Origin of the sequence: Sphingomonas kyeonggiensis (assembly GCF_014196745.1) — a bacterium.
Classification (GTDB): domain Bacteria; phylum Pseudomonadota; class Alphaproteobacteria; order Sphingomonadales; family Sphingomonadaceae; genus Sphingomonas; species Sphingomonas kyeonggiensis.
The window spans coordinates 391851-446262 of the sequence record NZ_JACIEH010000003.1 but is presented as its reverse complement, the minus strand read 5'-3'; the positions used below and the strand labels follow the sequence as shown (position 1 = coordinate 446262).

58 protein-coding genes (2 of these 58 only partly in view) are annotated in these 54412 nt (G+C 67.9%); 30 read left to right on the top strand and 28 right to left on the bottom strand.

The features are described from left to right. A protein-coding gene (locus GGR46_RS17280; RefSeq protein ID WP_183999265.1) for a hypothetical protein crosses the window boundary here: on the bottom strand, positions 1–217 show its beginning. The gene continues 251 nt to the left of window position 1, outside the view; the window shows 217 of its 468 coding nt (coding positions 1–217); it begins with the start codon at positions 215–217; its stop codon lies off the left edge, out of view. A gap of 44 nt (positions 218–261) precedes the next feature. Continuing rightward, on the bottom strand, positions 262–918 hold the full coding sequence (locus tag GGR46_RS17275) for a TetR/AcrR family transcriptional regulator (RefSeq protein WP_183999264.1): 657 nt from the start codon (positions 916–918) through the stop codon (positions 262–264). A gap of 112 nt (positions 919–1030) precedes the next feature. Between GGR46_RS17275 and GGR46_RS17270 the strand changes: the two genes are divergently transcribed. Together GGR46_RS17270 and GGR46_RS17265 are read left to right on the top strand one after the other, a co-directional pair. Beyond that, positions 1031–3379: a TonB-dependent receptor gene (locus GGR46_RS17270; protein WP_183999263.1), complete on the top strand. Its 2349-nt coding sequence runs from the start codon at positions 1031–1033 to the stop codon at positions 3377–3379. Positions 3380–3454: 75 nt separating this feature from the next. Then, positions 3455–4717 carry a spinster family MFS transporter gene (locus GGR46_RS17265; RefSeq protein ID WP_183999262.1) on the top strand — a complete coding sequence of 421 codons (1263 nt, stop codon included), beginning with the start codon at positions 3455–3457 and terminating at the stop codon, positions 4715–4717. Positions 4718–4865: 148 nt separating this feature from the next. On the opposite strand, the gene GGR46_RS17260 is transcribed toward GGR46_RS17265, so the two are convergent. Next, positions 4866–6434, bottom strand: a complete 1569-nt coding sequence (locus GGR46_RS17260; RefSeq protein ID WP_183999261.1) for a peptide chain release factor 3 — start codon at positions 6432–6434, stop codon at positions 4866–4868. A 79-nt stretch (positions 6435–6513) separates the two neighbouring features. Then, on the bottom strand, positions 6514–7392 hold the full coding sequence (locus GGR46_RS17255) for an aldose epimerase family protein (RefSeq protein ID WP_183999260.1): 879 nt from the start codon (positions 7390–7392) through the stop codon (positions 6514–6516). Between the two features lie 105 nt (positions 7393–7497). Here GGR46_RS17255 and GGR46_RS17250 point away from each other — a divergent pair, with 105 nt between their 5' ends. Beyond that, positions 7498–8370: an NAD(P)-dependent oxidoreductase gene (locus GGR46_RS17250; RefSeq protein ID WP_183999259.1), complete on the top strand. Its 873-nt coding sequence runs from the start codon at positions 7498–7500 to the stop codon at positions 8368–8370. A gap of 50 nt (positions 8371–8420) precedes the next feature. On the opposite strand, the gene GGR46_RS17245 is transcribed toward GGR46_RS17250, so the two are convergent. Together GGR46_RS17245 and GGR46_RS17240 are read right to left on the bottom strand one after the other, a co-directional pair. Next, positions 8421–9860, bottom strand: coding sequence for a pyridoxal phosphate-dependent decarboxylase family protein (locus GGR46_RS17245; RefSeq protein ID WP_221262835.1), 1440 nt, complete (start codon positions 9858–9860; stop codon positions 8421–8423). Positions 9861–9874: 14 nt separating this feature from the next. Further along, complete coding sequence (locus GGR46_RS17240) at positions 9875–10609, bottom strand: SDR family NAD(P)-dependent oxidoreductase (RefSeq protein ID WP_183999258.1); 735 nt, start codon at positions 10607–10609, stop codon at positions 9875–9877. A 162-nt stretch (positions 10610–10771) separates the two neighbouring features. Between GGR46_RS17240 and GGR46_RS17235 the strand changes: the two genes are divergently transcribed. Next, complete coding sequence (locus GGR46_RS17235) at positions 10772–11953, top strand: MFS transporter (protein WP_246426201.1); 1182 nt, start codon at positions 10772–10774, stop codon at positions 11951–11953. On the opposite strand, the gene nhaA is transcribed toward GGR46_RS17235, so the two are convergent. Together nhaA and GGR46_RS17225 are read right to left on the bottom strand one after the other, a co-directional pair. After that, positions 11854–13026: a Na+/H+ antiporter NhaA gene (gene nhaA / locus GGR46_RS17230; RefSeq protein ID WP_183999257.1), complete on the bottom strand. Its 1173-nt coding sequence runs from the start codon at positions 13024–13026 to the stop codon at positions 11854–11856. The genes GGR46_RS17235 and nhaA overlap by 100 nt on opposite strands. After that, complete coding sequence (locus GGR46_RS17225; RefSeq protein WP_183999256.1) at positions 13023–14600, bottom strand: lysine--tRNA ligase; 1578 nt, start codon at positions 14598–14600, stop codon at positions 13023–13025. Before GGR46_RS17225 ends, nhaA begins: the two co-directional genes overlap by 4 nt. A 148-nt stretch (positions 14601–14748) precedes the next feature. On the opposite strand from GGR46_RS17225, the gene GGR46_RS17220 reads away from it, so the two are divergent. The 5 genes from GGR46_RS17220 to GGR46_RS17200 all read left to right on the top strand — a co-directional run bounded on the left by GGR46_RS17220 (position 14749) and on the right by GGR46_RS17200 (position 20212). Next, positions 14749–15354: a hypothetical protein gene (locus GGR46_RS17220; protein ID WP_183999255.1), complete on the top strand. Its 606-nt coding sequence runs from the start codon at positions 14749–14751 to the stop codon at positions 15352–15354. 62 nt (positions 15355–15416) lie between these two features. Continuing rightward, positions 15417–15839 carry a hypothetical protein gene (locus tag GGR46_RS17215; protein ID WP_183999254.1) on the top strand — a complete coding sequence of 141 codons (423 nt, stop codon included), beginning with the start codon at positions 15417–15419 and terminating at the stop codon, positions 15837–15839. A gap of 61 nt (positions 15840–15900) precedes the next feature. Continuing rightward, complete coding sequence (locus tag GGR46_RS17210) at positions 15901–16968, top strand: hypothetical protein (protein WP_183999253.1); 1068 nt, start codon at positions 15901–15903, stop codon at positions 16966–16968. Beyond that, positions 16965–19667: an ATP-dependent DNA helicase gene (locus GGR46_RS17205; RefSeq protein ID WP_183999252.1), complete on the top strand. Its 2703-nt coding sequence runs from the start codon at positions 16965–16967 to the stop codon at positions 19665–19667. The genes GGR46_RS17210 and GGR46_RS17205 overlap by 4 nt, the downstream gene beginning before the upstream one ends. 11 nt (positions 19668–19678) lie before the next feature. Further along, entirely contained in the window at positions 19679–20212 is a 534-nt protein-coding gene (locus tag GGR46_RS17200) for a SixA phosphatase family protein (RefSeq protein WP_183999251.1), read from the top strand. 148 nt (positions 20213–20360) lie between these two features. Here GGR46_RS17200 and GGR46_RS17195 read toward each other — a convergent pair whose 3' ends face one another. The 5 genes from GGR46_RS17195 to rpmF form a co-directional block, all read right to left on the bottom strand. After that, the gene (locus GGR46_RS17195) at positions 20361–20735 is read right to left on the bottom strand and encodes a MerR family transcriptional regulator (RefSeq protein ID WP_183999250.1); all 375 of its coding nucleotides are present in this window, start codon (positions 20733–20735) and stop codon (positions 20361–20363) included. Positions 20736–20749: 14 nt separating this feature from the next. Continuing rightward, a complete protein-coding gene (locus GGR46_RS17190; protein ID WP_183999249.1) occupies positions 20750–21049 on the bottom strand; it encodes an integration host factor subunit alpha in 300 nt (99 codons plus the stop codon). A gap of 114 nt (positions 21050–21163) precedes the next feature. Further along, positions 21164–22135, bottom strand: a complete 972-nt coding sequence (locus tag GGR46_RS17185) for a beta-ketoacyl-ACP synthase III (RefSeq protein WP_281396614.1) — start codon at positions 22133–22135, stop codon at positions 21164–21166. A gap of 10 nt (positions 22136–22145) precedes the next feature. Next, positions 22146–23177 (bottom strand): phosphate acyltransferase PlsX, encoded by a 1032-nt coding sequence (plsX, locus tag GGR46_RS17180; RefSeq protein WP_183999248.1) that lies wholly within the window; start codon positions 23175–23177, stop codon positions 22146–22148. 41 nt (positions 23178–23218) lie between these two features. Continuing rightward, the gene (rpmF, locus tag GGR46_RS17175; protein ID WP_137862863.1) at positions 23219–23398 is read right to left on the bottom strand and encodes a 50S ribosomal protein L32; all 180 of its coding nucleotides are present in this window, start codon (positions 23396–23398) and stop codon (positions 23219–23221) included. Between the two features lie 187 nt (positions 23399–23585). Between rpmF and GGR46_RS17170 the strand changes: the two genes are divergently transcribed. Beyond that, the gene (locus GGR46_RS17170; RefSeq protein ID WP_183999247.1) at positions 23586–24017 is read left to right on the top strand and encodes an MAPEG family protein; all 432 of its coding nucleotides are present in this window, start codon (positions 23586–23588) and stop codon (positions 24015–24017) included. On the opposite strand, the gene GGR46_RS17165 is transcribed toward GGR46_RS17170, so the two are convergent. After that, positions 24014–24676 carry an MBL fold metallo-hydrolase gene (locus tag GGR46_RS17165; protein WP_183999246.1) on the bottom strand — a complete coding sequence of 221 codons (663 nt, stop codon included), beginning with the start codon at positions 24674–24676 and terminating at the stop codon, positions 24014–24016. The two genes, GGR46_RS17170 and GGR46_RS17165, sit on opposite strands and share 4 nt — an antisense overlap. A gap of 80 nt (positions 24677–24756) precedes the next feature. Between GGR46_RS17165 and pabB the strand changes: the two genes are divergently transcribed. The 3 genes from pabB to msrA are packed head-to-tail and all read left to right on the top strand — an operon-like array spanning position 24757 to position 28446. Further along, on the top strand, positions 24757–26505 hold the full coding sequence (gene pabB, locus GGR46_RS17160) for an aminodeoxychorismate synthase component I (RefSeq protein WP_183999245.1): 1749 nt from the start codon (positions 24757–24759) through the stop codon (positions 26503–26505). A 49-nt stretch (positions 26506–26554) separates the two neighbouring features. Further along, on the top strand, positions 26555–27754 hold the full coding sequence (locus GGR46_RS17155; RefSeq protein ID WP_183999244.1) for a pyridoxal phosphate-dependent aminotransferase: 1200 nt from the start codon (positions 26555–26557) through the stop codon (positions 27752–27754). Positions 27755–27780: 26 nt separating this feature from the next. Next, positions 27781–28446, top strand: coding sequence for a peptide-methionine (S)-S-oxide reductase MsrA (gene msrA / locus GGR46_RS17150; protein ID WP_183999243.1), 666 nt, complete (start codon positions 27781–27783; stop codon positions 28444–28446). A 39-nt stretch (positions 28447–28485) separates the two neighbouring features. Here the strand turns inward: msrA and GGR46_RS17145 are convergent, their stop codons facing one another. Both GGR46_RS17145 and mgtE read right to left on the bottom strand, forming a co-directional pair. After that, positions 28486–28884 (bottom strand): DUF1489 family protein, encoded by a 399-nt coding sequence (locus GGR46_RS17145; protein ID WP_183999242.1) that lies wholly within the window; start codon positions 28882–28884, stop codon positions 28486–28488. 134 nt (positions 28885–29018) lie between these two features. After that, positions 29019–30422 (bottom strand): magnesium transporter, encoded by a 1404-nt coding sequence (gene mgtE / locus GGR46_RS17140; protein ID WP_246426200.1) that lies wholly within the window; start codon positions 30420–30422, stop codon positions 29019–29021. Between the two features lie 137 nt (positions 30423–30559). On the opposite strand from mgtE, the gene GGR46_RS17135 reads away from it, so the two are divergent. Beyond that, positions 30560–30991, top strand: coding sequence for a peptidylprolyl isomerase (locus GGR46_RS17135; RefSeq protein WP_221262900.1), 432 nt, complete (start codon positions 30560–30562; stop codon positions 30989–30991). Positions 30992–31032: 41 nt separating this feature from the next. On the opposite strand, the gene GGR46_RS17130 is transcribed toward GGR46_RS17135, so the two are convergent. Both GGR46_RS17130 and GGR46_RS17125 read right to left on the bottom strand, forming a co-directional pair. Continuing rightward, positions 31033–31932, bottom strand: a complete 900-nt coding sequence (locus GGR46_RS17130; protein ID WP_183999240.1) for a LysR substrate-binding domain-containing protein — start codon at positions 31930–31932, stop codon at positions 31033–31035. 195 nt (positions 31933–32127) lie between these two features. Beyond that, the gene (locus GGR46_RS17125) at positions 32128–32286 is read right to left on the bottom strand and encodes a hypothetical protein (protein WP_183999239.1); all 159 of its coding nucleotides are present in this window, start codon (positions 32284–32286) and stop codon (positions 32128–32130) included. On the opposite strand from GGR46_RS17125, the gene GGR46_RS17120 reads away from it, so the two are divergent. Further along, positions 32285–34579: a CDC48 family AAA ATPase gene (locus GGR46_RS17120; protein WP_183999238.1), complete on the top strand. Its 2295-nt coding sequence runs from the start codon at positions 32285–32287 to the stop codon at positions 34577–34579. The two genes, GGR46_RS17125 and GGR46_RS17120, sit on opposite strands and share 2 nt — an antisense overlap. Before the next feature lie 117 nt (positions 34580–34696). Here the strand turns inward: GGR46_RS17120 and GGR46_RS17115 are convergent, their stop codons facing one another. Beyond that, a complete protein-coding gene (locus tag GGR46_RS17115; RefSeq protein ID WP_246426256.1) occupies positions 34697–35944 on the bottom strand; it encodes an MFS transporter in 1248 nt (415 codons plus the stop codon). Positions 35945–35988: 44 nt separating this feature from the next. Continuing rightward, positions 35989–36312: an antibiotic biosynthesis monooxygenase family protein gene (locus GGR46_RS17110; RefSeq protein WP_183999236.1), complete on the bottom strand. Its 324-nt coding sequence runs from the start codon at positions 36310–36312 to the stop codon at positions 35989–35991. Positions 36313–36462: 150 nt separating this feature from the next. Between GGR46_RS17110 and GGR46_RS17105 the strand changes: the two genes are divergently transcribed. After that, positions 36463–37212, top strand: coding sequence for a sulfite exporter TauE/SafE family protein (locus GGR46_RS17105; protein WP_183999235.1), 750 nt, complete (start codon positions 36463–36465; stop codon positions 37210–37212). Positions 37213–37353: 141 nt separating this feature from the next. Here GGR46_RS17105 and GGR46_RS17100 read toward each other — a convergent pair whose 3' ends face one another. After that, positions 37354–38289, bottom strand: a complete 936-nt coding sequence (locus tag GGR46_RS17100) for a ribose-phosphate pyrophosphokinase (protein ID WP_183999234.1) — start codon at positions 38287–38289, stop codon at positions 37354–37356. A 128-nt stretch (positions 38290–38417) separates the two neighbouring features. Here GGR46_RS17100 and gltX point away from each other — a divergent pair, with 128 nt between their 5' ends. From gltX to GGR46_RS17060, 8 genes are all read left to right on the top strand, one after another. Further along, positions 38418–39743: a glutamate--tRNA ligase gene (gltX, locus tag GGR46_RS17095; protein ID WP_183999233.1), complete on the top strand. Its 1326-nt coding sequence runs from the start codon at positions 38418–38420 to the stop codon at positions 39741–39743. An 87-nt stretch (positions 39744–39830) separates the two neighbouring features. Beyond that, positions 39831–40502 carry an energy transducer TonB gene (locus tag GGR46_RS17090; protein WP_183999232.1) on the top strand — a complete coding sequence of 224 codons (672 nt, stop codon included), beginning with the start codon at positions 39831–39833 and terminating at the stop codon, positions 40500–40502. 63 nt (positions 40503–40565) lie between these two features. Then, positions 40566–40913: a hypothetical protein gene (locus tag GGR46_RS17085; protein WP_183999231.1), complete on the top strand. Its 348-nt coding sequence runs from the start codon at positions 40566–40568 to the stop codon at positions 40911–40913. Between the two features lie 14 nt (positions 40914–40927). Further along, on the top strand, positions 40928–41854 hold the full coding sequence (ribD, locus tag GGR46_RS17080) for a bifunctional diaminohydroxyphosphoribosylaminopyrimidine deaminase/5-amino-6-(5-phosphoribosylamino)uracil reductase RibD (protein ID WP_184000071.1): 927 nt from the start codon (positions 40928–40930) through the stop codon (positions 41852–41854). Continuing rightward, positions 41854–42462: a riboflavin synthase gene (locus tag GGR46_RS17075; RefSeq protein WP_183999230.1), complete on the top strand. Its 609-nt coding sequence runs from the start codon at positions 41854–41856 to the stop codon at positions 42460–42462. The genes ribD and GGR46_RS17075 overlap by 1 nt, the downstream gene beginning before the upstream one ends. Next, the gene (gene ribB, locus GGR46_RS17070; RefSeq protein WP_183999229.1) at positions 42449–43585 is read left to right on the top strand and encodes a 3,4-dihydroxy-2-butanone-4-phosphate synthase; all 1137 of its coding nucleotides are present in this window, start codon (positions 42449–42451) and stop codon (positions 43583–43585) included. Before GGR46_RS17075 ends, ribB begins: the two co-directional genes overlap by 14 nt. A gap of 1 nt (position 43586) precedes the next feature. Further along, positions 43587–44006: a 6,7-dimethyl-8-ribityllumazine synthase gene (ribH, locus tag GGR46_RS17065; RefSeq protein WP_221262833.1), complete on the top strand. Its 420-nt coding sequence runs from the start codon at positions 43587–43589 to the stop codon at positions 44004–44006. A gap of 4 nt (positions 44007–44010) precedes the next feature. Next, a complete protein-coding gene (locus GGR46_RS17060; RefSeq protein ID WP_183999227.1) occupies positions 44011–44481 on the top strand; it encodes a hypothetical protein in 471 nt (156 codons plus the stop codon). Here GGR46_RS17060 and GGR46_RS17055 read toward each other — a convergent pair. Then, positions 44478–45572: an alkene reductase gene (locus GGR46_RS17055; RefSeq protein ID WP_183999226.1), complete on the bottom strand. Its 1095-nt coding sequence runs from the start codon at positions 45570–45572 to the stop codon at positions 44478–44480. The genes GGR46_RS17060 and GGR46_RS17055 overlap by 4 nt on opposite strands. A 55-nt stretch (positions 45573–45627) precedes the next feature. Between GGR46_RS17055 and GGR46_RS17050 the strand changes: the two genes are divergently transcribed. The 4 genes from GGR46_RS17050 (at position 45628) to feoB (ending at position 49522) form a co-directional block, all read left to right on the top strand. Then, entirely contained in the window at positions 45628–46563 is a 936-nt protein-coding gene (locus tag GGR46_RS17050; RefSeq protein WP_183999225.1) for a DMT family transporter, read from the top strand. After that, complete coding sequence (locus tag GGR46_RS17045) at positions 46560–47219, top strand: COQ9 family protein (RefSeq protein WP_425506580.1); 660 nt, start codon at positions 46560–46562, stop codon at positions 47217–47219. The genes GGR46_RS17050 and GGR46_RS17045 overlap by 4 nt, the downstream gene beginning before the upstream one ends. 183 nt (positions 47220–47402) lie before the next feature. Beyond that, positions 47403–47675: a FeoA family protein gene (locus GGR46_RS17040; RefSeq protein WP_183999224.1), complete on the top strand. Its 273-nt coding sequence runs from the start codon at positions 47403–47405 to the stop codon at positions 47673–47675. Continuing rightward, on the top strand, positions 47672–49522 hold the full coding sequence (gene feoB / locus GGR46_RS17035; protein ID WP_183999223.1) for a ferrous iron transporter B: 1851 nt from the start codon (positions 47672–47674) through the stop codon (positions 49520–49522). Before GGR46_RS17040 ends, feoB begins: the two co-directional genes overlap by 4 nt. 207 nt (positions 49523–49729) lie before the next feature. Here the strand turns inward: feoB and GGR46_RS17030 are convergent, their stop codons facing one another. Then, on the bottom strand, positions 49730–49903 hold the full coding sequence (locus GGR46_RS17030; protein ID WP_183999222.1) for a DUF4169 family protein: 174 nt from the start codon (positions 49901–49903) through the stop codon (positions 49730–49732). Between the two features lie 74 nt (positions 49904–49977). Here GGR46_RS17030 and ssb point away from each other — a divergent pair, with 74 nt between their 5' ends. Then, positions 49978–50562, top strand: a complete 585-nt coding sequence (gene ssb, locus GGR46_RS17025) for a single-stranded DNA-binding protein (protein ID WP_183999221.1) — start codon at positions 49978–49980, stop codon at positions 50560–50562. A 17-nt stretch (positions 50563–50579) separates the two neighbouring features. Then, positions 50580–51014: a hypothetical protein gene (locus GGR46_RS17020; RefSeq protein ID WP_183999220.1), complete on the top strand. Its 435-nt coding sequence runs from the start codon at positions 50580–50582 to the stop codon at positions 51012–51014. Positions 51015–51017: 3 nt separating this feature from the next. On the opposite strand, the gene GGR46_RS17015 is transcribed toward GGR46_RS17020, so the two are convergent. The 5 genes in view from GGR46_RS17015 to GGR46_RS16995 are tightly spaced (at most 32 nt apart) and all read right to left on the bottom strand, a layout consistent with a single transcriptional unit that may run on beyond the window. Continuing rightward, entirely contained in the window at positions 51018–51872 is an 855-nt protein-coding gene (locus tag GGR46_RS17015; protein WP_183999219.1) for a pirin family protein, read from the bottom strand. A 4-nt stretch (positions 51873–51876) separates the two neighbouring features. Further along, on the bottom strand, positions 51877–52464 hold the full coding sequence (gene metW, locus GGR46_RS17010) for a methionine biosynthesis protein MetW (RefSeq protein ID WP_183999218.1): 588 nt from the start codon (positions 52462–52464) through the stop codon (positions 51877–51879). Further along, positions 52461–52898 carry a GNAT family N-acetyltransferase gene (locus tag GGR46_RS17005; protein ID WP_183999217.1) on the bottom strand — a complete coding sequence of 146 codons (438 nt, stop codon included), beginning with the start codon at positions 52896–52898 and terminating at the stop codon, positions 52461–52463. The genes metW and GGR46_RS17005 overlap by 4 nt, the downstream gene beginning before the upstream one ends. Further along, complete coding sequence (metX, locus tag GGR46_RS17000) at positions 52895–54031, bottom strand: homoserine O-acetyltransferase MetX (RefSeq protein WP_183999216.1); 1137 nt, start codon at positions 54029–54031, stop codon at positions 52895–52897. The genes GGR46_RS17005 and metX overlap by 4 nt, the downstream gene beginning before the upstream one ends. 32 nt (positions 54032–54063) lie before the next feature. Next, positions 54064–54412: the final stretch of a flavin monoamine oxidase family protein gene (locus tag GGR46_RS16995; protein WP_183999215.1), read on the bottom strand. It continues 1199 nt past the right edge of the window; only the last 349 of its 1548 coding nucleotides appear in the window; its start codon lies beyond the right edge, outside the window; the stop codon is at positions 54064–54066.

Below are 54412 nucleotides of genomic sequence, written 5' to 3'. Positions count from 1 at the left end.
CGAGATGGAATTCGGCGGTGAACAGGTCGCTGCGGATCATCAGCAGATCGCGCGACCAGACCAGCTTGAGCGGGATGCGCAGCCCATATTGGACGGGCAATTCCAGCGCGAGATAGTCCGGCCCGGCATCGGCACCACGCATGCGCAGGCCGTGGCGCTCGGCCAGCACCGTGAACAGCGCCCTTGCCCGCGCCACATGCCAGTCGCTGAAATCCATGCCCCCAAGATGCGGTACCGCGCCCCGCACCGCAATGGCGGGACTTACCTATCCGTCCCGATTCCGCGCGCGAGCATCGATGCGACGGTGTCGGCGATCGCCTCGGGGTCCACATCCTCCTGCCACACGCTGTAGCGCAGCCCCAGGAACACGTTCATCCCCATGATCGCCCAGGCGTGAATCTCGTTCACGTCGTCGCGCACCTCGCCGCGCTCCGCCGCGGCCTGCAGGCGCTTGGCGATACGCTCGGCAGTGGTCGCATAGTGCATGCGGAAGCTCTCGGGATCGACGAACTCGGCTTCGTCGATGATCCGGTAGATCTCCTTGTGCGTCCGCGCGAAGCGGATGAAGGCGAGCAGCGCCGCCTGCTCCGCCGCGATCTGGCCGCCGGTCGCGCCCTTGATCGCCGGGGCGACATGCTCGCGCACCTGCTCGCTCATGTCGCGCACCAGCGCGCGGAACACGTCGTCCTTCGAATCGAAATAGGTGTAGAAGCTGCCCAGCGCGACGCCGGCCCGGCGCGTGATCCCGCTGATCGACCCGTCATGGAACCCCTTGGCGCCGAATTCCTCGGCCGCCGCGTCGAGTATCAGGCGCAGCGTGCGCCGGCCGCGCTCGGTGCGCGGCTCCTTGCCCGCGCTGGCGGCCTCGCCGCCCTGCAGGTCCGGTGCTGTGGCGTTCATGCCACGGACCCTAGCCATTGCATCTTCCCCTGTCGATCCAAGTTGAAACCCGGTTCAGGTTTCAGTATAGCGTCGGCAAACAAGGTGCAACCCGCAACGAATGACGGGTTCGAGGAGAGGGGATAACTGCATGTCACGCCTGAATTGCGCTCGTTCGATTCTGTTCGCGGGCGCTGCCCTCGCGGCGCTCACCGCCGCGCCTGCCTTTGCGCAGGATGCCGCTTCCGCCGCCCCCGAGGCACAGGACAGCGCGCTTGCCGACAGTGGTGAGATCGTCGTCACCGCCCGCCGCCGTGAGGAAAAGCTGCTCGACGTGCCGACCGCGGTGACCGCGCTCACCTCGGCCCAGCTCAACCAGGCCGGCGCGGTCGACCTGACCGACCTGCAGATCGCCTCGCCCAACACCACGCTCAAGGACGCGCGCGGCACCAACTCGACGCTCGCCGCCTTCATCCGCGGCGTCGGCCAGCAGGATCCGGTCCCGGGCTTCGAGGCCGGCATCGGCATCTATCTCGACGACATCTATCTCAACCGTCCCCAGGCCTCGGTGCTCGACATCTACGACGTCGAGCGGATCGAAGTGCTGCGCGGGCCGCAGGGCACGCTCTATGGCCGCAACACCATCGGCGGCGCGGTGAAGTACGTTACCAAGAAGCTCGAGGATCGCCCGACCCTGGCGGTCCGCGGCAATTACGGCTCGTACAACCAGGCCGACGTGATCGTCAGCGCCTCCACCCCGATCGGCTCGATGCTCAAGTTCGGCGTCTCGGGCGCCCGGCTGACCCGCGACGGGTTCGGCGAGAACAAGAAGCTCGGCATCGACAACTACAACAAGAATGTCTGGGCCGGCCGCGCCACGCTCGAGTTCGAGACGCCCGACGAGAAGATGTCGGTGCGGATCACCGGCGACTACACCCATGACAAGTCGAACGCCCGCAACGGCCACCGCCTGTTCCCGGGCCTGCTGAGCGGCTCGCCGGTGCTGTCCAACGTCTTCGACACCAATGCCGGGCTCAACAGCCCGAAGAACAATGTCGAGGCGGGCGGCATCTCGATGACGATCAACGCCGATGTGAGCGAGCACATCACGCTGCGCAGCATCAGCGCCTATCGCGAGGATACGTCCTACACGCCGATCGACTTCGATTCGACGCCCTCGGTCGACGTCGACGTGCCGGCCTATTACAAGAACAACCAGACCAGCCAGGAATTCCAGGCGCTGGTCCATGGCAGCAAGCTCAACGGCATCCTCGGCTATTATTACCTGGGCGCCAAGGCGACGACCGGCTTCGGCGTGCTGCTGTCAACCACCCTTGCCGGGTTCAACGCCTATACCGCGGGCGACGTGCGCACCGAGACGCACTCGATCTATGGCGACTTCACCTATGACATCACGCCGGCGCTGAGCCTGACGCTCGGCGGCCGCTACACCTGGGACCAGCGCAAGAGCTACGTCTTCAAGGCGAGCTATCTCGGCCTGACCCCGGATTTCGGCGGCACCCCGATCCCCGTCGGCGCGCCGTCCACCGATTTCCGCGGCACCGCCAATTTCAAGCGCTTCACCCCGCGCGCGACGCTCAGCTTCAAGCCGAGCGAGAGCCACATGGTCTATGCGTCCTATTCGGAAGGCTTCAAGGGCGGCGGCTTCGATCCGCGCGGCTCGGGCACTTCGGCACCGATCAGCAACCCGGCGGCCGGCCGCACCTATCAGGACATCTACAACTACCTCTCCTTCGATCCGGAGACGGTGAAGAGCTATGAGATCGGCTGGAAGGGCGCGGCGTTCGACCGCCGCCTGAACTGGTCGCTGGCCGGCTTCTATTCGGACTATTCGAACGTCCAGATCCCCGGCTCGGTCGGCTGCCTGATCAACAACGTCCAGAGCTTCTGCGGCATCACCACCAATGCGGCGAAGGCCGACATCAAGGGCATCGAGCTCGAGACCAACGCGGTGCTGGCACGCGGCTTTGCCGGCCCGGGGTCGAGCTTCTTCTTCAACGGCGCGCTGGGTTACATCGACGCCAAGTACAAGCGCTTCATCGGCCCGACCGGCGTGGACGTCTCGGCGGTCCGCGTGTTCCAGAACACGCCGGACTGGACGCTGGCCGGCACGCTCGGCGCGGCGCTGCCGGTGGCCGGCGGCGATCTCAACGCCACCACCACCGTGTCCTATCGCGGCCTGACCCACCAGTTCGAGACGGCTAGCCCGTTCCTCGACCAGCCGGGCTACACGCTGCTCGACGCGCACCTGGTCTACACCTTCGGCGACGGGCGCTATTCGATCGGCATCCACGGCAAGAACCTGACCGATGTGCGCTACAAGACCGCCGGATATCAGTATATCAGCAGCCGGATCGACGGCACGCCGATCCTGACCCCGACCGGCGGCTATACGCCGACGCTGGGCAAGGAGGGCGTCGCCACTGCCTTCTACGGCAACCCGCGCCAGATCTTCGGGTCGTTCAGCCTCAAATTCTGAGTATGGTGCACTGCACCTAATTCCTTGAGCCGGACGTCCCTTGACGTCCGGCTCTTTTGATGTCGAGGTATGGCGATGAACGCTCCCGTTTCAAATCCCGCGGACCGCTCCGGCTATCGCGGCGTGGTGCTGGCGATGCTGCTGCTCGTCTACACCTTCAACTTCCTCGACCGGCAGATCCTCGGCATCCTCGCCAAGCCGATCATGGAGGACCTGCACCTCACCAAGACCGAGTTCGGCGCGATCGGCGGGCTGGCCTTCGCGGTGCTCTATTCGGTGCTGGGCGTGCCGCTGGCCTATCTCGCCGACCGGACCAGCCGCTCGGGCGTGATCGCCGGCGCGCTGGCGGTGTGGAGCCTGTTCACCGGGCTGTGCGGCCTCGCCACCGGCTATTGGCAGCTCTTCCTGTTCCGCCTCGGCGTGGGCGTCGGCGAGGCGGGCGGCGTCGCGCCGTCCTATGCCGTCATCAGCGACTATTTCCCGCCCGAGCGGCGCGCCCGCGCGCTCGCCATCTATTCGCTCGGCATCCCGATCGGCCTGGCGCTCGGCACGCTGCTCGGCGCCTATATCGCCGCCCTGGTCGACTGGCGCGCGGCGTTCATCACCATGGGCGTGATCGGCATCCTGATCGCCCCGGTGTTCCGCTGGGTGGTGCGTGACGTGCCGCGCCCGGCCGCCGCCAAGGGGGATGCGGCGCCGGTGAGCGCGGTGTTCGGCATCCTCGCCGGCAAGCCCGGTTTCTGGCTGCTCGCCTTCGGCGCCTCGTGCAGCTCGCTGTGCGGCTATGGCCTGGCGCTGTGGACGCCGCTGGTGCTGATGGGCAATTTCGGCTTCGACCTGGTCACCACCGGCCAGTTCATGGCGTCGCTGCTGCTGATCGGCGGCACGGCGGGCGTGTTCGCCGGCGGCTGGTTCGCCGACCGGCTCGGCAAGGGCGACCGCGCCTGGTACGCTTGGCTGCCCGCCATCGCCTGGCTGATCACCGCGCCGCTGTTCGCGATCGGCTTCCTGACCTCGAACCCGTGGATCGCCTGGCCGCTGCTGCTGATCCCCAACGGGCTCAACATCCTGTGGCTCGGCCCGGTGACCACCGCGGTGCAGCACATGGTGCCGCAGCACATGCGCGCCACCGCTTCGGGCAGCTTCCTGCTGATCAACAACCTGATCGGCATGGGCCTGGGCCCGCTGCTGATGGGCTTCCTGTCCGAGGAGCTGAAGACCAGCTACGGCGCCGACGCGCTGCGCTATGGCGCGGTGTTCTGCCTCGGCTTCTATGTAATTGCCGGGATTCTCGCGCTTCTCGCCGCACGGCACGTGCGCAAGGGCTGGGTCGACTGAGGCTACCTAGGTAGTTTTCCGACTCGGCGCTTTCCTGAATCGCGCAGATTCCGAATTTGCACGATCATGCAAATGCGTTCCGAGGGGATGCCTTTACGGGACGGCCGGGCGGGGATGGGACCGCCCGGCCACCCGCAGACACCCCGGATCAGCGCTCGCGCGTCGCCGCGAACTTCACCTTCGAATAGCGATCGGCGACATAGCCGACTTCCCAGTTCGACTTGGCCATGAACACCGGATTGCCGTCCCGGTCCTTGGCCATCGCGCCGCGGTTGAGCGACATGAACTCGGCCAGGTCCTTGGGATCCTCGGCCGTGATCCAGCGCGCGGTCTCGAACGGCGCCACTTCCAGCCCCGCCGCCACCTTGTATTCGGCATCGAGCCGGCTGAGCAGCACGTCGAGCTGCAGCTGGCCGACCACGCCGATGATCCAGTTCGATCCGATCTCCGGATAGAAGACCTGGGTCACGCCTTCCTCGGCCATGTCGTCCAGCGCCTTGCGCAGCTGCTTGGTCTTGGTCGGATCCTTGAGCGCCACGCGGCGCAGGATTTCCGGCGCGAAGTTCGGCAGGCCGGTGAAGCGCACGTCCGCCTTCTCGCTCAGCGTATCGCCGACGCGCAGCACGCCGTGGTTCGGAATGCCGATGATGTCGCCCGGAAACGCCTCGTCCGCCAGCTCGCGCTCGCGCGCGAAGAACAGGATCGGCGAGTGGATCGCGATCGGCTTGCCATGCCCGGTCGGCGTCAGCTTCATGCCGCGCTTGAAGGTGCCCGAGACCAGCCGCATGAACGCGATGCGGTCGCGGTGGTTGGGGTCCATGTTCGCCTGGACCTTGAACACGAAGCCGCTGACCTGCCCGGCGTCGGGCGCAACCGGCGCCGGCTCGGCCGGCAGTGCGTGCGGCGGCGGCGCGTGCGTCGCGATCGCCTCGATCAGCGAATCGACGCCGAATTCCTTCAACGCCGAGCCGAAATAGACCGGAGTCAGGTCGCCGTGGCGATAGGCCTCGCCGTCGAACGCCGGATAGCCGGCCTGGGCCAGCTCGACATCCTCGCGCAGCTTGGCGAGGTTCTCGGCCGAGATGATTTCATCCAGCTGCGGATCGTCGATGCCCGAGGTCTGCACCACCTTGCCATGGAATTCGCGGCTGTCGCCCTCGGGCAGCAGGAGCCGATTGGTGGCCAGGTCGAAGATCCCCTCGAAGGTGCCGCCCATGCCCACCGGCCAGGTCATCGGGCACACGTCGAGCGCGAGAAGGTCGGCGATCTCGTCGAGCGTCTCGAACACGTGGCGGCCTTCGCGGTCGACCTTGTTGACGAAGGTGATGATCGGCACGTTGCGCAGCCGGCAGACCTCGAACAGCTTGCGCGTCTGGCTCTCGATGCCCTTGGCGACGTCGATCACCATCACCGCGGAGTCCACGGCCGTAAGCGTGCGATAGGTGTCTTCCGAGAAGTCCTCGTGGCCCGGCGTGTCGAGCAGGTTGAAGGTCACCCCGTTCCGCTCGAAGGTCATCACCGACGACGTCACCGAGATGCCGCGCTGCTGCTCGATCTTCATCCAGTCCGAGCGCGCGCGCCGCGCCTGGCCGCGCGCCTTGACCTCACCGGCAAGATGGATCGCGCCACCGAACAGCAGCAGCTTTTCGGTGAGCGTGGTCTTGCCCGCGTCGGGGTGCGAGATGATGGCGAAGGTACGGCGGTCTGAAACTGGCATGATCGCGCGCCTTTAGAGCATCGCAGCGAAAAGTGGGAACCGGTTTTCGCGACCGCGATGCGTCAACCAAAGACTCGCCTCAGTCCCCCAGCGTTACGCGCATCGTGAAGGTCCGCGACTGGCCCGGCGCATAGCGCTGCATCAGCGGCTTGTCCCAGATCTCGCCGGTGAAGCCATAGGGGTCGGCGATGCCGTGCCAGGGCTCGATGCACAGATAGTTCGCGCCCGGCTTCATCCACAGGCCCAGCGCCGGCGTATCGGGAAAGTCGCAGACCAGCTTCGGCCCGCCCAGCGCGCCATAGGCCAGCGACTGGCTGCGCACCGGATTCCAAACCAGCGCATCGCGCTCGAACAGCTCGTCATACAGCTCGAGCACCCGGCCATCGACCGGGCTCTCCCAGCCCTCCGCGTCCATCCAGCCTCCTTTGACGATCGCCGCGAGCTGGCCCGGCTCGTCATCGGCGAAGGTGATCTGATGCTCTTCCTTCGCCGCGCCGTACGGCAGCGGCCAGGCCAGGGCCGGGTGGAAGCCGAAGCTCGCCGGCATGTCGACATCGCCGCTATTGGTGACGGTGATGTCCATCGAGAGCGTCGCCCCGCGCAGCGAGAACGCCGCATCGAGCACGAAGGCGAAGGGATAGACCGCGCGCGTCGCTTCATTGTCGACCAGCCGCAGCACCGCCCGGTCCGGCGCCTGCTCGACCAGCACGAAATCCTGCTTCCGCGCGAAGCCATGCTGGGGCAGCGCATAGGTGTTGCCGTCCAGCCGATACGCATCGCCCATCAGCCGCCCGACGATCGGAAAGAGCAAGGGCGCCCGTCCCGACCAGAAAGCCGGATCGGCATCGGTCATCAGCTCGCGCCCTTCGGCATCGGTGAGGGACGACAGCTCGGCGCCAAAGGGATTGATCGCGGCGCCCAGCTCGTCCGATGCGATGCGAATCCAATTGTCAGCCACGCTTGCCCTCCGATCCTGTCACCCTATCTGCCGCTAGCACGGCGCCTGCGCCGGCAACAATCTGCGGCGCGGCATCCGGTCGCGCGGGTCCAACGGAGCAGCTTCATGGAAATCGGCGTCATCGGCCTCGGCCATATGGGCATCGGCATTGCCCGCAACATCGCCAAGGCGGGCCACCGCCTCACCGTATGGAATCGCGATCCCGCCAAGACCGACGCGCTGGTCGCCGAGGGCGCCGTCCGCGCCGCCAGCCCCGCCGAAGCGGCGCAAGGCGAGCTGGTCGTGACGATGCTCGCCAACGACGCGGCGGTGGAAGCGGTGACCTTCGGCGAGAAGGGTATCCTGCAGGCCAACTCCCGGGCGATCCACGTATCGATGAGCACGATCGCCCCGACGCTGGTCACCCGGCTCGACACGGCCCACCGCGAGGCCGGCATGCGCTTCCTCTCGGCGCCGGTATTCGGCCGCCCCGATGTCGCTGCCGCCGGCGCGCTCAACATCGTGGCGGCCGGCGACGCAGACCTGATCGCCGCCTGCCAGCCGCTGTTCGAGGCGATCGGCCAACGCGTCTTCCCGGTCGGCGACCGACCGGAGCAGGCGAACATCGTCAAGCTCTCGGGCAATTTCATGATCCTCGCCGCGGTCGAGAGCTTTGCCGAGGCGATGGCGCTGGGCGAGAAGAACGGCGTGGCCCCGGCGACCTTCGTGGAGGTGATGACCGAGACCCTGTTCGGCGGCCGCAGCCACCGCGTCTATGGCGAGATCCTCGCCGAGCAGCGCTTCCGCCCGGCGGGCTTCACCGCCCCGCTCGGCCTCAAGGACATGAACCTGGTGGCGTCGCTGGCCAATGACAGCCGCGTCCCGATGCCGGTGCTCGGGGTGATCCGCGACCATCTGCTCAGCGCGATGGCGCGTGAAGGCGAGGATCTCGACTGGTCGGGCCTCGCGCTGGCGGTGCGGGCCGACGCGGGGCTGTAGGTCGCCCACAATCCTCCCCCGCCAGGGGGAGGATTATATTGGGTCAAGCCTTACCCCCGCACCTTCGCCCAGGCGCTGCGCACGGCGGCGATCGTCACTTCCGCATCGGCGAGATGGGTCGCCGCCGAGCTCACCGAAACGCGCATCACCCATTGCCCGCGCCACAACGCCGCGCCGATGAACGCCACCGCGTCCTCCTGCACCTGGCGCACCACCGCGAGCGTCGCCTCGTCGCTGTCGCCGAAGCGCAGCATGAACTGGTTGAGCGCGACCGGGCAGACCAGGGCGACGCCGTCATCGCCGCCCAGCGTCTCGCCCATGTGCGTCGCCAGAGCGCAATTGCGCTCGACCAGCTCGGCGATCCCTTCGCGACCCAGCCGCCGGATCATCGCCCAGGTGGCGAAGCCGCGCGCCCGGCGCGACAGCTCGGGCACATAGGCGGAGGGATCGCGCTCCGCATCCTGGGCGGGCGGCAGGTAGCTCGCCGAGATCGCCATCGCGCGGCGGTGCGCCTCGGCATCACGCACGATCGCGAAGCCGCAATCATAGGGCGTCTGCAGCCATTTGTGCCCGTCGGTCGCCCAGCTGTCGGCCAGTTCGACACCAGCAGTAAGGTGCTTCCGCCCCGGCGCAGCCTGTGCCCAGAGCCCGAACGCGCCATCGACGTGCAGCCAGGCCCCGGCCGCCCGGGCCAGGGGCGCGATCTCGGCAAAGGGATCGCAGGCGCCGGTGTTTATCTGCCCGGCCTGGGCGATCGCGATCACCGGCCCCGCGCACCCGCGCAGCACCCGCTCGAAATCGCCCGCCAGCATCCGCCCCGCAGCATCGGTCTCGACCGTCCTAACCCGCTTCGCACCAAGCCCGAGATATTTCAGCCCCGAGAATACCGTCGCATGCGCATCCGCACCGATCAGCACGTCGATCGGCGGCGCACCGAACATGCCGTCCGCCTCGACGTCCCATCCCGCCCGGCGCAGCACTTCGCTCCGCGCCGCCGCGAGGCAGACGAAATTGGCCACCGTCGCCCCGGTGACGAAGCCCATCGAGGAGTCGCGCGGCAGGTCGAGCAACTCGAGCAGCCAGTCGGCCGCGACCTTCTCCACCGCCGATGCCGCCGGCGCCGCGACGACATTGCCGACATTCTGCCCCCAGGCCGAGGCGAGCCAGTCGGCCGCGACGCCCGTCGGGTGCGAATTGCCGATCACCCAGCCGAAGAAACGCGGGCCGGTCATCGCGCGGATGCCCGGCGTCGCCGCCTCGACCAGATGCTCGATCACCGAGACGGGATCGTCGCCCTCCTCGGGCAGGGGTGCGGCGAACGCCTCGAGCATCGCCGCATAGTCGGCGACCGGCGTGGTCTCCGCCGACCCGGTTTCCTGTCGATAGGCAATCGCGTGCGCCGCCGCATGCTCCAGCGCCGTCCATTCGTCCTGCATCACCGCTTCCTCTCCCAAGGTCGTGACGATGCCCCGTCCGGTGGCGGGGCGCATTCCGGAACTTGCGCTCAGCCTTCGCGGTGGACCGCGAAGCCCTGCCAGCTCTGGTTGACCGGCATCAGCTCGAGCGTGTTGATGTTGAGGTGCGGCGGCAGCGTCGCCACCCACAGGATCGTCTCGGCGATGTCCTCGGCGGTCATCGGGTTCACGCCGCCATAGAGCTTGTCCGAGGTTTCCTGGCTGCCGGTGCGCACCAGGGTGAACTCGGTCTCGACCATGCCCGGTTCGATCGAAGTGACCCGCACCCCGGTACCGTGCAGGTCGGCGCGCAGGTCCAGGCTCAGCTGGCGGACAAAGGCCTTGGTCGCCGCGTACACATTGCCGCCCGGATAGGGATAGTTCGCCGCCACCGAGGACAGGTTGATGATCGCACCTTTCCGCTCGACCAGCATCGGCAGCAGCTTGTGGGTGATCGAGGCGAGCGCGACGACATTGGTGTCGATCATCGTCTTCCAGTTGGCGAGCGACGCCTGCTGCGCCGGCTCCAGGCCGAGCGCCAGGCCGGCATTGTTCACCAGCAGGTCGATCCCGCGGAAATCCTCGGGCAGCGAATCGAGCGCCGCATCGCGCGCCGCTTCGTCGCGGATGTCGAAGGCGAGGGTACGGACATTGTCGCGCTGGAGCTTGGCCAGCCGGTCCTCGCGTCGCCCGGTGGCGACGACGTTCCACCCGGCATCGGCAAAGGCATGGACACAGGCCTCGCCAATCCCTGCGGTCGCGCCGGTGATGAGTGCGGTGGGCATGCGGCTGCTCCTTCTATTGCGGTGCGGCGGCTATGCGGATTTGGCCGCGCCAAGGCAACGGGTCGCAGCCGCGAAGCGTGAAGCCGGCAAATGCGGCGATTGCATTCGTATGTGTTGAAACGACCATTGACGCTGCAGTGCAGCATAGCCACTTGCCCGGTGATGCACGCCCCGCTCTCCACCCCCCGCACCCATAATGTCGGCCTCGTCCATTTCGCGCTGGCGATGGGCGGCTTCGCGATCGGCACCACCGAATTCGCGACGATGAGCCTGGTGCCGTACATGGCCGAGGGTCTGGGGATCGACGTACCGAGCGCCGGCCATGTCATCAGCGCCTATGCGCTCGGCGTGGTCGTCGGCGCGCCGCTGATCGCGGTCGGCGCGGCGAAGCTGTCGCGGCGGCTCACCCTGCTCCTGCTGATGGGCGCCTTCGCGCTGTTCAACACGCTGAGCGCATTGGCTCCCAATTATCATTGGCTGCTGCTGTTCCGCTTCCTCTCCGGCCTGCCGCACGGCGCCTATTTCGGCATCGCCGCTTTGGTCGCCGCCTCGCTGGTGCCGTTCAACAAGCGATCCCAGGCGGTCGGGCGGATGATGCTCGGCCTCACCGTGGCGACGATCCTGGGCGTACCGCTCGCCAACTGGCTGGGCCAGGCGGTCGGCTGGCGCTGGGGCTTCGTGGTGGTCGGCGTACTCGCCCTGACGACGGTGGCGCTGGTCGCCGCGCTCGCCCCGCGCGACCCGCCCCAGCACGGCGCCAGCCCGCTCAAGGAGCTGGGCGCGCTCGCCAATGGCCAGGTCTGGCTGACGCTCGGCATCAGCGCGATCGGCTTTGGCGGCATGTTCTGCGTCTACACCTATGTCGCCTCGACCATGCTGGAGGTCACCCGCACCTCGCCGGCGATGATCCCGCTGGTCCTCGCGGTGTTCGGCGTCGGCGCGACGCTCGGCAGCATCATCGTGCCCAGATTCGCCGATCGCGCGCTGATGCCCACCGCCGCGGTGCTGCTGCTCGGCAGCGCCGTCGCGCTCGCGCTCTATCCGCTGGCCGCCCATCAATTGTGGAGCATCGCGCTCGACATCTTCGCGATCGGCTTCCTCGGCGCACTTGGCGCGGTGCTGCAGACCCGGCTGATGGACGTCGCCGGCGAAGCGCAGGGGCTGGCCGCCTCGCTCAACCACTCCGCCTTCAACTTCGCCAACGCACTCGGCCCCTGGCTGGGCGGCCTCGCGATTGCGGCGGGCTATGGCTGGACGTCGACCGGCTGGGTCGGCGCGCTGCTCTCGCTCGGCGGGTTCGCGGTGCTGGTGGTCGCGGTGCTGGTCGAGCGCAGGACGAAGTAACCCAGCAGCGCCGACAGGACCGATCCGGCGAGCACGCCGATCTTCACCTGGTCGGTCAGCGGCCCCGGCGGAAAGGCCAGCCCGCCGATGAACAGGCTCATCGTGAAGCCGATCCCGGCGAGCAGCGCCATGCCGTAGATCTGCCCCCAGCGGGCATGCGGGCGCGGTGCGATGCCCGCCTTCACCGCCAGCCAAATGCTGCCGAACACGCCGACCTGCTTGCCGAGGAACAGCCCCAGCGCGACGGCGAGCGGCAGCGGCGCGAGCAGCGCCTGCCAGCCGGGCAGCGCGACCCCGGCATTGGCCAGGCCGAACAGCGGGACGATGGCGAAGGCGACCCAGGGGTTGAGCGCATGCTCGAGCTTCAGCCCCGCGGCGCGCGGGATGGCCAGCGCCGCCGCCACGCCCGCGATCGTCGCATGCACGCCCGAGGCGAAGACGCAGAGCCACAGCAGAACCGCCAGCGCCAGATAGGGCCAGAGCCACGTCACCCGCATGCGGTTGCACGCCAGCATCGCCGCCAGCACCACGCCCGCGCCGGCCAGCGCGAGCAGGTCGAGCTTGGCGGTATAGGCCAGCGCGATGATCGCCACCGCGCCCATGTCGTCGACCACCGCGATCGTGGTGAGCAGCAGCTTGAGCGACGCCGGCGCATGCCGCCCGAGCAGTGCCATCAGCCCCATGGCGAAGGCGATGTCGGTCGCCGCCGGGATCGCCCAGCCGCGCGCGAATCCGCCGCCGGCCACCGCCAGGTAGACGATCGCAGGCACCGCCATGCCGCTCGCCGCGGCGATCACCGGCAGGGTCCGCTGCGACCAGCTCGACAGCTGGCCCTCGACCACCTCCGCCTTGATCTCCAGCCCGACGAGCAGGAAGAACACCGCCATCAGCGCATCGTTGATCCAGCCGTGCAGGCTGAGCGGCCCCAGCCCCATATGGAGCAGATGCGCATAGCCGCCCGCCAGTGGCGAGTTGGCAACGACCAGCGCCAGCGCCGACGCCGCCATCAGCACCACGCCGCCCGCCGCCTCGCTCGCGATGAAGGCGCGCGTGGCGGCGGCGATCCGGCTCATGCCCTGGCGAGCGCCTCTGCGATCAGCTTGCGGCTGTTCTCGATCCCGTAGAGCGCGATGAAGCTGCCCATGCGCGGCCCCTGCTCGCTGCCGAGCAAGGTCTCGTAGAGCGCCTTGAACCAGTCGCGCAGGTTCTCGAACGCGTCGGTCTTGCCGATCTCGTAGACGATGTTCTGGATATCCTCGGCCGAGGCGGTCTCGGGCAGCGCGGCGAGCTGTGCGTCGAGCTGGCGCAGCGCACCCGCTTCGGCTTCGCTCGGCGCGCGGCGCTGCAGCGTCGGCTCGACGAAGTCCTTCGCATAGCGGATCGCATAGCCGACCATCCGGTCGAGCTCGGGATGCGATTCGGGCGAGAGGTCCGGCGAATAGCGGCGCAGGAACCCCCAGATCGTCTCGCGATTGCCCACGCCCGGCAGGCTGACCAGGTTGAGCAGCAGCCCGAAGGTCACCGGCAGCGTCTCGGCCGGCACCTGGCCATTATGGATATGATGCACCGGATTGCCGAGCTTCTGCGCGAGTTCCTGGGTCGGATAGTTGGCGCGGAACTGCCAATATTCCTCGATCGCGCGCGGGATCAGCCCCAGGTGCAGCGACTTCGCCTTCTTGGGCTCGCGGTAGATGTAGAAGGACAGGCTCTCGTCCGGCCCATAGGTCAGCCACTCGTCGATCGACAGGCCGTTGCCCTTGGACTTGGAGATCTTTTCGCCCTTGGCGTCGAGGAACAGCTCGTAAATCAGCCCCTCGGGACGCCGCGCGCCGAGCACCTGGGCAATCTTGCCGCTCTGGATGCCGCTGTCGATCAGGTCCTTGCCGTACATTTCGTAATCGACGCCGAGCGCCGCCCAGCGCATGCCCCAGTCGGGCTTCCACTGCAGCTTGGCCTGGCCGCCGAAGATCGACTGCTCGATCGTCTCGCCCTCGTCCTCGAAGCGGATGATCCCCGCCTCGGCATCGACCACTTCCACCGGCACCTGCAGCACCACGCCCGACTTGGGGCTCACCGGCAGCACCGGCGAATAGGTCGCCGCCCGTTCTGCCCGGAGAGTCGGCAGCATCACGTCCATGATCGCCTGATAGTTGCGCAGCACCGTGCGCAGCGTCTCGTCGAAGCGGCCCGAACCATAATAGTCGGTCGACGACGCGAACTCATATTCGAAGCCGAAGCGATCGAGGAATTCGCGCAGCATCGCGTTGTTGTGCGCCGCGAAGCTCTCGAACTTCTCGAACGGATCGGGGATGCGCGACAGCGGCTTGCCGAGATGCTCGGCGAGCAGCGCCTGGTTCGGCACATTGTCCGGCACCTTGCGCAGCCCGTCCATGTCGTCGCTGAATGCGATCAGCCGGGTCTTGTTGCCGGTCATCTCCTCATAGGCGTGGCGCACCATGGTGGTACGCAGCACTTCCTGGAAGGTGCCGATATGCGGCAGGCCCGAGGGGCCATAGCCCGTCTCGAACAGCACCGGCGACCCGTCGGGCTTGCCCTGCGGATAGCGTTTCACCAGCTTGCGCGCTTCTTCGTAGGGCCAGGCCTTGGACTCGAGTGCGGCTGCGCGCAGGATGCTATCGTCTGTCATGATCGGTCGCGCGTGCGCGAATGGGCGCGTTTTTGCAAGTTCCGGGAGCCCGCAAAGACGATGAACGCGTATCGCGAGCCTTGCGATTGGGCCGCTCTTCTCCCCGGCAAAGGCTCGACTCTACCCTGTCCGGGCGCGAAGAAGAGGCATGTGGGAATGGAATAGCGAAGTCTTTCGGACGCGCAGGCTCGAGGACGCGCCGGCAGTCGCCGCTTTTGCCGCCGGGCTGGTGGTGGAAGGACCGGGCGGACTCGATGTGAATCGGAGCGTCCTGTCGCGCTATGGGATGCACGCGCTGCCTCTGATCGAATGGGACCATTCCCACGACGCGCCCGCATTTTTCGAGGCGTTGCGGCACGCGGGCTCCACGCGCGGCTTTTTCCTCGATTACCCCAGCGACGGCCCGGCCGATGGCAGTTTTCGGGAATGCAATCTGACCCCGGCAGCCGCCGCGATCATCGCAAAGGAATGCCTGTTCGGACAGGCCATGCTATTCGTCGATGACCAGTTCCTCGCCGTGGTCGCCGCCTGGAATACCGACTTCACCTATCTGTGCATGGCACCGAGCCTGTTTGATCGCTATCTTTCTGATAATCCGATGCTTCTTGCCCTTAGCGGCGACGATCACGAGCGTCCGGCGGATACGTTCCGGGCTGCGCTGCTGGGTTCGTTCAGGCGGCTCGAAGCATGGTCGCCCCGCACATCGCCGGTCCGCGCCGAACTGGACTGGCAGTTGGTCGCTCCCCAGAACTAGACAGAAGCCAGACAATCCCGAGCCGCTTCCAATGTAGGATTTCGTCTGGAATAGACTCGTAGATGGACGAGTCGCACAAGATCATCCTCCCGCATTTCACCCCCGTGCCGCTGGCGCGCAGCCGCAAGGATGGGTGGACGCCGGCCCGCCAGCGCATCTTCCTCGCTGCGCTCGCTGCTACCGGCCTGGTCTCGCGCGCGGCTAAGGCGGCGGAGATGGGCGTCACCTCCGCGTACAACCTGCGCAGGCGCAAGGGCGCCGAGAGTTTCGCTGCCGCCTGGGATCAGGTCGAGCGCGCCGCTCGCGACCGGGCGCTCGCCTATGTCATCGAGCATGTGATCAACGGCGAGACGCGCCCGCGCTTCTATCGCGGCCGCTTCGTCGGCACCGTCCACCGCGTCGACCAGAAGGTCATGCTCGCCGCCGTCCGCGCAATGTATGCGGAGCCGCCCCGACGGCGTCAGGGCCCGGCAGGATCAAAGTGAAATGATTTGCCCCGACTCCCTTCACTTTGCCGGGCAAGCGAGGCTAGAACGAAAGGCGTACATGACCGCCGATCCTGCCTTTGATGAACCTGCCGGCGGCAATGCCTGGCGCCGCACCGCGCTATGGGGCGCGCGGCCGACGCTGGCGGCGGTCCTGACGACGCCGCTGCTGGTGGCGCTGGTGCTGTCGCCCTTCTGGGGCGTCGCGCTGTTCTTCCTGTTCGATCCTGCAGGCGAGAATGCAGTGGCGACGCTGCGTATCGGTGGCGTGCCGATCGATCTCGGCCCGGACGGCGAGCGCCAGGCGCACTACGCCCTGATCGCAGTCTTCCTGCTCTGGCCGCTCATCCTCATCGGCTCGGCGCTGATCCGGAAGATGCGACTGCACTACCGGCTGGATGCGCGGGGGATCGAGAGCCGGCGCGGCGCCACCTTGGTCCGGCGGATCGATCTCGCCGATATCTGCCGGGTCCGCGAGCGGTCCTATCTGGTCTGGCGCGACATTCGCATTGGCCACAGCCCGAAGCATGAGATCGCCTTGCAGCTGGGCAGCGCCGATGCACGGCAGCTGCTCAAGCTGCTGCAGGTGCTCGGCGTCGATCCCGAAGAGCCGCTGGCGGTGGTGATCCCGGAGGTCGCACCCACCGAGCCGGTGCGCTGGCAGGGGCGGCCCGGCTTTGCCGCATTGGACAAGTTCCAGCTGGCCCTGGCGCCGGTACTTCTGGTGCCGTTCGCGATCTATTTATGGCCGTTGGTCTGGTTCTGGAGCAGCGGCGTTCCGCTTGTCGGCTGCCTGCTCACGCTGGCAATCTGGACGCCGATCTGGGGCGGCCTCGCAGTGATGTCGCTGGGTCTCCTCGGCACCGTGTTCGCCGCATGGCTGGACCTCGCCTTCGGCACGGTGCTGGTCACCGATCGCCGCATCGCCTGGCGCGAGTGGGGCTCCAGCGGCATCTTCCGCGAGCTCGTTCTGTCCGAACTGATCGACGCCGTGATCGTCGAGCAGAAGGGCCGCCGCGCCTGGGTGGCGCTCACCATCCGGCGCGGCAGCGACAATGTCCGCGAAGAGGATCTGCGCGGCATCCCCGACGCCGAGCGCTTCGTGAAGGCGCTGGGGTTCGGCGGATGAACTTGCCCTATCCCGCCCTTCACGCCAGCCATGGCGGCGTCTGGATCGCCACGCCGGACGGCGATTGCCGGGCGATCGGCCGGGGCGAGGCGATCCGCATCGCCGCCGACACGCCGGTGCTCCTGCTCAACGCGCCGCTTATCGGCCAGCGGCTCGGCTATGCCGAGCTGTCGGGGCTCGATCTGCTCGAGCTGTTCGCCTTCCTCCACCCCGCGCGTTTCATGGTGCCGACACCCAAGGGACTGGCCCGCGTCGCCGGTCTCGACGCGCCGGAGAATGACGCGGACATCGCTCCCTTCCTGCGGGCCGCGGCGGCGAAGCTGCTCGCCGTCACCGAGGGGGCCTGGGCCGAGCGCGAGGGTGCGTGGAACTCGGTCCAGTCGCTGTTCCGCCTGCGCTGGCCCTGGGCGCCGGTGGTCAGCCAGCGAATCGCCAAGCCGGCCCAGGCCGAACGCTGGCTCTTCTCCAGGCTGCCCGAATGGACCGAGCAGCCGCCGCGCGTGCCGCCGCGCACCGTGACGCTGGCCGATACCGAGATCGCCGAACGCCTCGCCCGCCTCACCGGCAATGGTGCCGAGCGTCGCCAGGGCCAGCGCGACTATGCCGCCGCCGCCGCTGGAGCCTTCGCGCCGCGCGACATGCGCGAATCGCCGAACCTGGTGCTGGCCGAGGCGGGCACCGGCATCGGCAAGACGCTCGGCTATCTCGCTCCCGCCTCGCTCTGGGCCGAGCAGGCCGGCGGCGCCGTCTGGGTCTCCACCTTCACCAAGGCGCTGCAACGCCAGCTCGGCCATGAGGGCGAGCGGCTCGTCGCCGATCCGGAGGCCCGCAAGAAGCGCATCGTCACCCGCAAGGGCCGCGAGAATTACGTCTGCCTGCTCAATCTCGAGGACGCGCTGCAGGGCGGCTTCGCGGGGCGAGCGGCGATCCTCGCCCAGCTGGTCGCGCGCTGGGCGGCCTATACCGCCGATGGCGACATGATCGGTGGCGACCTGCCCGGCTGGCTTCCCACCCTGTTCCGCCGCAACGGCTCGACTGCACTGACCGACCGGCGCGGCGAGTGCATCTATGCCGGCTGCCCGCACTACCGGAAATGCTTCATCGAGCGCGCCGCACGCGCGTCGGCGGACGCGGACATCGTCATCGCCAACCACGCGCTGGTGATGGTCAACGCCGCGCGGGGCCGCGAGACCGCGAGCCGCCCGACCCGCTATGTCTTCGACGAGGGGCATCACCTGTTCGATGCGGCCGATGCGATGTTCGCCGCCGCGCTGACAGGCCAGGAAGCGATCGAGATCCGTCGCTGGGTCACCGGCCCCGAATCGGGATCGCGCGGCCGGCGCCGGGGCCTCGCCGCCCGCCTGTCCGACGTCGCCAGCTATGACGAGGAAGGCGGCCGGGCGATCACCGAGGCGGTCGAAGCCGCCCGCGCGCTGCCGAGCGACGGCTGGCTCCAGCGGTTGAACGAGGGCGAGCCCTTCGGTCCCGTCGAGCAGCTCCTCGCCGCGGTGCGCGGCCTCGTCTACGCCCGCGATGGGAACGGCGCCGCGGAGGCCGGCTATGGACTGGAGACCGAGCTGGCCGAGCCCGACGGCACGCTGGTCGAGGCGGCCGGCCCGGCGGGTGAGGCGCTCGATTCGCTGCTCCGCCCCCTGGTCAAGCTCGGTCGGCGGCTCGAGGCGGTGCTGGCCGAGGCGCCCGACTGGATGGACGGCCCGGCGCGCGCCCGGATCGAAGGCGCGGTCGCCTCGCTCGGCTGGCGCACCGACACGGTCGGCGCCTGGCTGGCCCTGATCGCCCGGATCGGCGGCCCGGCCGATTCGGCGTTCGTCGACTGGCTCGCGGTGGATCGGGTCGAGGGGCGCGAATATGATGTCGGCCTGCATCGCCACTGGCTCGATCCGTCCAAGCCCTTTGCCGAGACGGTGCTCAAGCCCGCCCATGGCGCGCTGATCACCTCGGCGACCTTGCGCGCCGGCGGCGACTGGGACGTGGCCGAGGCCCGCTCGGGCGCGGTGCACCTGATGCGCCCCGCCCAGCGCTTCGAGGCGGTGAGCCCGTTCAACTATGCCGAGCAGGCCGAGGTGCTGATCGTCACCGACGTCAAGCGCGGCGACATGCCGGCGCTCGCCAATGCCTATGCCCGGCTGATCGTCGCGGCCGAGGGCGGCACGCTCGGCCTGTTCACCGCGATCCGTCGTCTCCGCGCCGTCCATGCCCGAGTCGCGGACCGGCTGGCGCGCGAGGGCCTGCCCCTGCTCGCCCAGCATGTCGATCCCATCGACACCGGCACGCTGGTCGACATCTTCCGCGACGATCCGCGTGCTTCGCTGCTCGGCACCGATGCGCTGCGGGACGGGGTGGACGTGCCCGGCGATTCGCTGCGGCTGGTGGTGATGGAGGGGATTCCCTGGCCCAAGCCGACCGTGCTCCACGCCGCGCGGCGCCTGGCCGGGGGCGGCACCGCCTATGACGATCGCATCGTCCGTGCCCGGCTCGCCCAGGCGTTCGGCCGGCTGATTCGCCGGGCGGATGATCGCGGCACCTTCGTGCTGCTCTCCGCCGCCAGCCCCTCCCGGCTGCTCGACGCCTTTCCGCCGGGCACCCGGGTGACGCGCGTCACGCTGGATCAGGCGGTTGATCGCGTTCGGCTTTCCTTGGCCGCCAAGCTGGGGCAAGAGGCCCCGGCGAACGCCTGACCGGGGATTCCATGAAGACGCTCACGCTGCTCCGCCACGCAAAATCGGGATGGGACGATCCCGTGGCGCGCGATTTCGATCGGCCGCTCAATCCCAAGGGCCAGCGTGCCGCCGCGATGATGGGGCGGCACCTGAAGGCCGAGGGGCTGGAGTTCGACCATGTCGTCGCCTCCCCCGCGGCGCGGGTGGTCGAGACGCTGGCACAGGTCGCCACCGGCTATGGCAGCGACCTCGCCCCGCACTGGGACCAGCGCCTCTATCTCGCCTCGGCGGCGACGCTGCTCGACGTGATCCACGAGCTGCCCGCCGGTGCCGATCGCGTACTCTTCTCGGGGCACAATCCGGGGCTCGAGGAACTGGTGCTGCTGCTCTGCGCCGACAATGCGCTGCGCGATTCGGTCGAAGTGAAGTTCCCCACCGCGAGCCTGGCCGAGATGCGCTTCGATGTGGCCGCCTGGCGCGACGTGAAGCCCGGCAAGGCCGAGCTGCTCCGCTTCACCCGCCCGCGCGACCTCGATTCGACGCTGGGGCCGGACTACAACTGAGCCCCGGCGGCGGCGCCTCATAAATACCCCTTCCCGGAGGGGAGGGGCGGGGTGTGGAGTGCTCACAATACTGAACCAACAGGCGACACGGCAACGATATCGCCAAGACGCGTCCCCTCGATCCGCCTTCCAGAGAGGAGGAGATGGCTCAGCTATCCTCGTCGAGTGCCTTGGAGAGCGAATCACGCACCGCCTTCAGGGCCTGCGTATCGGTCTTGCCGCGTGGGGTGGGAGTAGCAGCAGTCCCCGCCGCGGCCCGCGCGGCCTTGTTGCCCTTCTCCGCCGCGAGCAGCTTCTGCACGCCGCGGATGGTGTAGCCCTGGTTGGAAAGCAGGTCGTGGATGCGCCGCACCAGCGCGACGTCCTCGGGCCGGTAGTAACGGCGATTGCCCGCCCGGGTGAGCGGGCGGAGCTGCGGAAACCGCGTTTCCCAGTAGCGCAGGATGTGCTGCGGGCGCCCGATCTCCTGGGCGAGCTCCCCTATCGTCCGTAGCGCGCCAGCAGCCTTTTCGGCCCCCGGCATCGGCTACTTCCCGCTCAGCTCGCCGAGACGATGCGGTCGCGCATCATCTGGCTTGCACGGAAGGTGAGGACCCGGCGCGGTGCGATCGGCACTTCGACCCCGGTTTTCGGATTACGGCCGACTCGCTCGCCCTTGTCGCGGAGGATGAAGCTGCCGAAGCCCGAAATCTTGACGTTCTGGCCCTCGGCCAGCGCCTCGCACATATGGCTGAGAATCTGCTCGACCAGCCGCGCAGCGTCCGCACGAGACAGCCCCACCTCGTGATGAAGCGATTCGGCGAGATCAGCCCTGGTCAGCGTGCCCGCAGCCGTCATCCGGCAACTCCCCCTTGCGTTCAACTGTATCGAGTTAGTCGTATCAGATTGTTTCGACACAGCAAACGGGAACATTGGGGTCCCGGAATGATTATCTGCGTTTTTTCGCAGCTATCAGAAACGCACCACCGCCGCGCCCCAGGTGAAGCCGCCGCCCATCGCCTCCAGTACCAGCAGGTCGCCTTGCCGGATCCGCCCGTCCCGCACTGCCGCGTCGAGCGCGAGCGGCACGGAGGCGGCCGAGGTGTTGGCGTGCTGGTCGACGGTGACGATCACCTTCTCGGCCGGCAGGTCGAGCTTGCGGGCGGTCGCGTCGAGGATGCGGGCATTGGCCTGGTGCGGCACCACCCAGTCGACGTCCTTGGGCTCGAGGCCCGCCAGGGCGAGCGACTCGGACATCACCGTGGCGAGGTTGACCACCGCATGGCGGAACACCTCGCGGCCCTTCATCCGCAGCTTGCCAACGGTCTGGGTGGTCGAGGGACCGCCATCGACATAGAGCATGTCATTGTAGCGGCCATCCGCGTGGAGCTTGGTCGCCAGGATTCCGCGACCGCCTTCGTCCGCCGTATCCTGCGCTTCGAGCACGATCGCACCGGCGCCGTCGCCGAACAGCACGCACGTCGCGCGGTCCTCCCAGTCGAGGATCCGGCTGAACGTCTCGGCGCCGATCACCAGCGCGCGCTTGTGGACGCCGGCACGCAGCATCGAATCGGCGACCTGCACGGCATAGAGGAAGCCCGAACAGACCGCGGCGACGTCGAACGCCACGCAGTCGCCGATGCCGAGCATCGCCTGCACCTTGGTCGCGGTAGCCGGGAAAGTCTGGTCCGGAGTCGCAGTAGCGAGCACGATCAGGTCGATGTCCGCGGCAGCGATGCCGGCATTGGCCAGCGCGGCCTTGCTGGCCTCGGCCGCCAGCGTGCCTGTGGTCTCATCCGGTCCCGCGATGTGGCGGAAGCGAATACCGGTACGCTCGACGATCCACTCGTCGCTCGTATCCACTTCCTGGGCGAGTTCGGCGTTGGAAACGCGGCGGGGCGGCAGGGCGGAGCCAGTGCCGATGATGACGGAACGCAAGGTCATCTTGAAGTGTCTACGCCGCCTTTGCTTCGAAGTTCCCGAGATCCTCGGCGATGCGGCGATTCAGGTCGTCGCGCAGCATCTTCGCCGCGAAGCCGATCGCGGTGTCGACGCCGAGTTCGTTGGCGCTGCCATGGCTCTTCACGACGATGCCGTTGAGGCCGAGGAAGACCGCGCCATTGTGATTGTTCGGATCGAGGTGCGTGCGCAGCAGCTCGGTCGCCGGCTTGGAGATCAGGAAGCCGATCTTCGAGCGGGTCGAGCTGGAGAAAGCACGCTTTAGCAGGTCCGCGACGAATCGCGCGGTGCCTTCCACGGTCTTCAGGGCGATGTTGCCCGAGAAGCCGTCGCACACGATCACGTCGACATCGCCGCGCGAGAGCTTGTTGCCCTCGATGAAGCCTTGGAAATCGAGGCGGAGATGCTCGGCCTTGCGAAGCTCGGCCGCGGCTTCGCGGATCGAGTCGGTGCCCTTCATGTCCTCGGTACCGATGTTGAGCAGCGCGACCCGCGGGTTCTGCAGGTCGAGCGCGGTGCGCGCATAGGCGGCACCCATCACGGCGAACTGGACGAGGTTGCGGGCATCGACCTCGGTGTTGGCGCCCAGATCGAGCATCACCGTGTCGTTCTCGCCCAGCGTCGGCATCAGCGCGGCGAGCGCAGGACGATCGATCCCCGGCATGGTGCGCAGCGACAGCTTGGCCATCGCCATCAGCGCGCCGGTATTGCCCGACGAGACGGCAGCGCCGGCCTTGCCCTGCTTCACCAGGTCGATGGCGATTCCCATCGACGTGGTCTTGGCACGCCGAATCGCCGCGCTCGGCTTCTCTTCCGAGGCGACGACGTCCGGTGCGTGGACGATTTCGGAGGCGGCCGTCAGGTTCGGGTGGTTCTTCAGACCCTCTCGGATCTGTGCCTCGTCACCGACGAGGATGAACTCCATGCCCTCGAATCGACGGCGCGCACGCGCAACACCGGCGAGCATGACCGCAATTCCCTCGTCACCGCCCATCGCATCGACGGCGATTCGAGAGGAATTCGTCATACTCGCATGCCCCCGCGCGATTCGGCCCAATCGTTACCGAATCAGTCTTCGGCCGAAACGATCTCGCGGCCGTTATAGTGGCCGCACGAACCGCACAGCACGTGCGGACGCTTCAGCTCGCCACAGTTCGGGCACTCCTGGAACGCCTGGGGCGTCAGGGCGTCATGAGCGCGACGCATGCCACGCCGCGACGGCGAAGTCTTTCTCTTGGGAACGGCCATTTCGGCACCTTCTAACGAAACAAAAGTCAAAATCGCGATACGACTGCACGGCCCAGCGGGCAAGCGACGGAGATACCGGCGCTCGCCGGACCAGCGGACGGTCACGAAAGCGAGTGCGCGCCTATAGCGATTCTTGCGGGCGACGCAAGGGAGTGTAGGGATGCAACGCTAGAGGGGACCCTTATATATGCTGATCCTGCCCGTTACGCTCTGCACTGCCGGCGCCGCCGCCGTGATCAACTTCTGGCTCGGCCTGCGAATCAGCCGGCTGCGACTCACCGAGAAGATCTTCGTCGGCGATGGCGGGGACGACCGACTCGTCCGCCGGATGCGCGCCCAGCTGAACTTCGCCGAATATGTCCCGCTGATTCTCGTGCTGCTCGCCCTGGTGGAGCTCGCCGCCGGCACCAGCATCTGGCTGTGGGGCGTCGGCTTCGCGCTGGTCTTCGGCCGCATCCTCCACGCCTTCGGCATGGACGGCTGGGGCCTGGGCCGCCGAATCGGCATCGCGCTCACCATGCTGACGATGCTCGGCCTCGCCGCCTACGGCATCTATATCGGCAGCCAGTACCAGCAGACGGCACCGACCACCGTCTTCAAGATCGGCCCGAAGACCTAGGCCTTGGCCAGCACCGAATCGGCCACGAACGGATTGGTCTTCCGTTCATGGCCGAAATTGCTGAGAGGACCGTGGCCGGGGACAAACACCGTGTCGTCCCCCAACGGCCAGAGCCGCTCGACGATCGCGTCCAGCAGGTCCTGGTGATTGCCCAGCGGGAAGTCGGTGCGGCCGATCGATCCCTGGAACAGCACGTCGCCGACGGTCGCGAACTTCGATTCGGGATGGTGGAAGACGACGTGGCCCGGCGTGTGGCCGGGACAGTGATAGACGTCGAAGACCAGGTTACCGACCGTGACCTGGTCGCCCTGCTCCAGCCAGCGGTCCGGCTCGAACACCGTGCCGCGGATGCCGTATTTCCGCCCGTCCTCGTCGAGCCGCGAAATCCAGAAGCGATCCGCCTCGTGCGGGCCCTCCAGCGGCACGCCCAGCTCCTCGGCGAACTCGCCGGCCGCGCCGCAATGATCGATATGACCGTGCGTCACCAGAATCTTCTCGATCGTCACGCCCGCCTGCTTCGCGGCGGCGCGCAGCTTGTCGAGGTCGCCGCCGGGATCGACGAACGCGCCCTTCATCGTCTCGGTGCACCACAGGAGCGTGCAATTCTGCTGGAGCGGCGTGACCGGGATCACGGCGGCGCGCATCGGGGGATTGGACATGCCCCCGAGATAGGCGGCGCGCCCGCGTGCGGCAACATGGGCTTGCCGTCGCGGCCAAGCAGTTGCATGCGGGGCTCGGCATGACCCTGCCCGACACTCCCTTTGTCCTGCTCGACGATGCCCGCCCCGGCGGCAGCGCGCGGCTGTTCCATACGCCGCAGGGCGCGGTGCGAGCCGCTTCGCCGGAAGAAGTCGAGCGCGGGTTCAGGGCGATGCGCCTATGGCACGACCACGGTTTCCATCTCGCGGGCTTCTGTTCCTATGAGGCATCGCCGGGAATCGAGCCGCGTGCCGTGACCCAGCGTGGCGATGGGCCCTGCATGTGGTTCGGCATCTTTCCGCACGCGGAGCAGGTCGATGCGGAGGCCCTGCTTCCCGATCCGGCAGGCGCCTGGGCCGGCGCGCCGGTGCCGCGGATCGATGCCGCCGGCTATCGCGCCCAGTTCGATCGCGTCGCCGACTATATAAGGGCCGGCGACCTCTATCAGGCCAACCTCACCTTTCGCGCCGATGTGCCGTTCGCCGGCCACCCCGCCGCGCTCTACGCGCTGATCCGCCGGCGCGCTGCTGCCGGGCACGGCGCGCTGGTGTTCACCGGCAGCCAATGGATCCTGTCCTTCTCGCCCGAGCTGTTCTTCACCTATGACGAAGACGGGATGACGGTACGCCCGATGAAGGGTACCGCGCGGCGCGGCGCCACTGCGGCCGAGGACGATGCGATCGCCGCCGCACTGGCGGCCGATCCCAAACAGCGCGCCGAGAATCTGATGATCGTCGACCTGATGCGCAACGATCTCACGCGTATCGGCTGGCCCGGCACGGTGAAGGTGCCCTCGTTGTTCGAGGTCGAACGCTATCCGACCGTGCACCAGATGGTCTCCACCGTCACTGCCGATCCCGCCGAGGGAATCAGCGCGGTCGAGGCGCTGGAAGGCCTCTTCCCCTGCGGCTCGGTCACCGGCGCGCCCAAGCTGCGCGCGATGGAAGTGATCGCCGAAGTCGAGCATGGCCCGCGCGGCATCTATACCGGGGCGATCGGCGCGATCGCTTCCGACGGCGATGCGCACTTCAACGTGGCTATCCGCACCTTGACCATAGAAGAGGGGGCGACACGCGCGCTGCTCGGGTTAGGATCGGGCGTGGTCGCTGATTCGAACGCCGTCGAGGAATGGGACGAGTGCCTGGCCAAGGGCGCCTTCGTCACGTCTGGTGAGGCACCCTTCGACCTGATCGAGACGATGCGCTTCGATCCGCTTGCCGGCCTGCCCCTGCTCGAACGCCATCTGGCGCGGATGAAGGCGAGTGCCCGGACCTTCGCCTTCGAGTTCGACCGTCACGAAGCACGCAACGAACTGCAGGCTGCGACCTTCCGCCTTCGCGCACCCGCGCGCGTGCGCCTGCTGCTCGCCCCGTCGGGCGCCATCGCGATCGGTATCGCCCCGCTGCCCGACGCGCCGGCCGGTCCGGTCCAGGTCGCGATCACCCCGCGCGCACTCGCCCGGGACGATTTCCGCCTCGCCCACAAGACCAGCCGCCGCGCCTTCTATGACGAGGCGCGGCGCGACTCCGGTGCGTGGGAAGTGCTGTTCACCGACGCGCAGGGCTATCTCACCGAGGGCAGCTTCACCTCGATCTTCGTCGAGCGCGACGGCACGCTGGTCACCCCGCCACTCGCCCGCGGCCTGCTCCCCGGCGTGCTGCGCGCCGAGCTGATCGAGACGGGCCGCGCGGTGGAGGGCGACCTGCGGCCCGAGGATCTCGCGGGCGGCTTCTATGTCGGCAATGCCCTTCGCGGACTTGTTTCAGCCGTAACGGTTGCGAAAGCCTAGAACGCAGTCCTATAGGCCCGGCGTCTCCCCTCCGGAAAAGGCGCCATTCATGCAGACCTCGGCCGCGCTCAATCGTATCCAGCCCTCCGCCACGCTCGCGATGACGAGCAAGGTGTTCGAGCTGAAGCGCCAGGGGATCGACGTGATTGGCCTCGGCGCCGGCGAGCCCGATTTCGATACGCCCGATTTCGTCAAGGAAGCCGCGATCGAGGCGATCCGCGCGGGCAAGACCAAGTACACCAATGTCGACGGCACGCCCGAGCTGAAGCAGGCGGTCATCGCCAAGTACGCGCGCGACAACGGCCTCACCTATGCCGAGAACCAGATCAGCGTGAACTCGGGCGGCAAGCACACCCTGTTCAACGCCTTCTGCGCGACGATCGACGCCGGTGACGAAGTCGTGATCCCGGCGCCCTATTGGGTCAGCTATCCGGACGTGGTCGAATTCGCCGGCGGCAAGCCGGTCTTCATCTCGGCGGGCGCGGACGCCGGCTACAAGATCAAGCCCGAGCAGCTCGAGGCGGCGATCACCGCCAGGACCAAGTGGGTCGTGCTCAACTCGCCGTCCAACCCGACCGGTGCCGCCTATTCGGCCGCCGAACTCAAGGCGCTGGGCGAAGTGCTCGAGCGGCACCCGCACGTGCTGATCTATGCCGACGACATGTACGAGCACATCCTCTACGACGGCTTCGAATTCGCCACGATCGCGCAGGTCTGCCCGTCGCTCTACGATCGCACGCTGACCGCGAACGGCGTGTCCAAGGCCTATGCGATGACCGGCTGGCGCATCGGCTATGCGGGCGGCCCGGCCTGGCTGATCAAGGCGATGGGCAAGCTCCAGTCGCAGTCGACCTCCAACCCGTCGAGCATCTCGCAGGCGGCCTCGGTCGCCGCGCTGAACGGCGACCAGAGCTTCCTCAAGGAGCGTGTCGACGCCTTCCAGGGCCGCCGCGATCTCGTCGTGTCGATGCTCAACCAGATCAACGGCATGACCTGCCCGCGTCCGGAAGGCGCTTTCTACGTCTATCCCGAGTTCAGCCAGCTGATCGGCAAGACCACGCCCAAGGGCGCGGTGATCACCTCCGACGAGGAAATGGTCGGCTATCTGCTCACCGAGGCGCGGGTCGCGGCGGTGCACGGCGCCGCCTTCGGCTTCTCGCCGGCGCTGCGCATCAGCTACGCCACTTCGGACGCGCTGCTTACCGAAGCATGCACTCGAATTCAGGAAGCCTGCGCGGCCTTGCGCTGAGCCTCGGCGCGTACGACATTGCGGCCATGCTCAAATGGTCGCTCCCCGCTGCCGCGCTCCTTGGAGCCGCGCTGTTCGTTGCCCCTGCGCTCTCGACGGCGGGTGTCGTCGAGCGCGCGGTGCCGGTGCCCGTCCCCACGCTCGACGTGAAGCCGAGCAAGGGCGAGCAGGTTGCCGTTCTTGCCGGCGGCTGCTTCTGGGGCATGGAAGCAGTCTTCCAGTCGGTAAAGGGCGTTCATTCGGTGACGAATGGCTATGCCGGCGGCACCGCGCAGACCGCGACCTATGCCCAGGTCTCCACCGAGAAGACCGGCCATGCCGAGGCGGTGCGCATCGCCTTTGACCCCAAGAAGGTCAGCTACGGCACGCTGCTGCGCGTCTATTTCTCGGTCGCGCACGATCCGACGCAGCTCAACCGCCAATATCCCGATACCGGCCCCAGCTATCGCTCGGCGATCTTCCCGCAGAATGCGGAGCAGCGCCAGGTGGCGGCTGCCTATATCGACCAGCTGACCAAGGCGAAGGCCTTCACAAAGCCGATCGTGACCAAGCTGGAGACCGGCAATTTCTATCCGGCGGAAGCCTTCCACCAGGACTTCTTCTGGCGGAACCCGACCTATCCCTACATCGTGCGCTACGACAAACCGAAGGTGGCGGCGTTTCGGAACGCCTATCCGCTGCTGGTGAATTGACCACGGTTCCCTCTCCCGCTTGCGGGAGAGGGAGAATCCTCAGATCAGCCCCAGCCCGGCCAGCTCGCCCATCAGCGCGGGCGGCAGCTCGTCGAGTCCGGCTCCGGCCTCGCCCAGATCGGCCGGCGCGTCCGCGCCCTCCAGATAGCGCCAGCCCTGATGCGCGCGCTTCGGCCGATTGGCGACCAGGATCAGCCGCGGCTCCATCAGGATCGCGGTGCGCCCACCCTCGGCCTCGCCGAAGCCGACGATCGGGGTGCGGCCGACCAGCTGGTGCTTGAGGATCCAGAACAGCGATCCCTCGCCGCCGATTTCCTCGTGCCGCTTGGGCAGATAGCGCGTGGTCAGCCCCCACACGTCCCCCCGGGAAGCGAGGCGCTGGGCGAGATACTCTACGGAGTCGCAGCCAAAGGCGACCTTGGTCAGATGAAGTGGCACGGCGCTAATCTGGTGCGTGCATTTTGCGTCGGCAAGTACGGTGCCGGCCCGCTCCCCCACCCGGCCACCCATATGATACTGCCGTTGGGTGGCCGGGTGGGGGAGCGGGCTGGAGCGGTTCCCTCAAAGCGCGATCAACCGACCAGTCCGCTCGCGCTGGCGAGTCCAAGGAATGCCAGGAAGCCCATCGAATCGGTGGTCATCGTCACGAAGATCGAGCTGGCCACCGCCGGATCGGCCTTGAGCCGGTCGAGCGTGACCGGCACGACCACGCCGGCCAGTCCCGCGATGAAGATGTTGGTCATCATCGCCGCGGCGATCACGCCGCCCAGGGCGGCATGGTGATAGAACAGTCCCACCGCGGTGCCGATCACGATCGCCACGGTCACGCCGTTGAGCAGCGCGATCGAGATCTCGCGCTGGATAGCGCGCAGCGTGTTGGACTGGGTCAGCTGGTTGGTGGCGAGCGCACGCACCGTCACCGCCATGGTCTGGGTACCGGCATTGCCGCCCACGCCGGCGACGATCGGCATCAGCGCGGCCAGCGCCACCATCTTCTGGATCGTGCCTTCGAACAGGCTGATGATCGTCGCCGCGACCAGCGCAGTGAGCAGGTTGGTCAGCAGCCAGCGCACCCGGCCCTTGTACGAATCGATCACCGGCTCGTTGATGTCGCCTTCGCCGGCACCCGAGAGTAGCAGCGCATCCTCGCCCGCCTCCTCGGAGATGATATGGACGATGTCGTCCACCGTGATCATGCCGACCAGCCGGCCATTGGGATCGATCACGGCGGCGGAGATCAGCGCGTACTTCTGGAAGCGCAGCGCCACTTCCTCCTGGTCCATGTCGACCGGGATCAGCGTCTGCTCGCGCTTCATCACATCGCCCATCGAGACGACGCGGGGCGTGCGCAGGATCCAGGAGAGCGCACAGGTGCCCACCGGCTTGTGGGAGGGATCGACGACGAAGATTTCCCAGAAGTCGGTGGCGAGATCCTCGTTCTTGCGGAGATAGTCGAGGACGTCGCCGACGCTCCAGTGCTCGGGCACCGCGATCAGCTCGCGCTGCATCAGGCGGCCGGCGGATTCCTCGGGATAGGAAAGCGCTTCCTCGATCGCGGCGCGGTCGTCGGGGTCGAGCGCGCGCAGCACCTCGCGCTGGTCCTCGACGTCCATGTCCTCGATGATCGCGACGGCGTCGTCGGTATCGAGCTCGGCGGCGATGTCCGCCACCTGGGTGGCGGTGAGCGATTCGACCAGGGCCTCGCGTACCCAGTCGTTCATCTCGGCGAGCACGTCGCCATCGATCAGGTCGGCGATCGCGCTGACCAGCGCGGCGCGGTCCTCGGACGGCGCGAGCTCGACCAGGTCGGCGATGTCCGCGGGGTGGAGCGGCTCGGCCAGCGCGTGCGCCCGGGCGGAGTCGCCGTCGTGCACCGCGTCCAGCACCGCGTCGACGAACTGCGGCCGCAGCCGGTCGTCCTCGTCGAGCTGGGGCTCGGGGACCATGCTATCTGCTTGAAGTTCGGTCTCGCTCAAGGTTCGACCTCCCTGTTTGGCCCCGCTCCCGCCGCTGCCACCCTCTCCGCCGATTTGCAAGTCGCCCCGCGCGCCACTAGGTGCGGTGCAAAGCCTTCTCAGGAGTAATCTTCGTGTCCGAACCCACCAAGCTCGTCATGACCCTCGACACCGGCGACGTGCACATCCAGCTGCGCCCCGACCTCGCCCCCCAGCATGTCGAGCGCATCGCCACCCTCGCCGACGAGGGCTTCTATGACGGCGTCGTGTTCCACCGCGTGATCGACGGTTTCATGGCCCAGGGCGGCGACCCCACCGGCACCGGCATGAGCGGCTCGAGCCTGCCCAACCTGCCGGCCGAGTTCAGCCGCGAGCCGCACGTCCGCGGCGTCTGCTCGATGGCCCGCACGATGGATCCGAACAGCGCCAACTCGCAGTTCTTCATCTGCCTCGACGACGCGACCTTCCTCGACGGCCAGTACACCGTCTGGGGCGTGGTCACCGAGGGCATGGAGCATGTCGACGCGCTGCCGAAGGGCGAGCCGCCGCGCACCCCGGGCAAGATCGTCAAGGCCCGCACCGAGGCCTGATCGCACGAAGAGCCCCTCCCGATGCGGAGGGGCTTTTTGTATCAGGCGACCCGATCGGCTTCGAGCACGTCGATCAGCCAGTCGTGGAACAGCTTGACCGGCCGCGTGGTCAGCGCGCGCGGGCGGCAGACGAACCAGTAGCTGTAGTCGCTGTCCACGGTCAGGTCGAAGAGCTGGACCAGCCGCTCGTCGCGCGCCGCCTCGAAATGCGATTCGAGCATGAAGGCGACGCCCAGGCCCTGTGCGGCGGCCTCGAGCATAAGCGTACCCGAATCGAAATGGTCGATCGCCGCGGGCTCGATCTCCTGCTCGGAAAGCCCCGCCGCCGCGCGCCAGGCGGTGAAGGTGTCCGCCATGTCACGGTGCACCAGCGCCGTCAGCTTCGACAATTGCTCCGGCCGGGTGATCGGGTCCGATCCTTCGAGCAGCGAGCGCGCGCCGATCACATAGACCCGGTTGCGGTCCAGCCGCTTGGCGTAGAGCGTCGGATCGATGTCGCGCGCCACGACGATCGCCGCATCGAGCCCGTCGCCCAGCCGCGCCACCGCATGGCCGCCGGTATCGACGTCGAGATGCAGCTCGGGATGCCTGCGCTTCAGGTCGCCCATGTGCGGCATCAGCCGCTGCGTCGCGAACAGCGGCAACAGGCCGAGGCGCAGGCGCAGCAGCTCGGTGCCGCTGGTCATCGTCTCGACCGCATCGGCCATGGTGTCGAGCGCCGGGGCGATCATGCCGAGCAGCCGGTCGCCGTCGTCGTTGAGCTTCAGCGCCTGGTGGCGCCGCTCGAACAGCGGCTTGCCGATGAACCGCTCGAGCGCCTGGACACGGCGGCTCAGCGCCGGCGAGGAAAGCGCGAGCTCTTCCGCCGCGGCCTTGATCGAGCCCAGCCGGGCCACCTGCACGAATGCCTCGATTGCCGTCAGGGGAGGAAGTCGTCGCATTCCGCTCTCTTTTTGTTGCGCTGCGTCATTATCCTTGGCGCGGGTTTCGCCCCACGCCAATGCCCTTTTGGGTGTTGGCCATATATCGCTCTTGTTATTCGCGATTGCAAGTTGTGCACGCGTTAATGTTTCTTTTCGCACTTGCACAAAAACCGGCCGCACTGCACAAAGCACGTGCCTTTCAGGCATCCTCTCCTAAAACTTTCCCGGCCGGTCCTCGCGATCGGCCTTTTTTTTGCCCGTGCGAATCGCCCGCCCATAGCCGAGCGCCAGGCGCCGGGCCGAACGCGCCGTTGCGGCGAGGAAATCCGCACCCCATGTTCCCGCCACAACGCCTGCGGAGAACAGAAACATGGCGGACGAAGAAGCGCAGCCGATCAAGCTGCAAGTTGCCAATGCCCGGCCCGAGGACAGCGGCCGTGGCCTCGCGCATCTGCCGCGCGCGCTGATGGCGCGGCTCGGCCTGACCGAGGGCGATGTGATCGAGATCGTCGGCAAGCGCGCCACCCCCGCGCTCGCCGTGCTGCCCTATGCCGAGGACGAGGGCCTCGAACTTCTGCGCATCGACGGCCTCCAGCGCGCCAATGCCGGCGTCGGCTCGGGCGATTTCGTCGAGGTGCGCAAGGCCGCGTCCAAGCCCGCCACCCGCGTGGTGTTCGCGCCCGCCCAGCAGAATCTGCGCCTCCAGGGCAGCGGCGAGGCGCTGAAGCGCGTCTTCTTCCAGCGCCCGCTGGTGCAGGGCGACGTCGTCGCCACTGCCGGCCAGCAGCGCGCCGACATTCCGCCCCAGGTCGCCCAGTTCCTCCGCGCGCCGGCCTATGCGCTGCAGGAGATCCGCCTCACCGTGGTCTCGGCCACGCCGAAGGGCATCGTCCATATCGACGAGAATACCGAGGTCGAGCTGCGCCCCGAATATGAGGAAGCCACGGGCGATGCCCGCCGCGCCGACGTCACCTATGACGATATCGGCGGCATGGCCGGCACGATCGACCAGCTCCGCGAGATGGTCGAGCTGCCGCTGCGCTATCCCGAGCTGTTCCAGCGCCTGGGCGTCGATCCGCCCAAGGGCGTGCTGCTCCATGGCCCGCCCGGCACCGGCAAGACGCGGCTCGCCCGCGCCGTCGCCAATGAATCGGACGCGCAGTTCTTCCTGATCAACGGGCCCGAGATCATGGGCTCGGCCTATGGCGAGTCGGAAGGCCGCCTGCGCCAGATCTTCGAGGAAGCGGCCAAGGCCGCGCCGTCGATCGTCTTCATCGACGAGATCGATTCGATCGCGCCCAAGCGCGGCCAGGTCTCGGGCGAGGCGGAGAAGCGCCTCGTCGCCCAGTTGCTCACGCTGATGGACGGGCTCGAATCGCGCGCCAATATCGTGGTGATCGCGGCGACCAACCGCCCCGATGCGATCGACGAGGCGCTGCGCCGCCCCGGCCGGTTCGACCGCGAGATCGTCGTCGGCGTGCCGGACGAGCGCGGCCGCCGCGAGATCCTCGGCATCCACACCCGCGGCATGCCGCTCGGCGACAAGGTCGATCTCGGCGAGCTGGCCAGCACCACCTATGGCTTTGTCGGTGCCGATCTGTCCGCGCTCGCCCGCGAGGCCGCGATCGAGGCGGTGCGCCGGATCATGCCCAAGCTCGACCTGGAGAAGGGCACGATCCCACCCGAGGTGCTCGACACGCTGGCCGTCACGCGTGAAGACTTCCTGGAAGCGCTCAAGCGGGTCCAGCCTTCGGCGATGCGCGAAGTGATGGTCGAGGCGCCGCGCGTCCGCTGGGAAGATGTCGGCGGGCTCGACGATGCCCAGATGCGCCTCAAGGAAGGCGTCGAGCTGCCGCTCAAGGATCCCGACGCGTTCCGTCGCCTCGGCATCCGCCCGGCCAAGGGCTTCCTGCTCTATGGGCCACCGGGCACCGGCAAGACGTTGCTCGCCAAGGCCGTCGCGCGCGAGGCGGAGGCGAACTTCATCGCCACCAAGTCGAGCGACCTGCTCAGCAAATGGTACGGTGAATCCGAGCAGCAGATCGCCCGGCTGTTCGCCCGTGCCCGCCAGGTCGCGCCCTGTGTGATCTTCATCGACGAGCTCGATTCGCTGGTGCCGGCGCGCGGCGGCGGCCTGGGCGAGCCCCAGGCGACCGAGCGTGTGGTCAACACGATCCTGTCCGAGATGGACGGGCTCGAGGAACTGCAGTCGGTGGTGGTGATCGGTGCCACGAACCGCCCGAACCTGATCGACCCGGCGCTGCTCCGCCCGGGCCGGTTCGACGAGCTGGTCTATGTCGGCGTGCCCGATGCTGCCGGCCGCGAGCGCATCCTGCGGATCCAGACCGCGAAGATGCCGCTGGCACCCGACGTCGATCTCAAGGCGGTCGCCGAGCAGACCGAGCGCTATACCGGCGCCGACCTGGAGGACGTGGTCCGCCGCGCCGGCCTGGTCGCGCTGCGCCAGTCGCTCCAGACCAAGGAAGTGACCCAGGCGCACTTCGAAGCGGCCCTCGCCGATTCGCGCGCCACGGTCACGCCCGAGATGGAGAGCGAATATCAGGCGATGTCGGGCCGGCTGAAGCAGCAGGCCTCTGCAATCCAGCCGCTGGGGTTCATCGCCCCCGGCATGCTGCAGGGCCGCGGCCCCAAGGGCTCGGATTAAAGTTCTTCACGTCACCCCGCGAAAGCGGGGCCCATCTCCTGCGCTTTCGGCAAACGCACCGGTGCGTAAGTGGATAGTCCGGGAGATGGGTCCCCGCTTTCGCGGGGATGGCGGCAGTTACTGGTCCTCAGCCTTTGTCCGCGTCGCCGCCCAGGCATAAACCAGCAGACATCCCAGCGCGCCCGCCGCGGTCAAGTACGGCAGCGGCCGCCACAGCTCGTACAGCCCCACCCCGATCGACGGCCCCAGTACGAACGCCGCGCCGTTCACCGAAGTGACCTTGCCCGCCACCGATCCCTGCGCTTCCGCTCCCACCCCCAGCGAAGCGCCGGCGGTGAAGCCCGGCCGGGCGAAGCCCATGCCGAGCGCGGTCAGCGCATAGCCGAGCGCGATGCCGTAGAGCGTCGTCGCGGTGCCGGTCGCGATACAGCCCACCGCCCCCAGCCCCGCCCCTACCAGAACCAGCGCGCGCGGGCGCAGGTCGAGCATCGGGATCAGCCCCCATTGGGCGAGCAGCGATGCGCCGGCGCCGATCATCAGCACCAGGCCAGTCGGCTGCAGCGCCTCGACCGGCGGCAGGTGCATCCGGTCGATGATCAGGAAACCGATGGCTTGGCCGGTCATCGCCTGGGCATGGCCGATGATCAGCCCGGCGACGATCCAGGCGCGGATGCGCGGATCGAAGTAGCGGACATTCTCGTTGGTCTCGTCGGCGGTGGCGGCGGTCACCGTCGCGCCGGTGCCCTGTCCGCCGATCGAGGGATAGGAGATCGCCGCGCCATGCTCGTTGCCCTCGTCCTTGGGCAGGCCCCGGGCGGCGGCGATCCAGATCACCACGCCGATCGCGCTCGCGGCAAAGGCGGGACCGGCCAGACCGATCAGCGGCCCGCCCGGCCAGAGATGCCCCATCACCAGATAGGGTGCGATCGCCGGACCCAGGATCGTGCCCAGCCCGAAGGCCGAGGCGAGCAGGGTCAGCGCCTGGGTCCGCTCCTCGCGGCTGGTCCGGCCGGCGACGATCGCCTGCACTGCCGGCGGCGCCGCCGATCCGAAGGTGCCGTAGATCACGCGCCCGGCGACAAAGGCGATGAAGGTCGCCACCGGGCCCAGCCAGCCATTGATCCCCAGCGCCAGGCACAGCCCGCACAGCCCCAGCGACACGGTGAAGCCGGCAATGCCGACCAGCACCATCGCGCGGCGCCCGTGCCGGTCTGATCGGTTGGCCCAGAACGGCGCGGCGATCACCCAGAGCAGGGCGGAGACCGAGAAGACCGCAGCGACCGCGCTGTCCGGCGCATGGAGCGAACGCCCAAGCGCCGGCAGCACCGATTGCAGCGCGGTATTGCCCGCCGCGATGACGAGCATGACGGTGAACAGCAGCCCGAAGGTGCCGTCGACCCGCCGGAACTTCACGGCCGCGCCCAGCTGTAGCTGCGCCCGATCTCGGCGACGTGGAGCATGTACCATCTATACCAGCGCCCGCGGCCCATTTCCCGGGTCTCCGCATGTTCGGGATGCTTGCGCCAGGCGACGGCACTGGCCTCGTCCGCCCAGTAGCTGATCGTGATCGCCTGGCCCTCGGCGCTGCCGACATGGTCGACGCCGCGATAGCCGGGCTGCTCGGCGGCGAGCGCGTCCATCGCCGCAGCGGCGACGGCATAGCCCTCCGGGTCGTCCCCGGTGCGCTCGGAAATGAACATGACGGCGGTTTGCCCGCTCCGATCCTCTGCCATGGCCCACTCGATTAGGCGCTTTGGAAGGTTACGCAACCCGCCCCAATTCCGTCATCCCGGCGAAAGCCGGGATCTCATGCGGCGGGCGCGCGCAGTTGGCCCGAGATCCCGACTTCCGTCGGGATGACGGGTGCGGCTAAGGCACCCGTCATGATCACCGATTGGCATTTCTACGCGCTCGCCGTCCCCGCGGTGATCCTGCTGGGCCTCAGCAAGGGCGGGTTCGCCGGCATGGGGGCGCTTTCGCTCCCGCTGCTCGCCTTCGCGATCGATCCGGTCCGCGCCGCCGCGATCACCCTGCCGATCCTGATCGCGCAGGACGTGGTCGGCGTCTGGGCGTTCCGCCGCACGGTGGACTGGCGGCTGCTCGGCTGGATGCTGCCCGGCTCGATGCTCGGCATCGCGCTCGGCTACTGGTTCGCCGCCAGCGTCTCCTCGGCGGCGGTGATGGCGATGGTCGGCGCGATCTCGATCCTGTTCGGTGCCTATCGGCTCTGGGCCGCGCGCAACGCAGCGCCCAAGGACACCGCGCGCTGGCCCGACTGGATCGGCTCGCTGTTCGGCATCGCCTCGGGCTTCACCAGCCAGATCGCCCATGCCGGCCAGCCGCCCTTCCAGCTCTGGGTGCTACCCCGCAACCTGCCCCGCGACATCCTCGTCGGCACCACCGCGATCTTCTTCGCCGCGACCAACTGGATCAAGGTGCCGGCCTATCTCGCGCTCGGCCAGTTCACCCCGGCCAACCTCATGACCTCGGCCGCGATGCTGCCGCTCGCCCTGGTCTCCACCGTTGCCGGCGTATGGCTGGTGCGCAAGGTCGACGCAGCGCGCTTCTACACCGCGATCTACGTGCTGATGATCCTGGTCGGCATCGCCCTCGTCGCCGAGGCGCTCCGCTAGGGCTTCCAATGTAGGATTTCGCGTGTTCTGGTCTTTCACATGACCAGCGCCGCGCCTTGCCTCCGTTTCCCACGGCGGCGCGGCGAAAGCGGCAAAGTGAAGGAATGTTGGTCGACTCCCTTCACTTTGCCGACAAGGAAATCAGTCGAACAGCGACGAAACCGAGCTTTCATCGGCGATCCGCTTGATCGCCTCGGCGAGCAGCGGCGCGATCGTCAGGTGGCGGATCTTGCTGCTCTCGGCGATCACCGCATGGTTGCCGATCGAGTCGGTGATGACCAGCTCCGCCAGCGCCGAGCCGTCCACGCGGGCAACGGCGCCGCCCGAAAGCACGCCGTGCGTGCAATATGCGACCACGTCCTCGGCACCCGCCGCCTTCAGCGCCGCCGCGGCGTTGCACAAAGTGCCGGCCGAATCGACGATGTCGTCGATCAGGATGCAGAAGCGCCCTTCGACATTGCCGATGATGTTCATCACTTCCGATTCACCCGGGCGCTCGCGGCGCTTGTCGACGATGGCGAGCGGCGCGTTCTCGAGCCGCTTGGCCAGCGCGCGGGCACGGACCACGCCGCCCACGTCGGGGGAGACCACCATCCACTTCTTGTCGGGGAAGCGGCTGTGGATGTCCGCGCTCATCACCGGTGCGGCGAAGAGGTTGTCGGTCGGGATGTCGAAGAAGCCCTGGATCTGCCCGGCGTGCAGGTCGACCGAGAGGACGCGGTCGGCGCCGGCGGTGGTCACCAGGTTGGCGACCAGCTTGGCCGAGATCGGGGTGCGCGGACCGGGCTTACGGTCCTGGCGGGCATAGCCGAAATAGGGGAGCACCGCGGTGATGCGCTTGGCCGATGCGCGCTTCAGCGCGTCGACCATGATCAGCATCTCCATCAGATTGTCGTTCGCCGGATAGCTGGTCGACTGCATCACGAAGACGTCCTCGCCGCGGACATTCTCGAGGATCTCGACAAAGATCTCCTCGTCGGCGAAGCGGCGGACATTCGCCTGGGTCAGCGGAATCTCGAGATACTCCGCGATCGCCTTGGCGAGCGGCGCGTTCGAATTGCCGGCCAACAGTTTCATCGAATTATCTCCCGCGTTCCCTCCCGGCCCCTTTGTCAGCCGATTCCCGGCGGGGCAAGACGGGGAAGTGCTTATACACGGCTAATGCACCGGTGGCGTGGCTTTCACGGCACGGCTAAGGGCAGCGCATGACCGTCACCACCCGCTTCGCGCCGAGCCCCACCGGCACGCTCCATGTCGGCAACCTGCGCACCGCGCTCCACAACTGGATGTTCGCGCAGAAGCAGGGCGGCCGCTTCCTGCTGCGCATCGACGACACCGATGCCGAACGCTCGGAAGAGGCGTTCGTCGACGCGATCCGCACCGACCTCGCCTGGCTGGGCCTGAACCCCGATGGCGAGGAACGCCAGTCGGCCCGTTTCGATCGCTACGAAGTGCGCTTCGAGGAGCTGAAGGCCGCCGGCCGGGTCTATCCGGCGTACGAGACCGCGCAGGAGCTCGAGCTCAAGCGCAAGGTGCTGCTCGGTCGCGGCCTTCCCCCGGTCTATGACCGCGCCGCGCTGGCCCTCACCGACGAAGATCGAGCGAAGCTGGAAGCCGAGGGCATCCGTCCGCACTGGCGCTTCCGGCTCGACCATGACGCCATGATCGAGTGGGACGATCTGGTCCGTGGCCCGCAGCGCTTCGACCCGAAGACCATGTCGGACCCGGTGGTCCGACGAGCCGATGGCAGCTGGCTCTACCTGCTCCCGTCGGTGATCGACGATATCGACATGGACATCACCCATGTCGTGCGCGGCGAGGATCACGTCTCGAACACCGCGACCCAGCTCCAGATGTTCGCGGCGCTCGGCGCCGAGGCACCCCGCTTCGCCCATGAAGCGCTGCTCACCGGCGCCGAGGGCAAGCTCTCCAAGCGGCTCGGCTCGCTCGGCATCGCCCATTTCCGGGAGATCGGCATCGAACCCCAGGCGCTGATCGCCCTGCTCGCCCGGCTCGGCACCAGCGATCCCGTCGAGCCTTTCGTCGATCCGGCGCCGTTGATCGAGAGCTTCGACTTCGCCCGCTTCGGCCGCGCACCGGCGCGCTTCGACGAGGAGGAACTGGCCCAGCTCAACGCCCGCATCGTCCACCAGCTCGATTATGAAGCAGTGAAGGACCGCCTCCGTGCCGGCATGACCGAGGCGGGCTGGGACGCGATCCGCCCCAATCTCTCCACTATCGCCGAGGCGGCGGACTGGTGGAGCGTGGTCGAGGGCCCGATCGCCGCCACCATCGCCGAGGAGGACCGCCCCTTCCTCGCCCAGGCCGCCGATATCGCCGCGACGCTGGACTGGTCCAATCCCTGGCCGGCCCTCACCGGCGCTCTCAAGGAAGCCACCGGCCGCAAGGGCCGCACGCTGTTCCTGCCGCTGCGACTCGCGCTGACCGGGCGCGAGCACGGTCCCGACATGGCCGCGCTCCTCCCCCTGATCGGCAAGGAAAATGCCCTGGTCCGTCTCCGCAGCGGCTGATTCGGGAACTATTTACCCCGTGTATGTAATGTTGTATCATCACTGCAGTCGGCCGTCAGACCGACCTTGGAGATGGAGTGCAACGCCATGTACGCTGAACATCGCTACCAGCCCCAGCAATCGCGCGTCGCGAGCATCGGGGCGTCGCTGCTCATCAGCGGCGCGATCATCACCGGGATGATCTATTCGGCGCCGAACATCGCCCGGATCCTGATCAATGATCCGATCGAGACCTATAATGTCCGCGAGACGGTTCCCCCGCCGCCGATCGAGCCGCCCAAGCTGCAGCCCAAGGTCGAGGCGAAGACCCCGACCCAGCCACTGCCCACGGTACCCGATACGATCGTCAAGACCGACAGCCGGCTCACGATGGAGACCACCAAGGACATCCCGCCGGTCCAGCCCGAGATCACCAAGCCCGTCGAGCCCGGCCCGCCCGTGATCGTCGAGCCGGCCAAGCCGCTCCCGCCGTTCGTGGGCGCCCGACGCGATCCGCGCTACGCCGAAGCCTTCCAGCCCAACTACCCCGCCTCCGAACTGCGCGCCCAGCGCGACGGTCGCGTCTCGGTCCGGGTGCTGGTCAGCGCCGATGGCCGGGTGAAAGCGGTCGAGCAGGTCAGCGCCACCAGCCAGGCCTTTTTCGAGGCGACCCGCCAGCAGGCCCTGTCCAAATGGCGGTTCAAGCCGGCAACGCGCGGCGGGGTGGCCGAGGAAAGCTGGATGACGCTGAGCGTCACGTTTCAGATCAAGGACCAGTAAGGGGACTTGATGGTGCGCGGGGGCTGGCTCTCGGGCCCCCGCGCGCCTATCTTCACCGGCAAGATGAGCTACCTCCAGAGATTCAACCCCCTGCGCGCCTTTGGCGATTTCCGGCGCTGGCTTGCCACCCGCAAGCCGTACGAGCTGTGGTTCATGATCCTCGCCATGGCGGTCACGCTGGTGATTCTTTACATGTTCGTGAAGGATTCGAACGTCGAGACGCCGTACAAGCGCGACATCATCTATGTGCAGCAATGGCGGCTCGATCGCAGCGATGCCGACATCAAGGCGCAGCAGGCCAAGGACCTGCCCGAGGAACAGAAGCGCAGGGCCGCGTTCGAGGCCGCGCAGAAGAAGCGCCAGGCCGAATTCAAGAAATATGACGATTGGCTGACCCAGCACGGCTTCTGAGCGACGGCCGCTGGATGGGTGCCGCGCTCGCTCTGGCCGGGCGCGGACGCGGGCGGACTGCGCCCAATCCCAATGTCGGCTGCGTGATCGTCCGCGACGGGATCGTCATCGGCCGCGGCTGGACCCAGCCCGGCGGCCGCCCGCACGCCGAGGCGATGGCACTGACCGAGGCCGGCGAAAAGTCGCGCGGCGCAACTGCGTACGTCACGCTCGAGCCCTGCGCGCACGAATCGCCGCGCGGCCCTGCCTGCTCGAACCTGCTGGTCGCGGCCGGTGTCGCCCGGGTGGTGATCGCGCTCGGCGATCCCGATCCACGCACCGATGGCGCCGGCGCCGCACGCCTGCGCGCCGCGGGAATCGAAGTGACCGAAGGCGTCCGCGCCGGGGAAGCACGCCGCTCGATGGCCGGCTTCCTGACCCGGCTGGAAAAGCGCCGCCCCCAGGTCACGCTCAAGCTCGCCACTTCGCTCGACGGCCGCATCGCGCTGCCCTCGGGCGAGAGCCAGTGGATCACCGGTCCCGAGGCGCGTGCCCATACCCATCTCGAGCGCAGCCGCCACGAGGCGATCCTGGTCGGCCGCCGCACGATGGAAATCGACCAGCCGCGACTCGATGTCCGCTTGCCCGGCCTCGAGGACCGCGCCCCGCGCCAGTTGGTACTGTCCTCGACCGGCGACCTCCGTCGCCCCGAGGACATTGCCGGCCTCGAAGGCATCGACCATCTCTTCGTCGAGGGCGGTGCCGAGACCGCCTCCGCCTTCCTCCGCGCCGACCTGGTCGACCGGCTGCTGCTCTACCGCGCGCCGATCCTGATCGGCGAGGGCAGGGCGGCGATCGGCGATATCGGACTTACCCGGCTGGGCGACGCCCATGGCCGCTGGCGGCTGATGGAAAGCCGCATGCTTGGCAGTGACAGGATGGAGGTCTACGAGCGCGCATAATGTTCACGGGAATCGTCACTGATATCGGCACGGTCGAGGCCACGGAAAAGCAGGGCGACCTGCATGTCCGCGTCTCCACCGCCTATGAAACCGCCGGGATCGACCTCGGCGCCTCGATCTCCTGCTCGGGCGTCTGCCTGACGGTGGTCGACAAGGCGCCGGGCTGGGTCGCCTTCGACGTCTCGGGAGAGACGATCAGCCGCACGGCCAAGGGCATGTGGACCTCGGGCCGCAGGCTCAACCTCGAGCGCGCGCTGCGCCTCGGCGACGAGCTGGGCGGCCATATCGTCACCGGCCATGTCGACGGCATCGGCACGGTCAAGTCGATCGAGGAGATCGGCGGCTCGCACCATGTCGTGATCGTCGCCGGTCCCGAGCTGGCGCCCTATGTCGCGCCCAAGGGTTCGATCACCGTCGACGGGGTCTCGCTCACCGTCAATGCGGTGCGCGATACCGATGAAGGTGTCGAATTCGACCTCAACATCATTCCCCACACCGCTTCCGTCACTACATTCGGCGGACTTGAAGCAGGGCAGGCCGTCAATCTGGAGATCGACGTGCTCGCCCGTTACCTGCAGCGCATGGAGGCGCTCCGTGGCAAAGCCTGAACTAGCACGCCTGAAGCATGGTTTCCTCTCCTCGCCCGAGGAGCTGATCGACGAGGCCCGCAACGGCCGGATGGTGATCCTGGTCGATGACGAGGACCGCGAGAACGAAGGCGATCTCGTCATCCCCGCCCAGATGGCCACGCCCGACGCGGTCAACTTCATGGCGCGCTTCGGCCGCGGCCTGATCTGCCTCGCGCTCACCGCCGAACGTGGGCGGCAGCTCCAGCTCGAGCCGATGGTGCGGGTCAACGGCACCCCGCTTGGCACTGCCTTCACCCAGTCGATCGAGGCGAAGGAAGGCATTTCGACCGGCATCTCCGCCGCCGATCGCTCGCGCACCGTCGCGGTGGCGATCGATGCGGCCAACGGCCCCGATGCGATCACTTCGCCCGGCCATGTCTTCCCGCTGATCGCCAAGGACGGCGGCGTCCTCGTCCGCACCGGCCATACCGAGGCTGCGGTCGATCTCGCCCGCCTCGCCGGGCTCAATCCGTCGGGCGTGATCTGCGAGATCATGAAGGACGACGGGACGATGGCCCGTCTCGACGACCTGATCGCCTTCGCCCAGTTCCACAACCTCAAGCTCGGCACGATCCGCGACCTGATCGCCTATCGCCGCCGCCACGACCATCTCGTCGAGAAGCGCGCCGAAACGCGCTTCGACAGCGAATGGGGCGGCGAGTGGTCCGCGCTGACCTTCTGGAACAAGGCGACCGAGACCGAGCAGGTCGCGCTGGTCAAGGGCAAGATCGATCCGGCCAGGCCGACCCTGGTGCGCATGCACGCCCTGTCGCCCTTCTCCGACATCTTCGGCGAAGGCGGCGCGCGCGGCGGGCTGCTGCGCCGCTCGATGGAACTCATCGCCGAAGAGGGCGCGGGCGTGGTCGTGGTGATCAACAAGCCGCGTCCCGACCAGTTCACCGTAGCGCTGCAGGCGCGCGCGGGCACGCTCGAGGAAAAGGACATGGACGAGCTGCGCGACTACGGCGTCGGCGCGACGATCCTCACCGAACTCGGCGTGCAGGACATGATCCTGCTCACCAACACCCACCACACGCTCGTGGGGCTCGACGGCTATGGCCTGTCGATCGTCGGCGAGCGCCCCATCGATACCGGAGAATAAGTTGGCACGTGTCCTGATCGTCGAAGCGCGTTTCTACGCGCATCTGAATGACCTGCTGCTCGAAGGCGCCCGCGCCGCGATCGAGGAAGCCGGCCACAGCCACGAGACCATCACCGTCCCCGGCGCGCTGGAGATCCCCGGCGCGGTGGCGATGGCCGCCGAGACCGGCCGCTACGACGCGTTCGTCGCGCTCGGCGTGGTGATCCGCGGCGAGACCTATCACTTCGAAGTGGTCTCCAATGAAAGCGCCCGCGGGCTGATGGCGCTGGCGATGGACTCGCTGCCGATCGGCAACGGCATCCTCACCGTCGAGAACGAGGCCCAGGCGCTCACCCGCGCCAAGCCGGACGAGAAGGACAAGGGCGGGGAAGCCGCCAAGGCCGCGCTGGCGATGCTGGCGCTCAAGAGCAAGTTCGGCTGACGCCATGGACATGCCCCCGACCCGCTACCGTGTAGTGGAGCAGGGGCGCCGGCTGGTCGTGATCGACACGCTGGCGGGGCGATCCGTCGCTCCGCCGGCCGTCACGGCCCGGCCCGAAATCTTCGCGGACCGCCCGCGCACCATGGGTGCGCCGCGGCCGCAATCCCAACCCCGTCCGATGCCCCGCGCATCCGAGCCGCGTGGCCGCGATTCAGGCGGCGAGGGGTTCAGCTTCACCACTGCGCCCTGGTTCGACAAGCAGGCCCCGCGTCGCATCCGCATCGGCACCGATGCCCAGGGCCAGCTCATCGGCGGGTTGATGGTGGCGATTGTGGTCCTGATCTTCCTGTTCGCGCTGATCGGCTGGCCGATCGCGTTCGTGCTGGCCTTCGTCGTCTTCAACGCCAAGGTGCGTGACGGCTTCCGCACCGCCGCCACCACCTGGCTCACCGCGCTGGACGCGACCCCGAACTAGGCCGCGACGGGATAGTCGGTGTACCCCTCCGCCCCGCCCACATAGAACAGCTCCTCGCGCTGCGGGTTGAGCGGCAGCCGCTCGCGCAGGCGATGCGGCAGGTCCGGATTGGCGAGGAAGGTCCGGCCGAACGCGATCGCATCTGCCTCGCCGGCATCGAGCGCCGCCTGGGCATCGTCGAGATGATAGTCGGCGTTGAGGATCAGCGGCCCCTTGAAGACCTTGCGCATCCCCGGATGGACCGGCGGGTGATCGGGCTTGCCGCGGGTGCCTTCGGGGCGCGGTTCGCGCATCTCGAGGAAGGCGATGCCGATCTCGTCGAGCGCCGCGGCCGCCGCCTCGAACAGCGGCGCCGGGTTGCTGTCGTTGATGCCCTGCACTTCGCCATTGGGCGACAGGCGCACGCCGGTCCGGTCGCCGCCGATCGTGTCGACCACGCGCTGGGTCACTTCGCGGAGCAGCCGCACCCGATTGGGGATCGAGCCGCCATAGTCGTCGTCACGGAAGTTGGAATTGTCGCGCAGGAAGCTGTCGATCAGATAGCCGTTGGCGGCATGGACCTGCACCCCGTCGAACCCGGCGCGGATCGCGTTGCGGGCGGCGCGCGCATAATCCTCGAGCAGCCCGGGGATCTCGTCGGTGCGCAGCGGCCGGGCCTGGGCATAGGGGCGCTTGATCTCGCCGCTCTCCTCGGCCGGATAGGTGCGCACTTCCCCCGGCGCGGTGTTGGCCGAAGCCGAGACCGGCGCGGTGCCACCCAGGAAATCGGGATGGACCAGCCGGCCCATGTGCCAGAGCTGCGCGACGATCCGCCCGCCGGCCGCGTGCACGGCCTCCACCACCGGCTTCCAGGCATCGGTCTGTTCGTCGGTCCACAGGCCCGGTGCATAGGCCCAGCCCAGGCCCTGCTGGCTGATGCCGGTCGCCTCGGAGATGATCAGGCCGGCGCTGGCGCGCTGGGCATAATAATCCGCCATGATCGGCGTCGGCACATGCTCTCGCGTCGCGCGGCCGCGGGTCAGCGGCGCCATCAGCAGGCGGTTCGGCGCATGGATCGCGCCCAGTTGGATCGGATCGAACAGATTCGGCATCGTCGCAAATTCCCTAACGACTGTGACGCCGGGAAATAGGGGGCTAAGGGAACCCATGCATCGGCCGGCCTCCCCAAGAAAAGCTACGTCCCCGCAAACCGGCTCTGCGTTGCCGATGCTGGCCCTGCTCATCGGCAATGTCGCCCTCGCCTTCGGGCCCTGGTTCGTCCGGCTGGCCGATGTCGGTCCGGTCGCCGCCGCCTTCTGGCGCGTCGCCATCGCCGCGCCGATCCTGCTCGCGCTGGCCCTCGCCTTTTCCGGCCAGAGCCGCCCCTTCGCCCCCGCCCGCGCCTTGTGGCTGACGATCGGCCTGGGCGGCATCGCCTTCGCCGCCGACCTGGCGGCCTGGCACCTCGGCATCCTGCGCACCACGCTGGCCAACGCCACCTTGTTCGGCAACTCGGCGATCCTGATGTTCCCGATCTACGGCTTCCTGGTCGCCCGCGCCTGGCCGACCCGGACCCAGGGCATCGCCCTGGCGCTCGCCGCCGCCGGGGCGGCGCTGCTGCTCGGCCGCTCCTTCCAGCTTTCGCCCAAGCATCTGGCCGGCGACCTGTTCTGCCTGTTCTCCGGCACGCTCTACACCTGCTATTTCGTGCTGATGAGCAAGGCGCGCACCGTCGTGGCACCACTGCCGGCGCTCGCGCTCTCCACCTCGGCCAGCGTGCTGCCGCTGCTGCTCGCAGCACTGCTCGGCGGCGAGCAGTTCTGGCCGCAGCAATGGGGCATATTGGTGGGCCTGGCTCTGGCGAGCCAGGTGCTGGGCCAGGGGCTGCTGATCTATGCGATCGGGCATCTCTCGCCCCTGGTCGTCGGCATCGCCCTGCTCAGCCAGCCGATCGTCGCGGGCGTGATCGGCTGGACCGTCTATGGCGAGCGGCTCGGCCCCGCCGAATTCGTCGGCGCGGTGCTGGTCGCGATCGCGCTGGTGCTCGTCCGCAAGGGCGGACCGCGGGTTGCGTCGCAAGCTGAGGGGTCTAAATCGGCATGATGGACCTGAAGGACGCGACTCTCGACGAACTGCGCGCCGCGCTCGCGCCGGAACTGGCCGCCAATGCGGCATTCGACGGCTGGAACAACCGCGCGCTCGATGCGGCAGCGGATGCGCTGGTGGTGGACCGCGACATTGCCCATCTCGCCTTCACCGACGGCCCGGTCGCGATGATCGACGCCTGGTTCGCCCATATCGACGCCGCGATGCTCGCACGCTTCACGCCCGAGCAGCTGGCCGCGATGAAGATCCGCGCGCGCATCACGGCGCTGGTCGAAGCCCGGCTCGATGTCGCCGCCCCGCACCGCGAGGCGCTGCGCCGCGCGCTCGCCATCCTCGCCATGCCCCAGAACGCCGCGCGCGGGGCCCGGCTCGGCTGGCGCGCCGCCGATGCGATGTGGCGCGCCGCCGGCGACACCGCGACCGACTACAACCATTACTCCAAGCGCATGACACTCGGCGCCGTCTATGCCTCGACCATCGCGGTGTTCCTCGACGACGAGAGCGAAGGCCAGGCCGATACCCGCGCCTTCCTCGCCCGGCGGATCGAGAACATCATGCAGTTCGAGCGCGCCAAGGCCAAATGGCTGACGCCGCCCGAGCATCGCTTCAGCCTGTCGCGCTTCGTGGGACGGCTGCGCTACCCGGCGGTCTGAAAATCCCTCTCCCATTGGGAGAGGGAGGGAGCGCCGAAGGCGCGGAAGGGTGAGGGCGGCTCCCATCTCGACCCTCACCTTCCCACTCGCTGCGCGAGCGGGCCCCTTCCTCTCCCAATGGGAGAGGAGTTGCGGGAACTACCCACTGGCGTCCTCTCCCCGCAATTGATAATGACTCGCAGCATGAATGCCCCCGCTGCGATTCCCGTGCCCGTTCCGCTTGCCAGCCTGCCTCGCCACAAGCCCGGCTCCGTCGCCATGGTCGACTGGAGCAAGCTGAGCGAGCCCGAGGGCCGGCGCCTGCGCGAGCTGGGCCTGGACGAAGGCGTCGAGGTCGAGCTGCTCCACAAGTCGGGCCTGCTCGGCGGCGGCCCGATCGCCTGCCGCATCGGCCGGATGATCGTCGCGCTGCGTCGCCACGTCGCCTCGGCGATCCACGTCAGTCCCGCGGCATGAACGCGGCCCCGCTGGTTGCGCTGGTCGGCAATCCCAATGCCGGCAAGAGCGCCCTGTTCAACGCCCTCACCGGCGCCCGCCAGAAGGTCGGCAATTATCCCGGCGTCACCGTCGAGCGCCATGCCGGCCGCCTGGCGCTGCCCGATGGCCGCCCGGTCGAGCTGCTCGACCTGCCCGGCACCTACAGCCTCGATCCCTCCTCGCCCGACGAGGCGGTGACCCGCGACGTGCTGTTCGGCAAGCAGGAGGGCGAGCGCCTGCCCGACGGGATCGTCGTGGTGGTCGATGCCACCAATCTCGACAATCACCTGCGCTTCACCCTCCAGCTCGCCGCGCTCGGCCTGCCGATGGTGGTGGCGCTCAACATGGTCGACATGGCCGAGCGTGACGGCCTGGTCCTCGACGCGGAAGCCTTGGAGCGCGAGCTCGGCGTGCCGGTCGTCGCCACCGTCGCGGTGCGCAAGCGCGGGCTCGATGCGCTCAAGGAGCGGCTGGGCGAGGTGCTCAAGGCCGGCCACAAGCTGCGCGAAGGTGCCGGCGCCCAGCACGACATCGTCGTGCTCCAGCGCCGCGCCCGCCAGATCGCCACCGCGGTCACCGTCTCCGAGACCGCGGCGCGCCGCTGGACCCACCGGATCGACGCGATCGTGCTCCATCCGGTCGCCGGCCCGATCATCCTGCTCGCCCTGATGTTCATCATGTTCCAGTCGGTCTTCGCCTGGGCCGAGGCGCCGATGGGCTGGATCGAGGGCGGCATGGCCTGGCTGTCCGATACGGTGGCCGGGGCGCTGCCCGACGGTTTCATCCGCGATTTCCTCGTCCAGGGCCTGATCGCCGGCGTCGGCGCGGTGGTGGTGTTCCTGCCGCAGATCCTGATCCTGTTCGCCTTCATCCTGGTGCTCGAGGCGACCGGCTACATGGTCCGCGCCGCGATGCTGATGGACCGGGTGATGGCCAGCGTCGGCCTGTCGGGCCGCGCCTTCATCCCGCTGCTGTCGAGCTTCGCCTGCGCCGTACCCGGCATCATGGCGACACGCACCATCGCCGACGAGAAGGACCGGCTCACCACCATCCTGATCGCCCCGCTGATGACCTGCTCGGCGCGTCTACCGGTCTACACGATCATCATCGGCTCGCTGATCCCGGAGCGGAGCCTGCTCCCGGGCATCGGCCTGCAGGGCTTCGTGCTGTTCGCGCTCTACATCCTTGGCATCGTCGGCGCCTTCTGCGCGGCGCTGGTGCTGCGCCACACGGTCACCAAGGGCGCGACCTCGGGCTTCATGATGGAGATGCCGAAATACCAGCTGCCGCGCATCCGCGACGTGCTGCTCGGCCTGTGGCAGCGCGCCGAGATCTTCCTCAAGCGCGCCGGCACCACCATCGCCGCGACGGTGGCGATCCTCTGGCTGCTCACCACCTTCCCCCAGGCGCCCGCCGGGCAGAAGCAGAGCGAATATTCGGTCGCCGGCCGCATCGCGAGCGGGATCGAGGTCGTGGTCAAGCCGATCGGCTTCAACCACGACATCTCGCTCGCCCTGCTCCCCGCGATGGCGGCGCGCGAGGCGGCGGTGGCCGCGATCGGCACCGTCTATGCGGTCGACAATCCCGAGGACGCCCAGGGCGAGGCGACGATCACCGAGAATCTCCGCAAGCGCTGGACCCTGCCGACCGCGCTCGCCTTCCTGATGTGGTTCGTCTTCGCGCCGCAGTGCATCTCGACGATCGCAGTGACGCGGCGCGAGACCAATGGCTGGAAATGGCCGATGTTCATGATCGGCTATCTCTTCGCGCTCGCCTATGTCGCGGCGGGACTGACCTATTGGAGCGCGGTGGCGCTGGGTCTGTAGCGAACGCGTTGTCCACCTGAACCCCGGCTTCGCCGGGGAAGGCGTCTTGCAATGTAGGATTGCGCCTGTTCTACTTTCGTTCCGACTGGAGGATCGAAGTGGAACAGCTGTCGCGCGCCAATGTCGCAACGAAGCCATCGCCGGCGATGTCGGAAAGGGCGAAACAGGGGCCCCGTGCCGTAAACTTCGTAAACTTCCAGCCGGCGCTCAGTCGCGCTTCGCGTCGTCCAGCGTCCTGGCGATGCGGGCCTTCTCGGCGGCCTCGGCCTGCTTCTCGGCCTTGTTTCGGCCGAAGCGTGCGCGGTTCTCTTCGGCGCGGGCGGACTTGTCCACACGTGCCTTGGCTTTCCGCGCCCGGTTCAGGTTGATGATCTCGGCCAAGGATAGTACCCCATTCGTTCACCGGCGAAGTGCGCACGCGCCACCGTCGATACGATTTTCATAGCGGAGTTTCCATGGCGGGCAGCGTCAACAAAGTGATCCTGGTGGGTAATCTCGGGCGCGATCCCGAGAGCCGCAGCTTCCAGAACGGCGGCAAGGTCGTCGAACTGCGCATCGCCACGTCCGAGAGCTGGAAGGACCGCAACTCGGGCGAGCGCAAGGAAAAGACCGAGTGGCACACGGTCAAGGTCTTCAACGAAGGCCTGGCCAATGTCGCCGAGCGCTATCTGCGCAAGGGCAGCAAGGTCTATATCGAAGGCGCGCTGACCACCCGCAAGTGGCAGGACGCCCAGGGCCAGGACCGCTATTCGACCGAGATCGTCCTGCAGGGCTTCAACTCGGTGCTCACCATGCTCGACGGCGCCCCGGGTGGCGGCGGTGGTGCAGGTGGCGGCGGCGGCTTTGGCGGCGGCCGTTCCTCGGGCGGTGACGATTGGGGCGCCGGTGGCGGCGACGAATTCGCCGGCCAGTCCTCCAGCCGCGGCGGCGGCGGCAATTTCAACAGCGGCGGCCAGCGCTCGGGCGGCGCGGCCGGCGGTGGCAACAATAGCTTCGGTGGTGGGTTCCCCGATGATCTGGACGACGATGTGCCGTTCTGATCGGTGAAAGGATTGTCATGCGCGTTGCGGTGATCGGATTGGCCTTGCTGGCCGGGGCCTGTGGCGGCCCCAGGACGACCGACGATCCCGCCGCGCAGAATGTGATCGACGCGACTTCGAAGGGGATTCCCGCCAAGGTCGCGGCGGGCACCTGCAACGACAAGCCCGATTTCGTGCCGATCTACAAGGAAGCCAAGATCATCAGCTGCGCCAGCGGCGATGTCGCGGTGACCGGCAAGCACAGCGGCACGGTGATCTACACCGACTTCGCCTCGCCCTCGACCATCCTCACCTGGTCGAAGCAGCAGGCGCTCGCCCAGGGCCTGTCGCTCCGGATCGAGGACGGCAGGTCGTTCACCGCCGGCGACGGCGACAGGCGCACACTGCGGGTCTCGGCCGAATCGGCAACCGCAGTCACCAACGTCACGGTGAACTGGGGCGTGGCGAAATAGGCCTCAGGCCTCGACGATCTCCGCCACACCGAACTTGCCGGCCTGATAGTCTTGAAATGCCTGGCGAATCTCCGCCTCGCTGTTCATCACGAAGGGACCGTGCGCCACGATCGGCTCGTCGATCGGCGCGGCATGGCCGAACAGGAAGAGCGTCGGTTCGGTGGCGGTGATCGTCACGCTGTCGCCCGGGGTCAGCTCGGCGAGATGGAAATGCGCCACCGCGGCGTCTTCCACGTGGAACATTCCGCGTGCGCAATAGAGGAAGACGTCGCGCCCCTCGAGCCCGGCAAAGGTCACGCTGCCCCCGGCCTCGATCTCGACCCAGCTCAGGAACACGCCGGTCAGCGATTCGATCACGCCCTTGGCACCAGCGTGCTCGCCCGAGATCAGATGGACGGTGGCGCCATCGGCGGTGACGCTCGGGATCGCCTCGGCCTGCGCGCCGACGTAGCGCGGCGCTGCCATCTTCAGCCGGGCGGGCAGGTTCACCCAGAGCTGGAGGATCTCCATCGGTCCGCCGTCGCGCTTGAAGTCGGCGGGCGAGACCTCGGCATGGACGATGCCGCTGCCCGCGGTCATCCACTGGATGCCGCCGGCCCGGATGATGCTTGAATGGCCGGCGCTGTCGGTATGCGCCAGTTCGCCTTCGAGGATGAAGGTCACCGTCTCGAAGCCGCGATGCGGGTGCGGGCCGAACGGCAGGCCGCGATTGTTCGGCGGATAGCTTTGCGGGCCGTGATGGTTGAGGAACAGGAAGGCGCCGACATGCCCGATCGCCGGCCCAGGCACCGGACGCCGCGTGACCAGATCGCCGATATCGTCGCGAAACGCCGGGTGGACCCGCTTCACCGTCCGCATCACCTCACCTCCTCAGCAGGAACACGGCATGCTCGGCGAACAGGTTCGCCATCGCCGAGCCGCAGCGCTGGTCGCCCGACAGGAACCAGCTGCCCTCGATGGTGATCCCGCGCTCGGCCACCAGCGCCCGGAAATCGTCGACGGTGACATGGTGGATGTTGGGCGTCGCGTACCAGGCGACCGGCAGCAACCGCGTCACCGGCATCCGCCCGCCGAACAGCAGCGAGGCCCGCACCCGCCAGTGCGCGAAATTGGGGAAGGAGACAAAGGCGTGCTTGCCGATGCGCAGCAGGTTCTCCAGTACCACGTCCGGGTGGCGGGTGGTCTGCAGCGTCTGGCTCAGGATCGCATAGTCGAAGCTGTTGTCGGGGTAATCGGCCAGGTCGGTATCGGCATCGCCCTGCACCACCGAAAGCCCGCGCCCCACCGCTTCGGCAACGTCGCCCGCATCGAGTTCCAGCCCGCGCGCATCGACCTGCCGCGTGTCGCGCAGCGCCGCCATCAGCGCACCGTCGCCGCAGCCGACATCGAGCACGCGGCTCCCCGCCGCCACGTTCGCCGCGATGATCGCAAGGTCGGGGCGCAGGCTCATCGCGTGTAGAGGTCCACGTCGTGCCGCTCCATGCAGCGCTCGGGATGCGGGATCGGCGTCCAGCCCAGCCTGGCGTAGAGCGGCTGCATGTCGCGGGTGAACAGCAGCCAGCGGCGCAGGCCGGTGAGTTCGGGATGCGCCTGCACGGCCTCCAGCATCTGCATGCCGACGCCCTTGCCGCGATGCGCCGGCAGCACGAACACATCGGCCAGATAGGCGAAGGTCGCGAAATCGGTGATCAGCCGCGCGAACCCCACCTGCTCATCCTGGCCAGCCTCGTCCTTGGCGAAGACGGCGGCGCAGAAGGAGTTGCGGATCGACGTCTCGACGATGTGCCTGGGGATGCCCTTGGCCCAATAGGACCCACTCAGGAACGCATGGATCAGGTCGAGATCGAGTTCGGCCTTGTCGAACGAGATGCGATAGTCGCTCATGCCTTGCCCGCCTCCAGGAACCCGCGCACCACCCGGTCGAGCTCGGGGCTCTCCAGCAGGAAGGCATCATGGCCGAAGGGCGATTTCAGCTCGACGAAGCTCGCCCGCGCGCCCGCGGCGTTGAGCGCATGGACGACCGAGCGCGATTCGCTGGTCGGGTAGAGCCAGTCGGTGTCGAAGCTCACCACGCAGAAGCGCGTGTCCTTGCCCTTGAAGGCATTGGCGAGCAGCCCGCCATGTTCCTCGGCCAGGTCGAAATAGTCGAGCGCCCGGGTGATGTAGAGGTAGGAGTTGGCGTCGAACCGATCGACGAATGCCAGCCCCTGGTGGCGCAGATAGCTTTCCACCTGGAAGTCCGCGTCGAAGCCGAAGGTCTTGGCGCCGTCGGGTTTCTCTGGGCGGCTCTGCAGCTTGCGCCCGAACTTGGCGGTGAGCCCGGCCTCGGAGAGATAGGTGATGTGCGCCGCCATCCGCGCCACGGCGAGGCCGGCGACGGGCGGATCATTGTCCTCGTAATAGTCGCCGCCGCGCCACTTGGGATCGGCCATCACCGCCTGGCGGCCGACTTCGTGGAAGGCGATGTTCTGCGCCGAATGTCGCGCTGCGCTGGCGATCACCACAGCCGAGGCGACGCGCTCGGGAAAGGTTGCCGCCCAGCTCAGCGCCTGCATCCCGCCCATCGATCCGCCGACGACCGCGAACAGTTTCTCGACGCCGAGATGATCAAGCAGCATCGCCTGCGCCCGCACCATGTCGCGGATGGTGATCACCGGGAAGCTCATTCCCCAGGGCTTGCCCGTGGCGGGATTGATCGTCGCCGGCCCCGAGCTTCCAAGACAGGATCCGAGCACGTTCGAGCAGATCACGAAATAGCGATCGGTATCGATCGGCTTGCCCGGCCCCACCATGCGCGTCCACCAGCCCGGCTTGCCGGTGCGGGGATGCTCGGAGGCGACATGCTGATCGCCGGTCAGCGCGTGGCAGACCAGGATCGCATTGCCGCCATCGGGGGCGAGTTTGCCATAGGTCTCGTAGCCGATGTCGACCGGCGACAGCAGCACGCCGCCGTCGAGACGCAACGGCCCCGGCAGCGTCACCGAGCGGCCTGTGCCATAGCGCGGATCGTCGGACATTCCCGCGTCGTTACGGGCGCACGCCCCGCGGTTCAAGCAGCCTTCGCGTCGATCCGCTTGCCGAGGATGGCGCCCGCGGCCATCCGCCCGGTCTGCGCCGCCCCGTTCATGTATCCCGGAAAGGCATCCGAGAGGTGCTCGCCGGCGAACCAGATCCGTCCGGCCTGGGACACCTGGTTGCCATCCTCGTCCTCGACGCAGAGCAGCCTGGAGAAGCGGGTGAGCTGGCCCGGGGCATAGTTGCAATAGGCGCCGAGGGTCAGCGCCTGGGCGTGCCAGTTGGTGCGGGTGAAGGGACCGGTGGCCGCTTCGATCAGCCCGGGGATCGCCGGCGCGGCGCTGGCAGCGAAGCGCCTGGCCAGCTCCGAAGGCGATTCGCTA

Coding starts and splice junctions, on each gene's coding strand:
- GGR46_RS17090 (WP_183999232.1), top strand. CDS start 39,831: ATGTACGCTGAACATCGCTACCAGCCCCAGCAATCGCGCGTCGCGAGC.
- GGR46_RS17200 (WP_183999251.1), top strand. CDS start 19,679: ATGAAGACGCTCACGCTGCTCCGCCACGCAAAATCGGGATGGGACGAT.
- GGR46_RS17100 (WP_183999234.1), bottom strand. CDS start 38,289: ATGAAACTGTTGGCCGGCAATTCGAACGCGCCGCTCGCCAAGGCGATC.
- GGR46_RS17190 (WP_183999249.1), bottom strand. CDS start 21,049: ATGACGGCTGCGGGCACGCTGACCAGGGCTGATCTCGCCGAATCGCTT.
- GGR46_RS17135 (WP_221262900.1), top strand. CDS start 30,560: ATGACCCTCGACACCGGCGACGTGCACATCCAGCTGCGCCCCGACCTC.
- plsX (WP_183999248.1), bottom strand. CDS start 23,177: ATGACGAATTCCTCTCGAATCGCCGTCGATGCGATGGGCGGTGACGAG.
- GGR46_RS17260 (WP_183999261.1), bottom strand. CDS start 6,434: ATGCCAGTTTCAGACCGCCGTACCTTCGCCATCATCTCGCACCCCGAC.
- nhaA (WP_183999257.1), bottom strand. CDS start 13,026: ATGAGCCGGATCGCCGCCGCCACGCGCGCCTTCATCGCGAGCGAGGCG.
- GGR46_RS17245 (WP_221262835.1), bottom strand. CDS start 9,860: ATGCGCCCCGCCACCGGACGGGGCATCGTCACGACCTTGGGAGAGGAA.
- GGR46_RS17275 (WP_183999264.1), bottom strand. CDS start 918: ATGGCTAGGGTCCGTGGCATGAACGCCACAGCACCGGACCTGCAGGGC.
- GGR46_RS17015 (WP_183999219.1), bottom strand. CDS start 51,872: ATGCGGACGGTGAAGCGGGTCCACCCGGCGTTTCGCGACGATATCGGC.
- feoB (WP_183999223.1), top strand. CDS start 47,672: ATGAACGCGGCCCCGCTGGTTGCGCTGGTCGGCAATCCCAATGCCGGC.
- GGR46_RS17045 (WP_425506580.1), top strand. CDS start 46,560: ATGATGGACCTGAAGGACGCGACTCTCGACGAACTGCGCGCCGCGCTC.
- metW (WP_183999218.1), bottom strand. CDS start 52,464: ATGAGCCTGCGCCCCGACCTTGCGATCATCGCGGCGAACGTGGCGGCG.
- GGR46_RS17165 (WP_183999246.1), bottom strand. CDS start 24,676: ATGTCCAATCCCCCGATGCGCGCCGCCGTGATCCCGGTCACGCCGCTC.
- gltX (WP_183999233.1), top strand. CDS start 38,418: ATGACCGTCACCACCCGCTTCGCGCCGAGCCCCACCGGCACGCTCCAT.
- GGR46_RS17155 (WP_183999244.1), top strand. CDS start 26,555: ATGCAGACCTCGGCCGCGCTCAATCGTATCCAGCCCTCCGCCACGCTC.
- pabB (WP_183999245.1), top strand. CDS start 24,757: ATGACCCTGCCCGACACTCCCTTTGTCCTGCTCGACGATGCCCGCCCC.
- GGR46_RS17020 (WP_183999220.1), top strand. CDS start 50,580: ATGCGCGTTGCGGTGATCGGATTGGCCTTGCTGGCCGGGGCCTGTGGC.
- GGR46_RS17240 (WP_183999258.1), bottom strand. CDS start 10,609: ATGCCCACCGCACTCATCACCGGCGCGACCGCAGGGATTGGCGAGGCC.
- GGR46_RS17085 (WP_183999231.1), top strand. CDS start 40,566: ATGAGCTACCTCCAGAGATTCAACCCCCTGCGCGCCTTTGGCGATTTC.
- GGR46_RS17060 (WP_183999227.1), top strand. CDS start 44,011: ATGGACATGCCCCCGACCCGCTACCGTGTAGTGGAGCAGGGGCGCCGG.
- GGR46_RS17105 (WP_183999235.1), top strand. CDS start 36,463: ATGATCACCGATTGGCATTTCTACGCGCTCGCCGTCCCCGCGGTGATC.
- GGR46_RS17270 (WP_183999263.1), top strand. CDS start 1,031: ATGTCACGCCTGAATTGCGCTCGTTCGATTCTGTTCGCGGGCGCTGCC.
- rpmF (WP_137862863.1), bottom strand. CDS start 23,398: ATGGCCGTTCCCAAGAGAAAGACTTCGCCGTCGCGGCGTGGCATGCGT.
- GGR46_RS17215 (WP_183999254.1), top strand. CDS start 15,417: ATGGACGAGTCGCACAAGATCATCCTCCCGCATTTCACCCCCGTGCCG.
- GGR46_RS17050 (WP_183999225.1), top strand. CDS start 45,628: ATGCATCGGCCGGCCTCCCCAAGAAAAGCTACGTCCCCGCAAACCGGC.
- GGR46_RS17220 (WP_183999255.1), top strand. CDS start 14,749: ATGTGGGAATGGAATAGCGAAGTCTTTCGGACGCGCAGGCTCGAGGAC.
- GGR46_RS17040 (WP_183999224.1), top strand. CDS start 47,403: ATGAATGCCCCCGCTGCGATTCCCGTGCCCGTTCCGCTTGCCAGCCTG.
- GGR46_RS17120 (WP_183999238.1), top strand. CDS start 32,285: ATGGCGGACGAAGAAGCGCAGCCGATCAAGCTGCAAGTTGCCAATGCC.
- GGR46_RS17250 (WP_183999259.1), top strand. CDS start 7,498: ATGGAAATCGGCGTCATCGGCCTCGGCCATATGGGCATCGGCATTGCC.
- GGR46_RS17130 (WP_183999240.1), bottom strand. CDS start 31,932: ATGCGACGACTTCCTCCCCTGACGGCAATCGAGGCATTCGTGCAGGTG.
- GGR46_RS17225 (WP_183999256.1), bottom strand. CDS start 14,600: ATGACAGACGATAGCATCCTGCGCGCAGCCGCACTCGAGTCCAAGGCC.
- ribD (WP_184000071.1), top strand. CDS start 40,928: ATGGGTGCCGCGCTCGCTCTGGCCGGGCGCGGACGCGGGCGGACTGCG.
- GGR46_RS17235 (WP_246426201.1), top strand. CDS start 10,772: ATGCACGCCCCGCTCTCCACCCCCCGCACCCATAATGTCGGCCTCGTC.
- GGR46_RS17110 (WP_183999236.1), bottom strand. CDS start 36,312: ATGGCAGAGGATCGGAGCGGGCAAACCGCCGTCATGTTCATTTCCGAG.
- GGR46_RS17185 (WP_281396614.1), bottom strand. CDS start 22,135: ATGACCTTGCGTTCCGTCATCATCGGCACTGGCTCCGCCCTGCCGCCC.
- metX (WP_183999216.1), bottom strand. CDS start 54,031: ATGTCCGACGATCCGCGCTATGGCACAGGCCGCTCGGTGACGCTGCCG.
- GGR46_RS17170 (WP_183999247.1), top strand. CDS start 23,586: ATGCTGATCCTGCCCGTTACGCTCTGCACTGCCGGCGCCGCCGCCGTG.
- GGR46_RS17265 (WP_183999262.1), top strand. CDS start 3,455: ATGAACGCTCCCGTTTCAAATCCCGCGGACCGCTCCGGCTATCGCGGC.
- ssb (WP_183999221.1), top strand. CDS start 49,978: ATGGCGGGCAGCGTCAACAAAGTGATCCTGGTGGGTAATCTCGGGCGC.
- GGR46_RS17125 (WP_183999239.1), bottom strand. CDS start 32,286: ATGTTTCTGTTCTCCGCAGGCGTTGTGGCGGGAACATGGGGTGCGGAT.
- GGR46_RS17205 (WP_183999252.1), top strand. CDS start 16,965: ATGAACTTGCCCTATCCCGCCCTTCACGCCAGCCATGGCGGCGTCTGG.
- GGR46_RS17075 (WP_183999230.1), top strand. CDS start 41,854: ATGTTCACGGGAATCGTCACTGATATCGGCACGGTCGAGGCCACGGAA.
- GGR46_RS17005 (WP_183999217.1), bottom strand. CDS start 52,898: ATGAGCGACTATCGCATCTCGTTCGACAAGGCCGAACTCGATCTCGAC.
- GGR46_RS17115 (WP_246426256.1), bottom strand. CDS start 35,944: ATGCTCGTCATCGCGGCGGGCAATACCGCGCTGCAATCGGTGCTGCCG.
- GGR46_RS17055 (WP_183999226.1), bottom strand. CDS start 45,572: ATGCCGAATCTGTTCGATCCGATCCAACTGGGCGCGATCCATGCGCCG.
- GGR46_RS17210 (WP_183999253.1), top strand. CDS start 15,901: ATGACCGCCGATCCTGCCTTTGATGAACCTGCCGGCGGCAATGCCTGG.
- GGR46_RS17195 (WP_183999250.1), bottom strand. CDS start 20,735: ATGCCGGGGGCCGAAAAGGCTGCTGGCGCGCTACGGACGATAGGGGAG.
- msrA (WP_183999243.1), top strand. CDS start 27,781: ATGCTCAAATGGTCGCTCCCCGCTGCCGCGCTCCTTGGAGCCGCGCTG.